Here is a 57,671-nt window from a genome sequence, read left to right as displayed (position 1 = left end):
TGGCAATTTCAGCAGTTTCGGGCCGCGCATCAATTACGGATCGAGCGGCAGAGGCGGTTTCGGCAGCGGAGTGACGTATGCGGATTTGATGACAGCGACGGACGCCGACGGCGTCTCCCGGAGTTATCTCGCGAATGAAGAGAATTTCAACGTTTTGAAGGCGCTTGAGACTAACAATCTGATCGTGCCGGTTGTCGGCAACTTTGCCGGACCCAAGGCCATTCGCGCCGTCGGCAAATATCTCAAGGATAAGGAAGGCGTGGTTTCCGCCTTTTCCCTCTCGAATGTCGAGATGTATCTGGAGCAGGACGGCATCTGGGACAAGTTCTGCCGTAATGTCGCCGCGCTGCCCCTGGACAACTACAGCACATTTATCCGCTCGGCTCGCGGCGGCACATTCGGGTTGGGATCCGGACTGAATTCGGATCTTGGCACATGGCTGCCGAAGTGAAGGACTGCGGCCCTGAAAAGTGAATCCTTCCGAAGAGTACCAGCGGCGCCTGAGCGCACGGCAGCAGAAGGTCGAGCGTTATAGAAAGCTCGACCATCTCATCGGGAATATCCGCCTCGGCGCCGGCTTTACATTTTTCCTGCTGATATGGCTCGCCGCCGGGCCGGGCGTCGTCTCGGGCTGGTGGCTGCTTGTTCCCATCATCGCTTTCATCGTCCTCGTCGCGCGGCATGAGCGCATTCGCTACCTGGCGCGCCAGGCTCAACGATCCGTCGCATTCTACGAACGCGGCGTTGCCCGGATCGAAGATCGCTGGATTGGAACCGGCGATCCCGGCCTCACTTATTTCGACGAATCCCATCCGTATGCGACGGATCTCGATCTGTTTGGGAAAGGATCTCTGTTCGAACTGCTTTCTTCAGCGCGCACGCGTTCCGGCGAGCAGACACTGGCCGGCTGGCTGAAGGCGCCGGCGGCGCCGGCGGAAATCGCAATGCGCCAGCGAGCCGTCGACGAACTCCGCGCCAATATCGATCTCCGTGAAGACCTGGCAGTGCTGGGCGAAGACGTCCGGGCTGCGATCCATCCGGAGTGGATGAAACGATGGGGGTCCGCGCCCGCGGTCCTGCATTCGCCCGCCGCACGTGTGATCGCGCCGATCCTGGGTGCGCTGATCATCGTAAGCCTGGTTGATTACTTCGCTTTCTATGGCAGCGGATGGTTCGTTCTTGCAGCGATTGCCGCAGGCGGCGGATTCGGCCTGCATTATCGCCCCCGTGTACGCGACGTCACCGACGCAGTGGCAGATCCGGTAAAGGATCTCGCGGTGCTTTCGCTGGTGCTCTCGCGGCTGGAAAAAGAAAGCTGGCAATCCGAAAAGCTTCGAAAACTACGCAATGAGCTTGGCAAGACGGAGCCGGCATCGCGATCCATTGGGATTCTCGTCGGGCGAATTGAATTCTTGAATTGGAGACTGTCCGCATTCTTTGCGGTTATCGCTCCATTGTTTATGTGGGCGACGCAATTTGCGTTTGCGATTGAAGCATGGCGGGCGAAACATGGCAGCGATATCGGCCGCTGGCTGGAAGCCGTAGGCGAACTGGAAGCCTTATGCTCGCTTGCGGCATACGCTTATGAGCATCCGGATGACCCATTCCCGGAAATTCTCGAAAGCGGAACGCATTTTGAAGGCGACGACATGCGGCACCCGTTGATACCGGGGACCCGCTGCGTTGCTAATTCCGTGAGGCTGGACCACGAACTTCAGCTTCTTATTGTGAGCGGTTCGAACATGTCGGGCAAAAGCACGCTGCTCCGCACCCTTGGAGTGAATGTCGTACTGGCGCTCGCAGGCGCTCCGGTCCGGACAGCGAGGATGAAGGTATCTGTCGTCGCGCTGGGCGCAACGATCCGCGTGCTCGATTCGCTGCAGGCTGGAACGTCGCGGTTCTATGCCGAGATTCAGCGGCTCCGGCAGATTATGGATCTCACAAAGACGATGACCGTCCTTTTCCTGCTGGACGAAATCCTTCACGGCACGAATTCGCACGACCGGGCAGTCGGCGCTGAAGGAGTCATTAGAGGTCTGATCGACCGCGGCGCAATCGGGATCGTCACAACACATGACCTGTCACTGGCAAAACTGGCGGAGGGACTGGCGCCTCGGGCCGCAAACTTCCATTTTCAGGACCAGCTCATCGATGGCCGTATGGTGTTCGACTACCGTCTGCACCCGGGCGTGGTTCAGAAGAGCAACGCGCTTGCTTTGATGCGTGCCGTCGGCCTCGAGGTGTAGTCTGTCTGCAACCGCTGATGTCATTTAAACACGGCTCGTAGCCGCGGGCATAAAGCCCCCGGCTACAGCCTTGTTAGAAGTTCACACGTGTGTTCACGATAAAGCTCCGGGAACCTGACGCGCTTGTAATCCGGCCGAACGTATTTCCGGCGGCGTTGATGCTCGTGGACGGGCCTCCGAAGTTCGGATGGTTCAACACGCTGATAGCGTCCAACCGGAATTCGAATTGCGTATTCTCGCGGATCTTGAACCGCTTCACGAGATTCATGTCGAAATTAAGGCTGCCGGGCCCTTTGATCGTGGTCAAACCCAGTGTTCCAACCTCTCCGGGCTGCGGATTCACAAGCACGATTTGGCCGTTTGGAGCCTGGATGGCCTTGTTGCTGTATGCCGTGCTCAGACCATTGAGCGTCGAGACGTTCGCTGCGTATGGATCGGCCACCTGCGTGTATCCATTGAAATAAGTCACAGCGTTCGACAGCTTTGTGACCTGGCCCACACTCTTGGGAAATGCGCCGACGATGTCCGGCTGGTCTCCCGTAGTACTGATGGCCTGGATGCCCGACGAAATGCTCAGAGGCGCCCCGGTGTTGTAGTTCGCGATGCCACCGAGTTGCCACTTGCTCACGACGTTCTGAACCCAGCCCGGCGCGTTGCCGAGCAGAAAATGGTCCGTGCCGAAAGGCAGTTCGTAGGTCCCGTTGCTCGTGATCTGGTGAGCGTGGTCGAAGCCAAGCAGCCCTTTTTCGATCGAACGATTGCTGGGATCGCGGTAGGTTGCGCCGGCATCGCTGTCGGCGTCCCCCAACGCCTTACTCCACGTCCATGTGGTCGTGTTGGTGAAGCCATGGCTGAGCCGCCGCGTGAATTGCATTTGCAGCGAGTGATAGGTCGAGTTGCTCAGGTTATCCAACATCGAGACACTCGCATACTGCGGATTGGTGACGATGTAGTTGTCCGGGAAACCATTCTTACGGAGAACAAAGCCGTTGCCGGTAACGCCCGCAGGCAGCGTCACACCGGTGTTCGTGGTGTTCAGAGTGTTTACAAATCCGCCGACGTTCCCATTGGCAATCTGCGTCCGGGTCGTCGTGTTGCTGCGTACAGCGCTGGCGCCGGTGATTGTCGTGCCATTGACGACACCGTTGCCGCCGAAGTTGATTCCATTCAGCATCTGATTGAGCAAAGTCGATTCGCCGCCCGCGCGCACGGCATTGAACGCATTGAACAGATCCGGGTTGTGATGCACCGCGTCAATCTGATTGAGATTGAGCGTGCCCCAGAGCTTCGAACCCTTCGTTCCGATATATCGGATTTCAACTGTTGTGTTTTTAGCCACCTCGCGCTGAATTTCCAGGTTCCAGTTTTGGGTGTACGACGGCGTACGGTTATACGAGCTGATCGACAGTGTCCGGTCGGTTGTCGGAACCAGGAACGGCGCCGAGGTCGCGGTGCCCGAAGGGAGAGGAACCGGCAGCGTGATGTTCGCAAGCGAAGTGTACGTGTTCGGAGTATAGGTGATGCCGTTGCTGGCGGAGCCCACCAGATTGATGCCCGGGACCGTCCCGAGGGTGCTGTCCACCGTGATGAAGTTACGCAGCGCACCCGTATAGCTGATGCCGTATCCGGAGCGAAGGACGGTTTTGCCTTTGTCGAACCACGGAACGTTCCAGGCGAAACCGATGGCCGGCCCGAATTGTTTAAGGTCGTTCCCCTTCACGTTGGGATTGACATCCGGATGCGTCGAGTTTTTGCCGACAAACTGAACCTGCGTCAAATTGCTGCAGACGCTGGTGAAATTTGGCGTTCCCGGGCTGGATGTACACGTCACGCCCGTCAACGCGCTCTCATTGTTGCCGATGAAGCGCGCATCGAGACCATTCTCTTCATAAGGCTGGCCGTAGTACTCCCAATGCACGCCAAGGTTCAACGTGAGATCGGGACGGAACTTCCAGTCATCCTTGAAGTAGGCGCTCATTTCATTCTGGTACTGCCGGTAGAACTTGACCGGGATGGCCGGCGAACCCTGCAGGGTTGTATTCTGTGCGCTCAGAATTCCGAAAGACTGGTTGATCGACGCAATCGAGCCTGAGAGGTCCGTAAGCAGCGTACGCGCGCCAGTGGCGGCATTAGAGGACAAGTTCGCATAGGCCGTGGCGTCCAGTCCGCTGACTGGAAAGCTGCCCTGGCCAAAGGTGACATTCGGTGTAAAAGCGGGATCGCCGAACCCGCTCGATTTCGTATGGCGCAATTCGTAGCCGCCCTTGAAGGCATGCTTGCCGTGCGTCCAGCTTAGATCATCGCCAATGGTGTACAGCGGGCTGACATGTCCACGCCATACTCCAAATCCGCCATAGGTTGCAACCGAGGTCCACTCGCCTGGAAGAGCCCGGAAGGGAACGCCGTTGGCCGTGGGTACAAACGGCAGCACCTGGGCGCCAACCGCATCGGGGCGGTTGGCGGGCCCATATTGAAGGTCGATTGAACGCCGGCGTCCAAGGCGCAATTCGTTCAACAGTGAGGAAGACAGCGTTGACGTGAAGGTGATGATGTACACATCCGGACGCTTCACAGCCAGACCATCGTAACCCGTCGGCCAGGAGCGCTGACCGGATTGGGCGGAGCCGCCCCAGGTATGTTCTCTCGTCGCGATAATGCTGAGCTTGTTCTTCGAATTGAAGTTCTGGTCGATGCGTGCGTTGTACTGATCGCGATCGACATCGCTTCCATTTCCATTCGTGAGATCGAACCCTTGGACGCGGCGCGTGAAATTGATTTGAGCGGTATTCAAACCATCTCCGCCGGTGAACTGGTTCGGCGAAGGCATGCGCTTCAGCGTTTCCTGCATGTAGGCGCTGCTGCTGACGGCCGGACGCAGCGGATCGCGGAATGTCTTGCAGTTGGCCACGGCTGCACCGTTGAAGGTGCAGTTGCCGAACAAGTCGACAGCCGACAGAGGACCGAGAGCGCCCTTAGGCGTTACGGGATTCCCGTTCCGGTCGACCACGGGGTTCGTGCTGGTGGCATTGCCGTTATCGACGCCGGGGAAGTACTGAAAGATTCCGTTGCGCGCCATCGCCGTCAGTGTGTTGCCTGTGGCCTGTTGGCGCTTGAGGTCCCGCTGGCCTTCAAACAAGAGAAAGAAGAATGTTTTGTTCCTGACAATCGGCCCTCCAAGACGGGCGCCATACTGGTTGCGATTGTCGTAGTCTTTCCCAACGCCGTTGAAGTTGTTGAACCAGCTGCTGGCATCGAGCGCGGAGTTGTGATTCACCCAGAACACGCTTCCACGAATCTGATTGGTTCCGGAACGCGTCACCATGCTCACCTGGCCGATACCGCGCGATGTTTGCGCATCAACGGGAGCCACGACGACTTTCACTTCTTCGACAAGATCGGGGCTCGTATATGTCAGCGACCACGCGCCGTCTTCAAACCGGCCGGCCGAGACGTTGATGCCATCGCGCATCGTGTTCACCTGGCTGATGCGGCCGCCGGCAAAATTACTGATGAACCCGCCCTGAGACTGAACGCCGGCGGTATCGGCAACCAGACCGAACACGTCACGCGAGGCCAGCGGCAGGTCGCGGACTTTGTACTCCGGAAGGACGGCGCCGACAGAATTGGAAGATGTCGCTAACAGCGTATCCGCTGCAACGCTGACATCCACCGTCGTGCCGGCCGCCGCGCCAACCTGCATGGTGAAATTCAACCGCGTCTGCTGCGCGCCCCCTAACTGGAATCCCTTGGCGACGGCCGTCTGAAATCCCGGCAGCTCTGCCTTGATCTCATACGTTCCGGGTTGAAGGCTCGCAAACTGGTAGGCGCCCGACTCGTTCGTAATAACAGTTGAAACGATGCCCGTCGCCGTGTTCGTGGCAGTCACACTGACGCCCGGTATAAAGGCGCCAGTGGGATCCTGGACGGTCCCCCCAACTGTCGCATTTTCGGATTGCGAAAATGTATTCAGAGACAAGAATCCACACAACACAATCGCTGCGATCAACGATTTCCTCATGTCATCTCCCCCGAGTCAGGTTTACGGCCAATCTTTACAGAATCTTTGTGCGAATCATTATCGACTGGAACTTAAACGTCAAGACAAAACGCGAAGCGCAAGCGCGATAGCGCGCAGCCTGAACTGACGCTAAACTGAGTGCATATGCGCATTCTATTGCTGGCTCTTGCGGTTGGAACATTGGCAATCCTTCAAAACGATGCCGACCTCGATCAACGGCTGGCGCGATGGCAGGTGGTGCAAATGCCGTTCAACAGCGCCGGTCTGAGCGCCCGCGAAAAGCAGATGGTCCAGAAGCTGGTAGAAGCGTCGCAGTATCTCGATGACGTCTACTGGCGGCAAAGCGATCCCGAAGGGCTTGCGCTCTACAAGTCCACAAAGGATCCGAAGCTCCGGCGGCTGTTGATGATCAACGGAGGCCGATTCGATCTGGTCGACGACAACCATCCGTTTGCGGGCACGGAGCCGATGCCGCCGGGGCGCGCCCTGTATCCGAAAGGGTTGACACGGGAACAGATCGAACAATATGTGAAAGCGCACCCCGGCAAGAAGGCTGAGATTTACGACGAGCATACCGTCATTGAGCGCCAGGGAACGGATCTGGTGGGACGTCCTTATCACGAAGTGTATCGAGCGCTCCTGCAGCCAATGACGAAAGCGCTGCGGGACGCCGCGGCGCTGAGCGATGACAAACAGTTCGCCGAGTTTCTACGGCAGCGTGCGGATGCCCTTTTGAAGGACGACTACTATCAGAGCGACCTCCTCTGGATGGACCTGAAAGACCCGAAGTTCGATGTCATCTTTGCGCCATACGAAACCTACCTGGATGATGTGCTCGGTGTGAAGACATCGTACGGCGCCGCAGTACTCGTCCGCAACGAGGAGGAGAGCAGGAAGCTTGCGGTGTATCAGCAGTATGTTCCGGACATCCAGGACGCACTTCCCCTTGCGCCCGAAGACCGGCCCTCAAAAAAGGGCAAAGCCACGCCGATGGAAGTGATGGACGCCCCTTTCCGGGCCGGCGATCTGCGGCATGGTTATCAGGCTGTCGCGGACAACCTTCCAAACGATCCACGCATTCACGAGCAGAAAGGATCGAAGAAAATCTTCTTCAAGAACTTCATGGACGCGCGCGTGAACTACGTCGTGTTGCCGATTGCAAAACGGCTGATGCGGCAGGACCAGGCGGCGAAAGCGACGGGTGAAGGCTATCTCGCTGCCGTGCTGTTGCATGAGATCTCGCACGGGTTAGGACCGGCATTTGCCCGCCAATCCGGCAAGCAGGTCGATATCCGGGCAGCTATAGGTCCGGTATATTCCGGCCTCGAAGAAGCCAAAGCTGACGTCGTCGGCATGTTCGGATTGAAATGGCTGGTCGACCGGGGAGCTCTGCCGAAGGATCGCCTGGAAGAATATTACGCCTCCTATGTCGCCGGGATTTTCCGCACGCTGCGATTCGGAACCGCGGAAGCGCACGGCCGCGCTGAAATGATGGAGTTCAACTATCTGTCGCAGGAAAAAGCAATCATGCGGGACAGCGCGAACGGCCGCTACAGTGTCGATTACACACGGATTCCCGCCGCAATCGAGCAGCTCTCGAAAGAACTCCTGACGATTGAAGCGACAGGAGACCGTGCGCGCGCGGAAAACTGGTTCAAAAAGTACGACGTGATGCCGGGCGACCTGAAAGCCGCCCTCGAAACCACGAAAGATGTGCCGGTGGACGTTGATCCGGTCTCTTCGTTCCAGGAACGGCCCCAATAGTTTGGTTACCATTCACAATAGATTCGTTTCCGCAGATGGAACCGTCCGTTTCCTGCTCCGGCTGGAGGATGGCGAATTCGTGGAGGCCGTCCGCATTCCGCGCGAGAACCGCGCCACCTATTGCATTTCGTCGCAAGTGGGATGCGGCCTCGGCTGCACCTTCTGCCTCACCGGACAGCTCGGTTTCACTCGAGATTTGTCGGCACAGGAAATCATCGAGCAGGCTCTCTTCCTGCGGCAAAGCGCTCAGGGCACACCACCGGACGAAGAGCGAGCCAGCATCGTCTTTATGGGAATGGGCGAACCCATGTCCAATTACGATAATGTTCTCGAAGCCATTCGCTTCTTCCACGACGAGCGCGGACTGAAATTACCGATGTCGCGAATTACGGTCTCGACCGCCGGGCTGGTTCCCGCGATCCGCCGCCTCAGTAAGGAACCGCTGTTTCCCAATCTTTCAATCTCACTAACCGGCGCGACCAACAGCGTTCGAGACAACCTGATGCCCATCAATCGAAAGTATCCGATCGAGGAAGTTATCGCCGCCGTGCAGGAGTTGCCGCCCCAGCGGCAAAAGCGCGTGATGTTCGAATGCGTGATGATGCGGGGGATTACCGATTCGCTTTCGGACGCCGAAGAATTATCGCGGCTCGTCCGTGGGATGACCGTCAAAGTGAATCTGATACCACTGAACCCGGCTGATGAAATATCGTTCGAACGGCCGGACGATAGGACAGTCCTGGCGTTTCAGGAAGTCCTCCTCCGGAATGGCATCGCCACATTCATCCGCAAAAATCGAGGGAACGATATTTCCAGCGCTTGCGGTCAATTGAAAAAGAAAATCTCGTGAATCTGCTGCTCTCGATCTTCGCCGCAGACATACTTCCTATCTTCGTGATCGCCGGCATCGGCTTCCTGCTTGCCCGAAAGTTGCAGGCAAGCGTAAGAACACTATCGCACGTGGTATTTTATGCGCTGGTGCCCTGCCTTGGTTTCCGGCTGCTCGTCACGTCGAAAATGACTGGACCGCAGGTCGGAAGGATGGCGCTCATGGCAGTGCTGGTTACAGCGGCGATGGGCGTGCTGGCCCGCGTCATTGTGATTCCTTTCCGCCTCGACCGGTCGGAACTGAGCGCCTTCCTGCTCGTCGTGATGTTTTCGAACGGCGGAAATTACGGACTGCCGGTCGTTCTCTTCGCGTTTGGAGCCGAGGCGCTGACACATGCGACGGTCTACTTTGTAACGAGCTCAATTCTGACCTACACCGTCGGAGTATTCCTCGCCGCCGCCGGACGCCGCAGCATCAGGCAGGCGGTGATCGGCATCACGAAGATTCCTGCGATTTATGGTGTGGTGGCGGCCTTCATCGTCATCGGGATGGGAATCCCGGTGCCGATGGCCTTCATGCGTCCGATCGGAATGCTGAGTGACGCGGCTCTGCCCACCATGGTGCTCGTGCTCGGGATGCAACTCGAACGTGCGACGAAGCCGGCGCGGCCGGCACTCGTGGGGGTTGCGGTGGTGCTGTCGCTCATTGCAGCGCCTTTGGTCGCACTTGGACTGGCCGCCTTGCTGGGTTTGTCCGGCCCGGCACGTCAGGCCGGAGTGATCCTGGCCTCGATGCCGGTTGCCGTCGTGACAACCATTCTGGCGCTCGAGTTTGAGATCGCGCCCTCGTTTGTCACCAGCGCGGTATTTGTTTCTACGCTGCTTAGCCCGCTGACGCTGACGCCGCTGATTGCCCATTTGTAACGTCTGACATTGCGCGCCGGCCGACAGAAGAGCTATATTCCGCATACATTAAGTCGGGGGATTCATGCTCAAAAGAACCTTCTATTTCTTTTGCATTCTCGCTGGTTTATGCCTTGCCGCTGCCGCTGTTGCACAGGAAGGACACCCGCTTAGCGGGACATGGTCCGGGGACTGGGGTCCGAGCGTCAGTCAGCGCACGCATTTGACTCTGGTGATGAGCTGGGATGGAAAGAATGTCAGCGGCGTCCTGAATCCCGGCGACAACGCCGTGCAGATTCCAAGCATTTTTCTGGATGTGACGAATTGGAGCGTTCGTATCGAAGCCGACTCGAAAGATCCGTCCGGCAAGACCGTTCACATTACAGCCGAGGGTAAGCTCGACGATATCGGTTCATATCATCGGAAGCTCAGCGGCTCGTGGATGCAAGGTACGGCAAAAGGCGACTTCCGGCTCACCAGGGATTAACGTGAACGCAATTACACGCACCATTTTCGCACTCGTTATCGCCGGCATTTCTTCAGCGGCACAGCCCGCAGCAGCGCAGCGGTCGTTCTCGATGAGCTACGAAGCCGGCAGACAAATCACCCTTCGGGGGGTAGTCACGCGAATCGACTGGGTCAATCCCAGCGCATTCTTCTTCATTGATGTGCGCGATCCTTCCGGCACCGTCACGAATTGGGCAATCGAGTTCGGCAGCCCCCTGGACCTGGAGAGAGACGGCTGGAAGCCAGGCGCACTGCACATTGGCGATCAGGTGATGGTCGAAGGCGTCCCGGCGCGGGGGGAAGTCCGGCAGGCGTCGGAGAAATCCGTAGTCCTGACGAAGACCGGAAAGAAACTCTTCACTGTGCCCGCTACGCGCGGGGCTACGGCGGCTGCCGCGCCGGTCCCCCGCTGGCCTGATGGCCAGATCCGGTTGGGTCCTCCGGCAGGCAAGAAGGGATATTGGGGAGCAGCAAGCGCGAAAGTTATCGTGGAAAATACCGGCGCAAAGATTCCGATGTCCGATGACGGTCTTCTGGGGAACCTCGCGGATGCCGGCAAAGTCGCGCCGTTTCAGCCTTGGGCCGAGGCGCTCTTCGAGCACCGGCAGCGAACATTCTTCAAAGAGGATCCCGTGGCCCGGTGCATTCCGGCGGGGGGCCCGCGGCAGTTTCAGATGCCGAACGGCTTTCAACTCGTAGAACAGAAGGAACTCGGCCGGATATTGGTGCTGCTCGGAGGCGGAGACCGCAACTGGCGAGTCATCTACACGGACGGGCGGCCGCAGGGTACGGCAGCGGAGGTCGTCCCGGGCTATTACGGTAACTCTGTCGGACACTGGGAAAAAGACACGCTGGTTGTGGATTCCATCGGATACAACGAGAAGTTCTGGCTGTCCGGCAACGGCCTGCCGAGCACGGAAGCGCTTCATCTGACCGAACGATTCACGCGAACGGGCCAGAACACATTAAAATATGAAGTCACGATCGACGATCCGCGCGCATACACGAGAGCATGGACAGCAGCCTGGACGGTGCAGTGGATACCGGACCAGGATATTCAGGAATATTTCTGTGAGGATAACGCGGAGTCAACATTCATCCGCTGAGGGACGATTATGAAACTTAAAGCGATTGGATCACTTGCAGCAGTCAGCTTGATGCTTTTGAGCGTAAAGCCGGCGGCGGCGCATCACTCGTTCGACGCGGAGTACGATTCGAAGAAGACCATGACGGTCTCCGGAACCGTAACGAAACTCGACTGGGTGAATCCGCACGCGTTCGTTTTCATCGATTCCAAGGATGAGAGTGGCGCCGTCAAGAGTTTCAAGATTGAAATGGGTCCACCGTACGCCCTGGTTCGCGGCGGATGGAAGCGCGATACGGTGAAGATTGGCGACAAAGTCACCGTTGAAGCGGCTGCCCTGGCAAAGGACGGAACAAACGCTGCCGGATCGGAGCAGACGACTCACATGATTCTCGCCAGCGGACAGAAGTTGCCGATGCGGTAACAGGCGGAGGTATCCGTGTTGAAGCTCGCCGTCAGAATCGCGATGGTGCTCGTAATTCTGTGTTCTCTTACAGTTCTTTCGTTTTCACAGGCAGGTCCGGCAACCGAAGCTGCGCCACGCTGGCCCGATGGCCACGTCAATCTCGGCTCGACGCACGATCAGAAGGGTTACTGGGAAGTGCGGCCCGGTCTTGGCGGGATGCCGCGCGCGGCGGACGTTCCACTCCAACCCTGGGCGAGGGCTCTCTATCAATACAGGACATCCCGAAACGACTTGTACCCACCCCTGGTAAGTTGCAAACCGGGCGCGGGTCCGTCGTTCTTCAATGCTCCGGGTTTCGAAATCGTCGACGTACCGGAGCTGAAACGTATCTTTATCCTGAATATCGCGGGACCACATTCCTGGCGGGTTATCTACATGGATGGACGGCCGCATCCTGCAGGCGAAGATTTGAGGCCGACGTTTCTTGGCCATTCGACCGGCCACTGGGAAGAAGATACTCTCGTCATCGACACGGTAGGCTTTAACGAGAAGCAGTGGGTCGCCGGATCGTATCCGACGACCCAACAGCTTCACATGACCGAGAGGATCTCGCGACCGAATCTCAAGACGCTGAGCTACGAATTCACGATCGACGATCCTGGTGCGTATACCAAACCATGGTCCGGCAAGTGGACCATTACCGAGAAGTCGCCATCATCATGGGTCAAAGACGGCGAGATGTTTGAATACATCTGCCAGGACTCACGATCATGATGCCGGCGAAAATGCCGCCCGGCGGTTTTGCTGGAAACACTGTTCATTATCATCGCGGCACAGGGGCCGTTCTTCGCCATAGCTGATCGTTGTAATGACCGTCTGAGGCACGCCCTGCTTCACGAGATACTCTTTCACCGCATTCGCCCGGCGATCGCCTAATCCGAGGTTGTACTCTTCACTGCCGCGATCGTCACAATGCCCCTCTACGGTGAACTTGACGCCGGGATGCTGTTTCAGCCATGCCGCATCGTTCTGCAAGCGCGCAATCTGATCGGGACGGATATCGGCTTTGTCGTAATCGAAATGGACCATCTCGACGTTTTGTCTGAAGAGGTCCGCCATGTTGACATTCGGAGCCGCACGCGGCGTGGCCCGGGCAGCCGGCGCAGCGGGGACGCGAACCGTAATTCGCGCAGAGTCTGATGCTGACCCACCCGGTCCGGTCGCGGTCGCCGTGTAGGTCACAGAGGAGGTCGGATTAACGGACCGCGAGCCCGTGCTCGTAACCGTACCGACCGCCGGCTGGATTTGAACGTTTGTCGCGTTCTTTGCATCCCACTGCAGAGTTGCCGCCTGTCCCCGGTCCAGAGCGCCGGGAGTGGCTCTCAAGGTAATCGTGGGTGCGGCAGCGCGTTGAGGCGCCGGTGCAGGCGCGGGTGTCGGCGTGTTCGCCGCCACATGTTTCTTGCAGCCTGCGAGAGCGAAAGCAGCTATCGCCAAAATAAGGCTGACGTTTTGAATTCGTCGCTTCACGTGGGTCTCCTTTCATCATTCACACACATCGTTGGTAGATATCGTACCACGATGTACATTGGACGCAAGAAGACGAATCACGTATGCAACTATGAGTTACAAGGGCGTTTATCGATTTTTTATGGATGGATCGGCGGTGTCGCGGAACCGCTCAGTTGCCTTTGTGGACCATGACCTCGGTGGCTTTAACCACAGCGATCACGCTGTCGCCTTTTTTCAACTGGAGTTCCTCGGCGCTCTTTCGAGTAATGACGGAATCGATGACATTCTGTCCGACGCGAATCGTGATGTGCGCCATCACGTCTCCCATAATGATTTCAGTGATCTTGCCCTTGAGCTGGTTCCGCGCGCTGATAGCCATGTGCTCTCCTATTCTTTCCTGGCTGCATACCTGCTTTCTTCAGGATATCGTTTGGGCATGCAGCTATCTTATGATTCTTCGAAAGAGGTTTTAGCCGCAGATGACGCAGATGACGCGGATGGGGGGGCATCATAAGTCCCTGTTCGCGCCCCATCCGCTTCATCTGCGTCATCTGCGGCTAAACTACTTTTGACGGGGCCGTGGCTAAGCGAGGCGTGCCGCGAAGGCCTTCATCTCTGTGAAGAGAGCCCAGGCGTCGAACATGCCGAAGAAATCCAATTCGATAGGCTGGCCATCGTGAGCGCCTGTTATCTTCTTGTCCTTCCATACGACGGGCATGGCCAGCCCCCTGTCGAAGGAGTTGAATTCGAAACGGAAACCGCGGGCAATGGCATCGCGAATGAAGCGAGCGAACCTGTACCAATCCTGTTGTTTTAGCGAGGCCGATTGGCTGCTGGAATCGCAGTACTGAACGATCAGATCGAACGGCTCTCGGACGAGGGTTCGAATCAGCAACTGGACGAACTGCGCGGTGAAAGCCGCTTTTTTCTCATCTTCCCTCATAAGGAGAGCGATTTCGTAGAAGTCCACGCGGAAATTTCCGAACTGAGCCGCACCATTTTCGAGCAACGGCCGCGCTTCCTTTGATGAAAGAACCGCGAGGGCGGCGAGGCCCGCTGTTACGTTCTGCCGGATGACTTCGAGATGGGCCGTCAAGTCCGTTTTCGTCATGCGTGCGCGTTAGTCTAATCTGATTTCTGCCGCCTTTCGAGTAACATGAAGATCGATGCAGCAGCTTTCACCGGAATTCCTGGCCCAAGGTCTTATCTGGTACATCGTGTTTTTGTTTTCGACGACTTGTCATGAGGCCTCGCACTCGCTGGCTGCCAAATGGGGCGGCGACCTGACGGCTTTCCACGGCGGGCAGGTCACGCTGAATCCCATTCCTCACATGCGGCGGGAACCGTTTGGAATGATGCTCGTGCCGATTTTCTCGTTCCTGCTTGGAGGCTGGATGATCGGTTGGGCGAGCGCGCCTTACGATCCGTTCTGGCAGGCCCGATATCCCAGGCGCGCCGCCTGGATGTCGTTGGCGGGACCCGGCGCGAACTTTGCGTTAATGCTCATCGCGGCAATCGGTATCCGCGCCGGCATGGCCGCGGGTGTATTTCAACAACCCAGCTCGGCCGGATTTACACACATCACGGAAGCCGTCCATCCGGAGTCGACTCCGATTCTGACCTTCGCCGCAATGTTCATCAGCGTCCTGTTTTTTGAAAACCTGCTGCTGGGAACGTTTAATTTACTGCCGGTACCGCCGCTGGACGGAAGCACCGGAATCACCGTTCTCATGAGCGAACGCGCCGCCTTGCGGTTCCTGGAATTCATTCGCGACCCCACCTTCAGCATGGCAGGCATCATCGCCGCATGGTTCCTGTTCGACAAACTCTTCGATCCGATATTTACGTTTGCGCTGAATGTACTGTACCCCGGTGCAGGGTACGGCTAGATCGTTGATGCCGAAGGCGGGATTCGAACCCGCACGCCTTGCGGCGCCACCCCCTCAAGATGGTGTGTCTGCCAGTTCCACCACTTCGGCGAGGTCTCGCGGACGTAAGGTCACAGTGACCGCCGCCCGCGGCTACATTACTTCTTTTCCGGCGTGCCTGGCGTGGCCGGAGCCGGAGCACTTTGCTGTTGCTGCGGCTGGGCCGGAGCCTGTTGGGCCGGCTGCGGTTGCTGCTGTTGTTGCGACTGATTTTGTTTTGCGCCTTCACGAACGACCGAATTGCCGCCCGGCCGTGTAATCATAATCGTCAAAGCCATCGACGTGATCATGAATATGACGGCGGAGACGGTCGTCGCCTTGCTCAGGAGCGTGCCGGCTCCGCGCTGTCCAAACGCCGTCTGGGTGCCACCGCCGCCGAAGGCTCCGGACCAATCCGCGTTTTGAGCCTGCTGAAGGAGCACGACGAAAATCAGAAATATGCAAACGAGAACGTGCAAAATCGTCAGTATAGTAAGCATTGATTTAGTTGCTATTAATGATGGCTGCAAACGAGGCCGGATCCAGGCTTGCGCCTCCGACCAGGGCGCCATCGATATCCTCTTTTTTCATCAGAGCCGAAATATTGTCAGGCTTGACGCTTCCGCCGTACAGAATGCGAAGCGCATCTGCTGCAGCCTCGTTATAGATTTCTGCGTAGGTCTTGCGGATTGCGGCGTGCATTTCGGCGGCGATTTCAGGTGTTGCAGTACGCCCAGTGCCGATGGCCCATACCGGCTCGTAAGCCACAATAATATTGGAAAGGTCGGGCCCGGTCAACCCAGCTAACCCATTCTGCACCTGCCGCCTGACCACATCCACCGCCTGTCCGGCATCCCGTTCCGCCAGCACTTCACCCACGCAGACGATCGCTTTCAAGCCTCCCGCGACTGCCGTAAGCGTTTTCTTCTGAACCGTTTGGTCGGTTTCACCGAAATATTGACGGCGCTCGGAATGCCCGATGATCGTATAGGTGCAGCCGACCTCTCGAAGCATCCGGACGGAAACTTCTCCGGTGAACGCGCCCTCTTTTTCCCAATGAACGTCCTGGGCCGAGATCCTGACGATGGTTCCGGAGGCCTGGTCGACCGCGGTCGAAAGTGCCGTGAAGGGTGGAGCGACCACGATTTCACAATGCTTGACGGTTTGAATCTGCGGGAGCAGCCCTTCGAAGAACGCACTCGTCTCCCCCCGCGTCTTGAACATCTTCCAGTTTCCCGCAATGACTGGTCTTCTCATCTTCTTACTTGCTGCGCCCTAGCGGGCTTGCATTCGCTCCGCTCATGCTCTGTCCGTTAAAACCTCGACGCCCGGCAACTTCTGCCCCGACAGAAACTCCAGCGATGCACCACCACCGGTGGAGATATGCGTAATTTTGGATTCCATGCCCGACTGCGCCACGGCGGCAGCGGAATCGCCCCCACCCACAATCGAAAACGCATTTGCTTCCGCAACGGCGCGCGCGATCGCAAATGTCCCTTGTGCGAACTTCGGATTCTCAAAAACGCCCATCGGGCCGTTCCACACAATGGTTTTCGCCGCGCGGATGATCCCGGAGTAGAGGCGAACGGTTTCCGGTCCGATGTCCAATCCCATCTGGTCCGCGGGCGTCTGTTCAACCGGTACCGTTTTCGCCTCGCTGCTGTCCAGAGCAGGCGCGACGACGTGATCCACCGGCAACTGCAGCGAGACATTCCTTTGCGCCGCTTTTGTCATCAGTTCCTTTGCCAGCTCGATCTTGTCGCTTTCGACAAGCGATTTGCCGGTCTGAATCCCTTTCGCCCGGAGAAAGGTGTACGCCATCGCACCACCGATCAGGATGGTGTCTGCGATGCTGATGAAGTTTTCGATCAGCTCGATCTTGTCCGAGATCTTCGCCCCGCCGACGATCGAAACATACGGTTTTTCGGCTTTGGTCAGCGCGTGATTCAGAGACTCGATTTCCTTCTGCATCAAAAATCCAGCCGCCGACTGGTTGACGTAGCCCGCGATGCCCGCCGTCGACGCATGCGCCCGGTGAGCAGCGCCGAACGCATCATTTATATATACGTCGCAGAGGGCCGCGAGTTGCTTTGCAAAAGCAGGATCGTTCTTTTCTTCTTCCGCGTGGAAACGGAGGTTCTCGAGAAGCAGGACGCCGCCGTTCTCGAGCGCGCCAACCATCCGCTCGACTTCGGGACCGACGCAATCCGGCGCAAGCGGGACCTGGCGTTTAAGCAATTCTCCCAATCGAACCGCAGCCGGCTTCAAACTGTACTTTGGCTCCGGCTTTCCCTTGGGGCGTCCCAGGTGCGACGCGAGAATCAGCCGCCCGCCTTTATCCAGCACATATTGAATCGAAGGGAGGGCGGCCGTGATCCGCGTATCATCGGTGATCTTGCCGTCCGCCAGCGGGACGTTGAAATCCACACGCATGAACACGCGCTTGCCGGACAATGCCAAATCTGAAATCGATAGCTTGTTCAAAGCGTTTCGCCTATTTCGCGACCAGTTTGATGCAGTCTCGCAGACGAACGCTGAAGCCCCATTCGTTGTCGTACCACGAAAAGACCTTCACCATGCGGTCTCCCACCGTTTTCGTCAGCGGCCCGTCCACGATTGAAGAGTGCGGATTGTGCAGGAAATCCGCCGAAACCAGTTCTTCATCCGTGTACTGAAGGATGCCTTTCATAGGTCCATCGGCAGCCGCTTTCAAAGCGCTGTTGACGGACTCGGCGGTAACCGGTTTCGCCGTGCGGACCGTCAGATCCACGATCGATACGTCCGGGGTGGGAACGCGAATCGCGATTCCGTCCAGTTTGCCCTTGAGTTCCGGTAGAACCAGGCCGATCGCCTTCGCTGCCCCCGTCGATGTCGGGATCATCGACAAAGCTGCCGCGCGGGCGCGCCGCATATCCGAGTGAGGCAGATCGAGAAGCTTCTGGTCGTTGGTATACGAGTGGACCGTCGTCATCAATCCGGTTTCGATTCCGAATGATTCATTCAATACCTTCGCGAGCGGCGCCAGGCAATTTGTTGTGCAGGATGCATTGGAAATAATGTTGTGTTTCGCAGGATCGTAGCTCTTATCGTTCACGCCGAGGCAAACCGTAAGATCCTCGCCCTTCGCAGGAGCCGAGATGATCACCTTTTTGACGGAGCCGCGCATATGCTTACGTGCGTCTTCCGCGTTGGTAAAGAGTCCGGTGGACTCGACCACAACGTCGATTCCCAGCGCAGGCCAGTCGATCTTTCCCGGATCCCGCTCTTTGAATACCTTGATCGGCTTGCCGTCGACAACGATGCTGTCCTCGCCAGGCTTTACTTCGCCCTTAAGGTTTCCCAGCACCGAATCGTACTTCAAGAGATGCGCCAGTGTCTTGGGATCCGTGATGTCGTTAACTGCAACGATTTCGATGTCTTTATCGCCTACTGCAGTCCGGTAGAGATTCCTCCCGATACGGCCGAAGCCGTTAATCCCCACTTTAATAGCCATAATTGCTCCTCTCATTAATCCGCTGCGCGCTACCGCGCTTGCGCTTCGCGACAACCAAATAAAAAAGTATACTCTGCGGCGGGCATGTATTTCACATACACCTTGATCCTCGCGCTGGGCCTGATTGTCAGCTTTCCTTATTATCTCGTTCGGTTCCGCAAGTATGCCCCAACTCTGGCCGACCGTCTTGGATTTCTGAAGTTGCCGCAATTGCGGGGAAGCATCTGGGTGCATGCCGTGTCCGTTGGCGAGGTCAAGGCGGTCGAGAGACTTTTGGAGCGGCTGCGCGAACAGTTTCCCGATAAGCCCCTGGTGGTCTCAACTGCAACTCCCGCCGGACAACAGCTCGCGCGCGATCGCCGGGACATTGTGGACCATACGATGTACTTTCCGATCGATCTTCCCTGGTGCGTGCAGCGGACTCTGGATCGCGTCAATCCGGAGTTGATGATCATTGCGGAAACGGAGATCTGGCCGAACTTCCTGAAGACCTGCAGAAACCGCGGAATACGGGTCGTCATGATCAACGGCAGAATCTCGGACAAGTCGTTCGCGCGATATCGATTGATCCGTCACTGGCTTCGCCGGGTGTTCGAAAGCTACTCGATCATCGGCATGCAATCGGAACTGGATCGCGAGCGGATTGAGGCGATCGGCGCCGACCCCCAAAAGGTGACGGTGTTCGGAAACCTTAAATATGACGTCGCACCACGCTCCGGAACCGTGAAGACCGAACTCGTCCACTTGCTCGAAGGATGGAAAAAGGTCTGGATTGCAGCGAGCACAATGCCGGGCGAAGAAGAGTTCATCCTGGATGCCTTCCGGCAGGTGAGAACGCTCCATCCCGATTTGCGTCTCGTGATCGCCCCAAGGAATCCCGAACGGTTCGATGCCGTGGACGAAATGCTGAAACGATCCGGGGCGGAAGCCATCCGCCGAACAGAAGTGCGGATTTCCAACTCGCCGGCAGCCCCAATCCTGCTATTGGATTCGATTGGAGAACTTGCGGCGCTTTTCCACTACGCCACTGTCGTATTTGTCGGAGGGTCGCTGGTGGCACGCGGCGGCCACAATATCCTCGAGCCTGCACGATGCGGCAAGCCAGTCGTATTTGGCCCGCATATGGAAAACTTTCGGGACATTACCCGCCTGTTCCTTGAAGCAAACGCGGCAATTCAAATCGGCGAGTCGTCTCAACTTGCTGCGGCCTTATCTGATGTTCTTTCAAACCCGGCAAAAGCAGAGGATATCGGCGGGAAGGCGCTGGCGGTGGTCGAACGCAACAGCGGAGCGACCGACCGCGTGCTCCAGGTCCTTGAACCGATCGGGGCGAGCCGGTGAGCCGGGCCTTCGGTCTTCTCGTCAAAGCCCGCGCCAGGCTCTATGAGTCCGGAATCCTTCCCACGCGGCGATTGAGTTATCCCGTCATCAGCGTCGGCAACCTGACCCTTGGAGGAACCGGCAAGACTCCCATCGTCATCGCTATCGCCGAACAACTGCGCGATCGAGGCTTCCGGCCCGTGATCCTTTCACGCGGCTATCGCAGAGTCAGCCGGGGCATAGTCATCGCGGAGTCCGACTGGGAACAATGCGGCGATGAACCGATGCTGATGAAACAGCGCCTGGGGAACGTTCCGGTTGTGGTTGGAGCCGATCGATACGAGGCGGGCCTGGTTGCCCAACAGAAGCAATCGGGAAACATTTTCATCCTCGATGATGGCTTCCAGCATCGCCACCTGCATCGCGACTTCGATATTGTTTCGATCGATCCGATCGAATGGGCTGAGGGTGAAGCATTGCTGCCGGCCGGCCGGTGGCGCGAACCCAAATCGGCCATTGCCCGCGCCCATGCCGCATGCGTGCAGGAGATCGAGGGCGTACCGGGGCCGGATCTTTCCGTTCCAACCTTCGCCGTGCGGACAGAGATCGAAGGTATATATAAGGATGGGGCGGAAGTACCGGTGGCGACCCTGAATGGCCGGCGCATCGTGGCCTTCGGGGGGATCGCAAAACCCGAACGATTCTTCATGGCCGTCCGTTCGATGGGCATCCAACCCGCCGAATGCGTTCATTTTGCCGACCATCATCGCTATTCAACCCGTGAGCTTGAGAAGCTGGGGGGAGAGCTCCTGCTTACCACTGAAAAAGATGCAGTCCGTCTGCACGGCCTGACAAGCCGCCCGTTCTGCTACCTTCGGATCTCTGCTAAGATTCGGGCGTTTGAGGAGTTGATGGGACTAATCCTGAGAAAGTGTTTTACAGGCAGGTAGGCGAGGCCACGGGGAAACACGGCTTGTGAGAACTTTTTGTGCATGCGCAATTCAGACACAGATGGCATGAAAAAAATTCTGATCCGTGGACCGAACTGGGTGGGAGACGCCGTTCTCGCGATCCCCGCGATGAAAGCGGTTCGGGAAAACTTTGCAGAAGCTGAAATCACATTGATGGTTCGTCCATGGGTGGCGGGGCTGTTCACCTCCGCGCCGTTTATCGACAGGGTCTGGAGCGAACCCAAACCCTCCAGCCTGACGGACTGGAGGCGCGTCACGCGCGAGATCCGCGCGGGGGAATTCGATCTCGCCCTCCTTCTACCAAACTCATTCGAATCCGCGCTGATGATGTTTGCAGGCGGTGTCCGGCAGCGCGTCGGCTACGCGACGGACGCGCGACGCTGGATGCTGACAACGTCCATGAAGCCTGTGGCGGAAGTTCGGCATCAGACGCACTACTATCTCGATCTCGTGAAAACGGTTACGCCGGGCGCCGTCCAGCCATCGATAGAAATTCGGGCCACTGCGGCAGAACGCGAGGCCGCCCGGCGTCTTCTCGCAAGCGAAGGCATCGCGGCCGGCTCGCCGTTTCTGGTGTTGAACCCTGGAGCGGCGTATGGCGCTGCCAAGCGATGGTATGCCGATCGCTTTGCGAGCGTCGCGAACGCGCTGTCGGGGGAGTTAAAACTGTCCGTCGTTCTCATCGGATCGGAAAGCGAGCGCGGCATCGCCGAAGAAGTGGCCGGCCAGATCACAGGCCGCACCGCCATTTTGAACGGGAAAACATCGCTCGAAACGTTGATCGGCGTCCTTTCGGAATCTTCACTGATGATCACCAACGATTCCGGTCCGATGCACATCGCCGCGGCGCTGGGGGTGCCGACCGTCGCGGTTTTCGGCTCGACCGACGACCGTGTCACGTCTCCCTGCGGCGCCCGCACACGGATCGTGAAACAGCAGGTCGAATGCAGTCCCTGCCTTCTCAGGGAATGTCCGATCGATCACCGCTGCATGACAGGCGTGAAAGTGGATGACGTCTGCCGCGCGGCGCGGGAGCTGATCGGTGTTTAGCGCCGTATTTATGGATCGGGACGGCACGGTTTCGGAAGAAGTCGGCTACATGTATCATTCGGGGCTTTATCAACCGTTCCCCTGGGCGGGACCGGCAATCCGCAAGATCAACGAGAGCGGAATGAAGGCGATCCTTATCACCAATCAATCGGGCATCGGACGGGGCTACTTCAACGAATCCACTGTCGATGAAGTTCATGCGATTCTGAAGACCGAGCTCGCGCGGCATGAAGCCTCGCTGGACGCCATCTACATCTGCCCCCACCAGCCGGAAGCCGGCTGCGATTGCCGCAAACCGAATCCGGGGATGCTGCTTCGGGCGCGTCAGGACCTGGATATAGACCTCCGCAAGTCGTACGTCATTGGCGATAAATTCGTCGATATCGAAACCGCTCATCGCGTCGGAGCGACGAGCATCCTGGTTCTTACCGGCTATGGCCGCGATCAGCGTGAAAAATACAAAGCCAACGAACAGCAACCGCACTTCATTGTCGGGAACCTGATGGAAGCCGTGGACGGCATCCTGTCCGGAGCATTTAAATGAATCCGCTGCGCCAGATCATCGACCGCTTCAAAGGCAAGCGCGTCGTCGTTTTCGGTGACCTGGTGGCGGATGTCTTCGTGTACGGTGAAATTTCGAGAATCTCACGCGAGGCTCCGGTTCTCATCCTCAATCACCGCGAAACGCAAATCGTGCCTGGCGGCGGCGCGAACGCGATCCACAACCTGGCCGCCCTCGGAGCCAGGCCGATTCCGGTGGGGATCGTCGGCGACGATGCGGAGGGACAGCGCCTGATCGCATGCTTTGCCGGCCTCGGAATCGGCGTCGGCGGAATCGTTATGGCAAAGTCCTATCGAACGCCCTCAAAAACCCGGATTCTCGCCGGCGCCGTCCATTCCCAGCGGCAGCAGATCGTCCGGCTGGATGCGGGCGCACCGCTTCGTGACGATAAAGCGCGGCAGGCCGCCGAACGAAAATTCAAGCTCGCGATCCAGGACGCGGACGGCTTGCTGGTTTCGGATTACGGCTACGGCCTCGCCAATCCGCAGGTGATCGCGAAAACCTGGAAGAATTCGATTCCGGCAACGATCGATTCGAGATTCTCGCTGCTGAGTTTTTCCGGAATGACGGCAGCGACGCCGAATGAACCTGAAGTCGAAACCGCACTCGGCGTTTCCATCGGCGACGATGCCGGGAAACTTGAATGGGCAGGACGGACGCTGCTCCGGAAGCTCAAGCACGAAGCGCTGCTGATCACCCGCGGCAAAGATGGCATGGCGTTGTTCGAGCGCGGAAAGAAAACGACACATATCCCGATCCATGGATCCGACGAGGTCGCCGACGTCACGGGCGCGGGCGACACCGTCATCGCCACCTTCACTCTCGCTCTGGCCGGCGGCGCGAGCTACGCGGAAGCGGCACGCCTCGCCAACTATGCCGGCGGGATCGTCGTGATGAAGTACGGAACCCGTCCGGTAACCCGCGACGAACTGGTCCAGGCCGTCGAGGCGGACGCATGAAGCTGCGGGATGTCTCGGAACTGCCGCCGCTTCTCAAGGGCAGAAAAGTTGTTCTGGCCAACGGCTGCTTCGACATTCTGCACGTCGGCCATCTGCGCTATCTCGAAGGCGCGCGGGCTCTGGGCGACGTCCTCGTCGTCGCGATCAACAGCGACGCTTCGATACGGCTGATCAAAGATTCCGGCCGGCCCATCCTGTCGCAGGATGAGAGAGTGTCGCTGGTCTCGGCGCTGCGCTGCGTCGACTATGTGCTCCTTTTTGATGAAAGCGACGTCTCACGTATATTGGATGTGCTGAAGCCTGCCATCCATGCCAAAGGCACGGACTACACGGAACAAACGGTTCCCGAACGGGCTAAAGTACTGGAGAACGGCGGCGCGGTCCGGATCGCGGGTGATGCGAAAAATCACTCGACCCGCGATATCATAGACAGAATTCTGCGCGCGCAGCCGGAATAGGCGAAGCGCAAGCGCGATAGCGCGCAGCCGGAATGAAGGACCCGATGACAAGATCGAAACCCAGCCGATTCCTCGTCGTGAAATTCGGCTCGCTCGGGGACATTGTCCACTGCCTGCCCTCGGTTGCGCAGTTGCGCAAGGCCTTCCCAGGAGCCGAAATCGATTGGCTTATCGAGCAGAAGAACAAGATCGTGGTGGAACTGAGCGGCCTCGACGTGCGCCTCATTCCGATCGATACCTATCAATGGCGCAACAGCCCGGGCATCGGAAGCGCGAAGGAAATCGCCGAACTGGTGTGGGCTCTGAGCACCGATGGCTACGACTGTACGATCGACTTCCAAGGCTTATTGAAGTCCGCTTTCTTCGCGTATCTATCGGGCGCTCCCGTCCGTATCGGCTGGGAACGCGACTTTCTGAAGGAATCGGTCAGCCGGTTCTTTTACACAGAAGTCGTTACCCCGAAGCGCATTCATATCATCGATCAGCAGATGGAACTGCTGAAACCACTGAACATCGACCCGGTCTGGGAGACCGAAGTCCGGCTACAGGCCGGCAGCGCTGCCCGGATTGCGGTGGAGAAGAAGCTCGAGGGTCTGTCGGACTACATCGTGATCAACCCGGGCGGCAACTGGCCGACCAAGTGTTGGCATCCGGAGCGATATGGCGAGCTCGCGGCGCGCTTGATGGCCGACGGTTTCCCGGTCGTCGTCACCTGGGGACCCGGCGAAGAAGAAATGGCCAGGACGCTGATTCGCGCAGCCGGCAAGGGCGTGCGCGAAGTGCAGACCACGCTCGAGGAACTCGTGGCGCTTTGCGAACCGGCAAGACTGTTTGTCGGAGGAGATACCGGTCCCATGCACTTCGCTGCGGCCGTGGGCGCCCCGATCGTATCGATCTTCGGTCCAACCAGCAGCGACCGGAACGGACCGTTCCGGCGCGAGGATATCGTCGTCGAACGGCGGCTTTCCTGCAGGCCGTGCTATGAGCGGGATCGCTGCCCTCTCGATCACTGGCACTGCATGGTGGACATCACCGTCGATCAGGTTTATGAGGCTTGCCGCAAGCGCCTGATGCTGGCGGAGCGCTCGCCGGCGCTTCAACCGGCCGAATAATGGCGCAGAGACTTCGCGTTCCGATCGGATTCGTCATCGCGGCTGTGGTGTTGTATCTGGCCGCGCCGACCCGGGTATCGGTCGTGATGGGCCTCCCCCTGGCGGTACTGGGGACGATCTTCCGCGGTCTTGCGGCCGGCGTCATCAGGAAGGATGCAGCCCTTGCGACTTCCGGCGTTTATGCGCTTACACGAAACCCGCTTTACTTCGGGAGCGCCTGCCTGACCGGCGGCTTTGCCATCATGAGCGCCAGCTGGATCGCCGCTGCGCTGTTGCTGGTGCCGTTCCTGTCGATTTACCCAGCGGTGATCGCGCGCGAACAAGCGCATCTGCAGGCCCTTTTTCCTGAAGAGTTCCAGCTCTACAAATCGCGCGTGCCGGTTTTCGTCCCCCGGCCCACCCTTCATTTCCCCCGTTCCTTCGCTTTCTCCCAATACCTCGCAAACCGCGAATACAACACCGCCCTCGGCTTCGCCGCCGCGCTGGTCATTCTTGTCGTGAAACTTCGTTCCTAAGGCTGAATTCGTTGCTGAATTTCAATCCGATCATATAGCGCAATTAACCCATTGATTTACCTACGGGCGAAAACCTATACTCAAAAAGGAACTTTTGAGTGGGCGTTTTGCCCACTTTTTTGTTGTTATGAGCATGGGAGTCGAGTGGGAGCAGGTACGGCGGCTCATTGAAGAAACGGCACAAAGCCAAGGATATGAGTTAGTTGATGCGGAACTAAAGGGCAGCGGCAAGAGTGCGGTCCTGCGGATTTTCATCGACAAGCCGGACGGCATTTCCCTCCACGATTGCGAGTTGGTCAGTGCACAGGTAGGAACGGTACTTGATGTTGAAGATCTGATTCCGTCCGCTTACACGTTGGAAGTTTCCTCCCCCGGTCTGGACAGGAAACTGGTCAAGGAAAGTGACTACACTCGCTTCGATGGAAAATTGGCCAGAATCCAGACCCGTATTCCTCTGAATCAACAAAAGGTGTTTCGTGGACGTCTTCAGGGGCTCCATGACGGAAAAGTCCGGTTGGAATTGCCGAAAGGCAATCTGTTGGAGATCCCGTTGGACGTCGTTCAAGAAGCGAGACTGGAATTCGACTGGGACGCAGAGCGGCGCAAAAGCGAGGCGTAAGGGAGTAAAAACTGATGTCGAACGTGCTTTTTCAAACGATCGATCAGATCAGCCGTGAAAAAGGGATCGATCCGCAAATCGTGGTCCATGCGATCGAGGATGCGATCGTTGTAGCTTCACGCAAATACTTCAAATCGAACGAAGAATTGCGGGGCCGGATCAACCCGGAGACCGGCGAAATCGATGTCTATGCCATAAAGAAAGTAGTGGACACGATTGCCAATCCCGGCAAGGAAATCACGCTGGACGAAGCTCGCGAGATCAAGCCTGACGCTCAGCTCGAAGAAGAACTCGAATTCAAGAAACCCACGGTCGGTCTCGGCCGCATTTCCGCGCAGATGGCCAAGCAGGTCATCTTTCAGAAAGTCCGCGAAGCCGAGCGTGAAAGCGTTTACTCCGAATACCACAAGCATGTCGGCGAGGTTGTGAACTGCGTCGTGAAGCGGTTCGAGAACGGCGATATCATCGTCGAACTCGGCAAGACCGAAGCGAAACTCGGAAGGCGCGATCAGTCCCGCCTCGAGAACTTCTCGGTCGGCGACCGCATCCGGGTGATCATCACGAAAGTCGAGAAAACCGCGAAAGGACCGCAGGTCATCGTTTCCCGCACGGTGCCCGAACTGGTTCAGCACCTGTTCCAGACCGAAGTCCCCGAAATCTACGACGGCACGGTGCAAATCAAGAGCACTGCGCGCGAGGCCGGCGAACGGACGAAGATCGCCGTCACATCGCGCGAGAAGGACGTCGATCCGGTCGGCGCATGCGTCGGAATGAAGGGTACTCGCGTCCAGTCGATCATCCGGGAATTGCGGGGCGAGAAGATCGACATCATCCAGTGGAACGATGACACCGTCACTTTCGCGACGAATGCGATCAGTCCCGCGAAAATCAGCCGGGTCTCGATCGTGGACAGTTCGGACAAGATCATGGAAATGGTCGTCGAAGACAGCCAGCTCTCGCTCGCCATCGGCAAGAAAGGCCAGAACGTGCGGCTGGCATCGAAGCTGATCGGCTGGCGCATCGATATCAAGAGCGAAGAGGAGAAGCGCGCCGAAGTCGAAAGCCAGATGGCAATGCTTCAGGAGCAGATTCCGACGCCTCTGGACACGATTCCCGGGCTGACTGCGAGCCTGATCCAGAAGCTGAATACGGCTGGCATCTCAACTGTCGAAGAACTCGCGAATCTGTCCCCCGAAGACCTGCAGAACGTCCCGGGCATCGGAGAAAAGACGATCGAGAAAATCAGCGACGCGATGTCGGAATATTACACGCAGTCGCCTGCCTATCAGGATCATATGGAACGCCTGGCGCATCAGGCACTGTTCAGCAAAGACGAACCGGCGCCTGAACCGGTGGCAGAGAATAAAGAAACCAGCGATCAGAGCGCCCCGGAAGAGTAAAATAGATGATACTGTTCCGCGGTTTCGGGATCGCTTTAGAGGACATAAACAGGGAATGGCAAAGCTTCGAGTTTACCAGCTGGCCCGCGAGCTGAATCGCGACAACGCTGAGATCATTCGCGAATTGCAGCATATGGGCGTGCCGGTGACGTCGCATTCGAATACGGTTGAGGATCGTCTTGCGGACAGGCTCCGCCGCGAGCTCGGTGTGTTTGGCGCGGCCGGTGAAAAGAGGGCGTCCGCGGACTTCGACGACATCATTGCCGTCGACGAGCCGGAGGAGGAGGTTGCAGCGCATGCCGAGCTTGCAGCGCCTGCCGCCGTTGAAGCGGAACCGCCTCACGTCGAAGCGAAAGCCGAACCCAGACCCGAGCCGAAAGTCGAAGAAAAAGCACCCGAGCCGAAGATTGCAGCGCCTGCACCGGTGCCACCGCAACCGGCGCCGCCTGTACCGCAAGCGCCGCCTCCGGCTCCTCCGAAAGTGGAACAGCCTATAGCTGCGCAGCCGGTGCAACCGGCGCCGCCCGTACAGCCGCCCCGGCCGCTCACAACACCCTCCGGCGGGCGGATTATTCCGCCTCCGGTTCGCATCGGCCCGGCGGTACCTCCGATTCTTCCGACGCCGAAAGTCGAGCCGCCGCATGAGCAACGGAAAACGATGCAGCAGATTGCGCTCGACAAGGCGCGGCGCGATCACCGTCTTCCGCCTCCGGCTCCCGCCGGCCAGCCCGGCAGGCCTTACGACAGACCGGGCCAGCGGCCGATGAGCCCCGGAGGCCCCGGCCAGCAACGGCATCCTTCCGGTCCAGGATTCCAGAATCGTGGCGCGACTCCCGCACCACCCGCAGGCCAACGCCCCTGGGTGCGTCCCGGCGGAGCGCCGCCACCGCCGCAACCCCTCGACCAGCGGCGTCCACTGCCGCAGCAGCGGCCGGACCGTTCGCAGCGCTATGAACGGCAGGCGGAAAAGAAGCTCGACGGCCCCTTTGTGCGGCCGCAGCCCAAACCCGAACCGGTCCGCGAACATCGCAAGGTGATGTTGACCGAAGGTCTGACGGTGAAGGATCTCGCCGAAAAACTCGGGGTTCTCGCCAAAGAGGTGCAGAGGAAACTGATGGATCTGGGCGTCTTCGCCAGTATCAATCAGACGCTCGACAAGGAAATGGCGAAATCCATTGCGAAGGAATTCAATGCCGAGGCGGAATTCGTCACTTTCGAGGAAAAAGTCATGCTGGACGCCGTCGAAGTCAGCGTCTCGGAAAATTCTGCGCCTCGCGCCCCAGTCGTAACGATCATGGGTCACGTCGATCACGGAAAAACATCCTTGCTCGATGCGATCCGCAAGACCCGGGTTACCGAGCAGGAAGCGGGCGGCATCACGCAGCACATCGGCGCTTACCAGGTAACGGCGCAAAACCGTAAGATCACCTTCCTCGACACGCCGGGCCACGAAGCATTCACGTTGATGCGGGCGCGCGGCGCGAAGGTGACGGACATCGTCGTTTTGGTCGTCGCGGCAGATGATGGCGTCATGCCTCAGACGGAAGAGTCGATCTCGCACACGCGAGCCGCAAAAGTTCCGATCGTCGTCGCCATCAACAAGATCGATAAGCCGGGAGTCAATCCGGAGCGCGTGAAGCGCGAACTCGCGGAGCGCGGACTGCAGGCCGAAGACTGGGGTGGCGACACGCCGATGGTCGAGGTTTCCGCAAAAACCGGCAAAAATATCGAACTGTTGCTCGAATTGATCCTGCTCGTCGCGGACCTGCAGAACCTCAAGGCCGACCCCACCCTCGCCGCGATGGGCGCCGTTCTCGAAGCGAAAATCGACCGCGGCCGCGGCAACGTGGCGACGGTGCTCGTCCAGAACGGAACGCTCAAAGAGCGCGACAATTTCATCGCCGGCGCCGTATACGGCAAAGTCCGCGCGATGTACGACGAACACGGCCAGAAGGTCGAAGAAGCCGGCCCATCCAGCCCCGTGGAAGTTCTCGGACTGGAAGGCTTGCCGCTCGCCGGCGACCAGTTCCTCTGCGTCGCCGACGAAAAGAAGGCCCGTCAGATCGTCGCCACCCGGCAGGAAAAACTGCGCGACATCGCCCTGGCGAAGACCTCGCGGCTCACACTGGACCAACTCCACAAACAGTTGACCGAGGGCGAAATCAAGGAAGTGCCTCTGATCCTCAAGTGCGATGTGCAGGGATCGCAGGAAGCCCTGACCGAAATGCTGAACAAGCTCAGCACCGATAAAGTCAAAGTCCGTGTTCTCCACTCGAGCGTCGGTGCCATTACGGAAACCGACGTCCTGCTGGCCGCCGCATCGAACGCCATCATCATCGGGTTCAATGTCCGGCCCGAGCGCAAGGCCGCGGAACTCGCGAATCGCGAGAAGGTCGATATCCGCCTGCACACGATCATTTACAACGTCGTCGACGAAATCAAACGCGCAATGCAGGGTGTGCTCGAACCGGTGTTCAAGGAAACCTATCTCGGCACGGCGGAAGTCCGGAACACGTTCCGCATTCCGAAGGTCGGCGTCATCGCCGGCAGTTACGTCACCGACGGCAAGATCGCGCGAAACGCCGAGATCCGCCTGCTGCGCGACAACGTCGTCATCTTCGAAGGCAAGATTGCATCGCTCAAGCGCTTCAAAGACGACGCCTCCGAAGTCGCCCGGGGTTACGAGTGCGGCATCGGTATCCAGAACTACAACGACGTCAAGAACGGCGACCAGATCGAAGCCTTCGTCACAGAGAAAGTGATGGCGGACGTCGGGGTATAAGAAAGCGCCTGTCTCATTTTCATGGTAGTAATTGCACTACTTACTCTGGATATCCACATTCCGCACGCTCAATCTCTAAAGGACAAGCGAATGGTGGTCCGCAGTTTGAAAGACCGGCTGCGGACGAAGTTCAACGTCTCCGTTTCGGAGGTCGACCATCAGGACCTCTGGCAGCGGTCGCAGGTCAGCGTGGTGACGGTGGGGTCCGACGAGCAGTTTCTGAAGAAAGTCCTCGAGGAAGCGTCCGAAGAAGCGGAGCGAATTGCGCCGGAATGCCAGATACAGAGCAATATCGAGATTGTGTGAAGCCCCATGCAGGGAAGACGAATCGATCGCATTGAAGAACAATTCCGGATCGAGCTCAGCGAGATCATCGAGCGCGAGATTCAGGATCCGCGGGTCGGCCTCACGACGGTGACCGCCGTCAAAGTCTCACCAGACCTGCGGCATTGTCATGTCTTCGTCACGGTTCTCGGCGATGAAACACAGCGGAAAAAGGCGCTGGAAGGCTTACGATCGGCCACCAGCTTCGTCCGCCGCTCCCTCAGCAAGCGCCTGCACCACATGAGACGCATTCCCGAACTCTCCTTTGACTACGACGAGTTGGTTGAGAAGGGCATGCGGATCGAGCAACTGCTGGATCAAATCAAGCACGAGCCGGAGTAGGAAGAGTTCTCGTGAACGACCCCCTGCCGGCCGCTTCGCGGCCAGCTGTCCCCCTGATACAGGGGGACAGCCGTGCCGAAGGCAGGGCAGGGGGTCGCTCACACGCAATGTCGAGTCCAAAGCTAGAAATGCACGGAATCCTCATCATCGACAAGCCGGAGGGCGGGACTTCGCATGACATCGTGAATGCGATCCGGAAGAAATTCAACACTGCCAAGGTCGGTCACCTCGGCACGCTCGATCCGATGGCCACCGGCGTTCTCCCCATCGCGATCGGCAAGGCAACCCGGCTGGCTCAATTCATTTCCAGTTCACCGAAGATCTATGAGGGCGAGCTGCGCTTCGGCTTCTCGACCAACACCTACGATCGCACGGGATCGCCGACCAGCGAGGAAAAGACCGTCCAGTACAGCGAAGGCGATATTCGCGGCGCCGTCCAGACCTTCACCGGCAGTATCGACCAGACGCCTCCTTCCTTTTCCGCCAAGAAGATCGGCAGCGTCCCTTCCTACAAGTTCGCCCGGAAGAACCGGCCCGTGGACCTTCCGGCCGCGACGGTCCACATCGAATCCTTCGAGATCGTCTCGCTCAACCTTCCGTACCTGTCCTTCCGCATCGTCTGCTCTCCCGGGACGTACATCCGCAGTCTGGCGCACGACCTCGGCCGGCAGCTGGGCTGCGGCGCGCATCTGACCAGGCTCCGCCGGATGCGATCCGGCGACTTCACCATCGCAGACGCCGTCAGCCCGGACGCCTGTTCCGCCGCGAATCTACTTCCGCTCGAAGCGCTTCTGGTTTCGCTGCCGCGGATCGAAGTCTGCGGCCCGGACGAAACGAAGGTCCTCCACGGCAATCAGATCCCGGGTGACGGGAATACCCCACTCACCCGCATCTTCAACAAAAAAGGCGAGTTTCTGGCCGTCGCCAGCGTAGAAAACGGTTGGGTGCGTCCTAAACTTGTGCTAACCTGAATTACTTCGAGTTAGAGCGATATGCCAGGCTGTATCTTAGAGAAAGAGATTGAATCGTAGACAATGAGTCTTACAAAGGAAAACAAGGGAAGCATCATCGATAACTACCGAATCCACACATCAGATACGGGTTCCCCGGAAGTTCAAATCGCGCTTCTCAGTGAGCGCATCACGTACCTGACGGAGCATTTCAAGACGCATAAAAAGGATCACGGGTCACGGCGCGGGTTGCTGAAGATTGTAGGCAAGCGCCGCCGGCTGCTCGACTATTTAAGAACATACAATGTCGACCGGTATCGCGAAGTGATTTCCAAGCTTGGAATCCGAAAATAGCGGCACTTTGCCGCCCAAAAAATGAAGAACGGCCCGGGGCAAAGGCTTCTGGGCCGTTTTGTTTTAGGAGATAGCAAATAATGAATGTCCACAAAGTCAGCACGATGATCGGAGAGCGGGAGCTCTCGATAGAAATCGGAAAGCTGGCCAAACAAGCGCATGGCGCCGCAGTCGTCAAGTACGGAGAAACCGTAGTGCTGGTGACGGCATGTGCCGCCAAAGAACCGCGGGAAGGGCTCGATTTCTTCCCCCTCACGGTCGATTACCGTGAAAATTTTTACGCCGCCGGCAAGATTCCCGGCGGATTCTTCAAACGCGAAGGCAAGCCTTCCGAACGCGAAGTTTTGAACAGCAGAATGATCGACCGTCCGATCCGGCCGTTGTTTCCCGAAGGTTATAAGAACGAAACGCAGGTCATCGCGCTGGTCCTCTCGGCCGACACGGACATCGATCCGTCGATGCACGCGATCGTCGGAGCGTCCACCGCGCTATACACCTCGGCGATTCCTTTCGAGCACCCTGTCGCGGCAGTCCGCGTCGGATTGATCGACGGCCGCTACTACCTCAACCCCACTTACAGCGAACTCAAAAACAGCCGGCTGAACCTGGCTGTCGCCGGGATGGAAGACGGCATCTGCATGGTGGAGGCGGGTGCGCACGAGGTTTCCGAAGAAGTCATGGTCGAAGCGCTCAACTTCGGCCACCAGGCCATCAAGCAGATCATCGCGCTACAAAAGGAACTGCGGGCGAAGATCCAGCCGAAGAAGTTGGTGGTCGTTCCACCGGCCGTCGACGAAGCCATGGCGAAAAAGATCGAAGGCGCCGTCCGCGCCGATCTCGAAGACGCCTTGAACACGCATAAGCACGAGAAGCTGGAAAGCTACGAGCTCGTCGACGCCGCGAAGAAAAAGGCCGTCGCGCTCTTCCCCGAAGCCGAGGAAGACGCCGACAAGTTGAAGATGATCAAAAATATCTTCAGTACCCTGAAAGAAAAAATCTTCCGTGACGACATCCTCGGCAAGCGCGAACGGCCCGACCGCCGCAAGTTCGACACGATCCGTCCAATCTGGATCGAAACCCGCGTTCTGCCCCGCACGCACGGGTCCGCCGTCTTCACTCGCGGTGAAACCCAGGCACTGGTCACGGCCACGCTCGGAACCTCCGAGGACGTGCAGCGCCTCGACTGGCTCGAGGGCGAATCCACCAAAAGCTTCATGATGCATTACAACTTCCCGCCGTTCTCGGTCGGCGAAGTTTCGCCGCTCCGCGGCCCCGGACGCCGTGAAATCGGCCACGGCGCGCTGGCGGAACGCGCGCTCGTCCCGGTAATGCCGGACGAGAACGATTTCCCGTACACGATTCGCGTCGTGTCGGACATCCTCGAATCGAACGGATCGTCATCGATGGCTACTGTCTGCGGCGGAACGCTCGCCCTGATGGACGCCGGCGTTCCGATCAAAGCGCCGGTGGCCGGTGTGGCGATGGGCCTCGTCAAAGAAGGCGACAACTACGCCGTCCTGACGGACATTGCGGGCGCCGAAGATCACTACGGCGATATGGATTTCAAAGTTGCCGGAACGAAGGACGGCATCACGGCCCTGCAGATGGACATCAAGATTGCCGGCGTGACGTCGGCGATCATGTCGGAAGCGCTCGCCCAGGCGAAAACAGGCCGGCTGTTCATTCTCGACAAAATGATGGAAGCGATTCCGGTGGTCAGCGAGCAGATGTCGCCCTACGCGCCGCGAATCTATTCGATGAAGATTCCGACCGACAAGATTCGAGACGTCATCGGACCCGGCGGCAAGATGATCCGTTCGATCATCGAGCAGACCGGCGTGAAGATCGACGTCTCCGATGACGGCCGCGTCAACATTGCATCGTCCGACGGCCCTTCGGCTCAGAAGGCGATCGAGATCATCTCAAACCTGACCGCGACCCCCGAAGTCGGCAAAACGTATCGCGGGAAAGTCGTGCGGATCGCCGAGTTCGGCGCCTTCGTCGAGATCTTCCCCGGCACGGACGGCCTGCTCCACATTTCGGAGATCGATGAGAACCGTATCCGGAACGTGCGGGATGTGTTGTCGGAAGGCGACCAGGTGATGGTCAAGGTTGTCGGGTTGGAAGGCAACAAGATCAAACTCTCGCGGAAGGCCGTACTGCGGGATCAGAAACAGAAACAGTAGTTAAGACCTATTGGAGATTGCATCATTAGAGGTTGCTTCATTTCTATATTTGAAATGTGAAGCAACTTCGAATGATGCAATTTCCAATTTAATCCAGATCAAAAGGCTTGATCGGCATTTCCAGTTCGTCCTTCCGCTTCATCGCCTCTTCGAACTTCTTGTCGATGACGTTCATCCGGTCTTTTTCCTTCAGAAACGCTTCCTTGAACCGGTCGTCCGCGGTTTCCTGATCCTTTTTCACCTTCTGGAATGCATCTTCGAACGAAAACTTCGACGTCGTTTTCGGCTTTTCCGTGAAGAGAACCTCGCCGGAGGCTTTGTCCACGGTGAGTACGGCTTCGCAGCACGTGCACTGCACGCGAATCGTCTTCTCTTTTTTGTCCATATGCGGACAGTATACTATGGCTGTCCGGTCTCGGTGGCCTTCATCAGCTGGTCGCGCAGCTGCTGCACATCGCTCAGATGCTGTCCATGCGGGTTTTCCGCGATATAGCTGTTCAGCTGATCCAGGGTCCGGTCATAGCGATGCAGCTTGAGATAAACGTTCGCGAGCATCAGGCGCACGCTGGGCATTTTCGGCGCCAGTTCGAGGGCTCGTTTAAATGCCGCTTCCGCGCGATCCAGGCTGGCAACCTTGTACAGCGCAACACCCAGGCTGAAGAACGCCGGCGCCGAATGCGAATTGATCTTTACCGCTTCTTCGCCCGTGGTGACCGCCCGATCGGGCTTGTCTTCGTCCAGGTATAACGTCGTCAGATTGAGCAGCGGCGCAACGCCGGTCGAATTCAATTGGTGGGCTGCGATGAATTCCTTCTCGGCGTCGTCGGTTTGACCGGAGTCGCGATAGGCGATCCCGAGCTGATTGTGCGCTTCATAGAACTCCGGCGCGAACTGAATCGCCTCATGGAGATCCTTGATGGCCTCTTCGTATTTCTTACCCTCGAGCGCGCTCGATCCCTTCTCGAAATAAGAGACGGCCTTCTTCGGATAGATCTCTTTGAACTCCCGAACGTTGACAACGTCGCCCGCGTTCGAAACGACAGGCGGTCTGCGCACGATCGCGATCAAAAGGTTCGCATCGACTCCATCGAGGTCGACGGTCTGATTGACCGGCTCGAACCCGTCGATATCGGCATGAACCGTATACATGCCGGGAGGCACGTTCGTAAACGTGAAGCGGCCGGAAAGATCGACAAACGTGGTGCCGATGGGCCGGATGCTGTTCGCGAGCAGAGTCACCATACAGTGATCACATGCGAAGTCGCCGTTTTCGAAAAGAAATCTGCCCGTCACCGTCTGCGATCTTTCAGCGGCCGGACTTGTAGTGGGACTCAGAAGCAGAATCAGCAGGATCGGCAGAACGACAAATGCTTTCAGGAACTGCATAGAGCGCTCCGTATTTGTGATCTCTAAGCGGGTTTATGCAATTGCGCTGCCGAAGCCGGAAGACGCGTCAGACGTGGGAATCAGAACGACGGTGTGAATCGGTATTCCACTGCGGCGGCGAGAACGGCAAGCTGTGAGCGATCGATGAAGCCCGGCCGCAGCGTGCCGGCATCGCTCGCCGCCGCGGCCAGCGCGAGACGGAAACACTCCGTCACAGGCCGGTGTTCGAGCAATGATTTCAAGTATCCGGCGGCGAACGCATCGCCCGCTCCGATCGGATTGGCGGTGAAAATACGGGGCGGCGGGGCGAAGAGACACTGCCCCTCGTTGAGGACAATAGCACCTGCATTGCCGAACGTGATGGCGGTGTGGGCCGCAAGCGTCGAAATGGCTGATGACGCAAGCAGTTCGCGCATCTCCCCCGTGTTCGGTTTCATGAAGTCGGGACGGGCGGCAAGACCTGCGCGAAGGGCAGCCCCGGTCGCATCAATGGCAGTGAACTTCCCTCGCCGGCGCGCGCGGTCGATAATCTCCGCATAAAGCGTAACGGGCAGCCCCGTGGAAAGACTCCCGGTCGTGAGGACCCCGTCGGCACGGCCGATCCAGCGCTCGACCTTCCTTAAGAGCTTTGCGGCTGCAGCGGGCTCGACCTCCGGACTCTCCTCGTTGATGACGGTGGGATGTGAAGCACGGCTCGCGTCGCATATGATCGTGCAGGTCCGGGTTTCTTCGTAGGCGGCAACGGTATCGACATGAATGCCGATGCGGCGCAAGGGCTCCGTCACCGCCGATCCGTTTCTCGATCCGACGAATCCTAACAGGACAACGTCGCCGCCCAGTTGCCGGAAGACCCGCGCGGCATTGCTTCCCTTCCCGCCCGGCTGAACCACAGCCTGACGGCTGCGCTGAACGGCGCCCGGTGTGAGGTTGCCGACCTGAAGGATGCGGTCGATGGCGAGGTTTGGACAGACAACCAGAAGCATGCAAGAAGAAGGAACCACAAGAAGCGCAAAAGGCACAAGAGCCTTCTGTACGTCTTGTGCCTTTTGTGGTTCCTGTTTTCTCAGCGTCTTCTGAGGAGGGCTTCGAGAATCTGGAGGGCCTCCATGCGGAAGCGGCCATCCGTATCGCTGGTGGTAATATTTTCCAGCGCGTCTTTAGCGCGCAGATCATGATTCTGTCCCAGTCTCACGAGCGCCAGCTTGCGGAGACTTTCGCTCCGCGTCTTGTCCAACACAATGCCGGCGAGTGCGTTGTAGGCCTTCTCGGTCCGGATCTGCGCAAGGGAAAACGTTACGGCGTCGGTGGTGTCTTCGCTCGCCGCTGGAAGCAGGCCCATCAACGTATCGATGGTCATGTCTTTGTCGCCCGGCCCCTGGCTCATCCAGTAGATGGCGTCTTTGCGCGCCCGCATGCTCGGCGAGTTCTTCGCGACGTCCACCAGAATCGGCAGTCCCTGAGGCGCCGCGGTGGTCGCAATCATGCCGAGAACCGACAACGCGACAGGATCCGCCATGTTTGTTTTGAGCCGGTCATTCGTAATCTGGAGGGCGTCAGTCACATCGCTGCGAAACATCACGCGCAGGGCTTCCTGCATCAGGCTGATCTGCTGGTTGACGGCCTGGATATCGGCGGGAGCCAACGTCAATGCGGGAGCGCGGCGAATCAGGATGGAGCGCGCCACTCCCGGAGCCTGATCCGTCCACTGCATTGCGAATTCTTCGACGTCCGGCGTCCATGTCGACCTGGGATACGTCTTGGGAAACGCCTTGACCCGGGTCAAGGCCTCAGGCGTCTTACCGAGTTGGCCGAGTGTCCGGATCAGGTAATACTCCGCTTTGTCCGCAATGTTGCTATTGGAGTATTTTGCGACGACTTCACGGAACGTCTTCTCGGCTTCAAGATAGCGGAACTGATCGTATAAGCTCTGCCCATGGTTGAACAACTCCCGCGCGGGATCTCCCGGTTCGACGAAGTTCCGTTGCAAGACGAGGACTCGGGCATTCTGCGCAAATACCGGCGGCGTCATCATCAGGAAAGCTGCCGCGAGCACACCGGCCCCGATCACAAGCCATTGACTGAGTTTCGTATTACCTCGGACCATAACCCACCGTAGTGACGCGCGGCTGAAATGACTTGATATTGGCGATCAATCCATCGCGTTGAATTCGATGCTGAATATCCGGCACGTCGTCGGGAGCGGTCTGCTCGTTCACATTGCGGATGTCGCGCAGCACCGTCTCGTACGTATCCATGACGTTGCGCACCGGGGGCACCTGCGCCGCGGCGTCTTTGCGTTCATCGATTGCGAGAAGCTGCTCGTTGGCGATCCGCTTGACGTCCGCAAGATCCCGCGTATCGTTCGGCGCCATGTTTTCGACATTCCGCAACAGCAGTTCGGATTGCTGCAGGAAATCGACCGTTACGGGATCCAGCGGCAACGGCTGCTCGATGTTTTGAACAGCGGGCAGCGGGACCGGCGCGGGCAGCCGCAGCAGCCCTCCGGCAATAAGGACAAGCGCGGCCGCCGCAGCAGCCCATTGAATGGAATGTCCCAACGCGCCAGTCTTACGCGCGGGAATAAATGGGGAAGACTCCCTGTTTCCGCGAAGTACAGCGGAAATGGGGAGACGTCCCCAGTTATCCCCGCCAATTTCGACCGCGGCATCCACCAGGATCAGCGCGCTCATCATCTCGCACGAATCCAGGTAGAACTCGCAGCAATTCGTGCAGATCAAAAACTCATTTTTGAACCGCGGATCCGAAATCAGATCCTGCCGGTCGATGATGTATTCCGTTATCCGTTCCCGGAATGCTTCACAATTGTGCATAAAACTTTCCCTTGATGGCCGGCGCGGAGAAATGCTGCCGCAGACGGTCGACGACGCGGAACAATGTTTTCTTCACCGTTCCAACAGACGTGCCCATCAGCTCCGCAATTTCCTCGCACGTCATTCCTTCCTGATGCTTCATCAAAAACATGAGGCGTTGGCGCTCCGGTACTCCTTGCAGCAGCTTGAGAATCTGCTGCATCACCAGCCCGTCATTCACATGCCGCTCGGAAGTGCGGGCCAGCAGTGGAACGGTGTCCGCCTCCTGCCAGTCGGACGAAGCGAGCGGATCGCTCTTGCGCTTCTGATTCAGGAAGGAATTGACCATGATTCTCGACAGCCAGGTCCGGAATGACGACAGCCCTTTGAACTGATGAATCGCGCGATAGGCGTTCAGCATGACGTCCTGGGTAAGATCCTCGGCATCATGATGATTGCCACTATACTTCAGTGCCAGCACGTAGAGATTCCTCTGATGACAGGCTGCCAATTGGCAAAAGGCATCCGTGTCGCCCTTCTGTGCCCGGGCAATCAGTTCGGCTTCTTCGGCCGGGGTCAAGCGCATTCCGTAATCTATAGACAACGTTGTTCGTCCGAGGGTTGGCAGACCTATTTCCAGTATTCCCCCCACCGGCGGTCCACCAACTGGACAACCGATTCATCCATCGCCAGCGGGGCGGGATAGCCCTCTTTCCATGTTGCGTCGATGCCGACAATACCTCGATATACGGGTCTTGCTCCAACAAAAGTTTGCTCCGTGACGATGATGTCGCGAGCCGGGTCGAAACGCGTGAAGATGCCCCATTGCAGGTTTTCGTCGTCGTCCAGCCCCACATCGCCGCTCACGGCAATCACAAATCGCACATCCAGCGGCGCCCGCACCAGATTCGCCAGCACCTCCCGCGGATTGCTTTTCACCACGATGACGAGAAACGCGCCCTCCAGCCAGCGGTAGGCTTCGATCCGCGCATCGAACGGCTTGGGATCTATTGCCTGCACGGGCTCCCGCCGCTTCCGAATCTCTTCCCCGTCCGCCCCGGCGGCATTGATGATCAGCTTGCTGCCCACGTGCATCTTGAACGACGTGAAATCCAGCGTGTCCAGCGGCATGAACGGCAGCAGCCACATATGATCTTCCGGATCGAAACGCAGCCGGATCTCTTTCAACACCGCGTGAAAATCCGCAGGATCGACGCCGCGATTCACCAGCACCATCACCTTCGTGAGCGAAAGCTGCCCGGTGCCGAGCAGCGACATCGCGGTCTTGAGGTTCTCTTTTGGATGGCGCTCGGCCAGCGACACCACCAGCAGGTTGTGAAAGCCCGCGCCCACGTACGCGCACATGTCCACGATGTTCGGATTGATCAGCTTGATCAGCGGACCGACCATCTGTCCCGCGGCGATGCCGAGAAACTTGTCCTCCTGCGGCGGCTTGCCGACGACCGTCGCCACGTAAATCGGATTCCGACGATGCGTCACTTTCCGGATCTGAAAGACTGGAAACTCGGCCGCCTCCGAATAGTGTCCGAAGTGATCGCCGAACGGGCCTTCGAGCTTACGCACACCCTTGGGCACGACGCCTTCGAAGACAAACTCGGCGTTCGCGGGCACGAGCATATCCAGTGTCTTCGCGCGCGCCAGGCCGATGCTGCGGCCGCGCAGAAATCCGGCGAACGCGAGTTCATCGACGTCCTCCGGGAGCGGGAGGATCGCCGCAATCATCAGGATCGGATCACCTCCGATAATGACGGCGGTTTCCAGATCCTTGCCCGCGGCTTCCGCATGCCAGTAGTGCCCGCGGCCGCCTTTCATGCTTTGCCAATGCATGCCCGTGGTGCCGCTGCCGAAAACCTGAAGACGGTAGAGGCCGAGATTCCGCCGCTGCGTGTTGGGATCCTGCGTGAGGACCATCCCGTACGTGATGAAGCGCCCGCCGTCGCCCGGCCAGCACTTGAGGATGGGAAGACGATTCAGGTCGGGGGCCTCGACGACTTGCTGTGAAATGGCGGAGCCGACCTTCTTAGGATGCGTCGTGAGACCGCGCTTGATCAAACTTCGAGACTGCCAGAGACCTTTGAGCGATGGCGGATTGACGCGCTGGATCGCCTGAAATAATTCGGCGCCGATCTGCGCCGGATCTCCGCCAAGCGCGTCATTGACACGCCGAGTCGTACCGAAGAGATTCATCAGGAGTGGCGTGCGCGAGCCCTTGGGATTTTCGAAAAGCAGCGCCGGGCCACCCTCCCGCAGAACGCGCTGAGTAATTTCAGTGACTTCGAGTTCCGGATCGACCTCGGCGCGCACGCGCTTGAGCTGGCCGCCGGCCTCTAGGTGCTGAACAAACTGCTGCAAATCGTCGAACGGCATAAGCGCCTGACGATAGCACAAGACCTATTGGAGATTCGAAATTGGAAATCCGAAATTGGAAATCCGATTTCAATTTCCAACCTCCAATTTCGAATTTCCAATATTTATTTCTCGACCGGGACCCGCTCCTTGCACAGCTCGACCACGCACACCGAATACACCGTGCGATTCGAGGGCGGGAAAGCCATATTCCGCTCCGCCATCATCTTCCGGATCAGCGCCCCCGTCTCGGGCCTTGCGATCGCAGACTGCACACCCACACGCACAAGACCGTCGGCATAATCCACCGCTTGCCAGGTATGCCCCGCATTCACCGAAACCACAGTGTCTGTATCCCGGCTTCCCTTGTCCCGCTGATCGAGTTTCGCGCCGTGATCCACGAGCATTTGCACTACGCCGCTGCGTCCCTTAAGCGCCGCGCCCATCAGTGGCGTGCGTCCATCCTGATTGGCCGCGTTCGGATCGAGCCCGAGTTCGAGCAGATACTTCACGGTCGCGGCGTTCTCTTCCGGCGAGTGCTCATACGTGACGCCTTCCACCCATCCGATTCCGGCGGCCGCTGTGAGTGCCGTGTCGGCGAAATCGGTTTTGAGCATCGGATCGGCGCCGTACTTCACCAGCAGCTTCAGCAGTTCCAGGTCGCCTGACTGCGCTGCGCGCACGAACGGCGTGGCGCCGGCCTCGAAGAACCACTGCATGGTGAAGATCGTCCGCGTCAGCGTGTTGTCCTTGGCGCGCACGTTCGGATTGGCGCCGTGGTCGAGGAGGTACTTGATGAACTCGAGGTTATCCAGATCGGGCTTCGGAACCGGAAAGTCTCCGCCCTCGATGTTGCGGTTATCCGTCGCAAGGTACAGCGGCGTCCACATTCCCTTATTTGCAAGATTGACGTTGGCGCCGCGCCCGATCAGATACTCGGCAAGCTGGTAGTGCCGGTTATTTGTTGCCGTGAGAAGCGGCGTCCAGCCGTATTCAGTGACCTGGTTGATATCCGCTCCCTTGTCGAGCAGAAGTTTCGCCGACTCGAGATCGCCTTCGCGCGCCGCGAGCACGAGAGCGGTCAAGCCGCCGCCGCCCGTTCCGACGAGGCCCGCAAAGACGAAATCCTGGTCCGCCTGATCTCCCGCCGCGCCTGCTGCGGCGCCTTCGGCTCCGGCCGCCGCCGTCGCATTCCCGCGCTGTCCGGCTCCGCGCTGGCCTCCGCCGCGCTGTCCGGCCGGCGCTTGCCCGGCGCCGGGTTGGCCGATGCGAAGCTGCGTTCGATCCGTTCCGCCAAAACGTCCGCCAACGCCTTCGAGCTTCAGCTGTTCTTCATAACTCCGGCCCGCAGCGGAGGCGCGCATCTGCCGCTCGGCGGCAGTTTGAACCGCGGCGGTATTCACCTTTCCGGTCATGTAGTTTCGCGGCAGACCGGCCCCGGCGGACTTCGCGGCAAAATCGGCGCCTCCGTCAAGGAGCGCTTTCACCGCTTCGGGATGTTTCTGTTCGACAGCCCACATCAACGCGGTCGTTCCGCGGAGCGGCTCGCGAGCGTTGACGTCGGCCCCGGCCACGATCAGGAGTTTGACCACGCCGGGATTCCCGTTGTGCGCAGCGAGCATCAGCAGCGTTTCACCCGCGGGTCCTTTCTGGCGCGGATCGGCTGCGGCCTTCAGAAGTCTTTCGACGATACGCGCATCGCCGTAAAGCGCTGCCATGTGCAGCGGCGTCGCGCCTTCGCGATTCGCGACGTTGACGCGCGCGCCCGCGCCGATGAGCAGGTCAAGCATCTCGAGGTCATCCTTATATACAGCCCAGTGCGCAGCGGTTGCGCCGTCGATCTGCGGCGCGTTGACGTCGGCCTTCTGCTGGATCAGGGTACGCAGCGCGGCTTTGTCGCCTTTCATGGCCGCATCCGCGACGGAACTCTGGGTTGAACCGAGCGTGAAGCTCGTGATGACGAGGAACAGAATGGCGGCGGTGCCGGCAAGGATTCTGCGTGTCATATGAGGATTCTCCTGGGGCGGTACTTTATCAGATTTGGCGGGTGCGGCAGAGGGGGAATGGATTGGGTTATCTGGTGGTTGGGTCATCTGGTCAAGTACATTTGACGTTCGACATGGGACGTTTGACATGTGACATTGGGGACGGTTTCCCATATGTCATATGTGAAATGTCCAATGTCGAACGTCACATGTACCTGACCAGATGACCCAATGACCCGATCGGTTATCATGCCCCGATGCTGAATGATTTCAAATTTGCCCTCCGCGCCCTCTGGCAATCTCCGGGCTTTGCCATGACCGCAGAGCTCTTCCATCGCGTTGGCAATCGGCGCGAATTCCGTCATCTTCAGCGTCGCAAACGGCCTGGTCTTCCGGCCGCTCCCGGTTCCCAACCCTTCCCAAGTCGTCACGCTCCGAATGATCGGCGCCGCCGTCAGTTCTTCCCGGTTCGCGGGATCGGCGAATCCTCGATGTCCTATCCCGAGTTCGACGATTTCTGCCGGAACACGCGATCCTTCTCCGACCTTGCCGCGATGGATTATGTCAACGCCGCATTCGCGAAGGTCCGAACATACCGCTCCAATTCCGCCTCGGTCACGAAGTCGACGGCGATTTCTTCCGCCTTCTCGGCATTTCGAATTCCGGGGACAGACACCGAATTATCCAGAACTGCCCATAGGCAGGCGTGATTCGAGGTGAATTCGGCGTTTGACGGAATTCGGAAATTTCTGCACCTTTTCGAATACAGAATCACAATATCCATCGGACAACAGATCTGTGGTTGCCCGTGATAGCATAAATTCAATGAAACTTGTCGAAGCTCATTATGAAAAGGGAGTGCTGAGGCCCACAAAGCCTTTACCGCTCCGTTCAGGTGAACGCGTGAATCTGATTATCGTTCGGCAGCCGGATCCTAAACGCTGGGATCTCGAGCGTTTTCGAAAGGCGGCGACCACGGAAGATCTGGATCTCGCCGAAGACGGCCTTGCGAGTTGGTCTGCCAGCCTTGATGAAGAGGATCAATAATTGAATCGAGGCGAAGTCTGGTGGGCAGATCTTGGAGCATACCGACCGCGCGAGCAAATGGGTCGGCGGCCTGTCATCATCTGGCAAAGCGACACGTTAACAAACGTTCTTCAATCCGTTCTTGTCATTCCTCACAACCAATCTCGAAAGAGCCAACCTGGCTGGCACTGCTTTGATCCTCGCTTCTGAGGATGGCCCACGAGAAGACTCTGTTGCACTCGCGTTTCAGTTGAGAGCGATTCCAAAATCGGCACTACAGGCGAAGATCCGAATGCTCTCGCAAGACGAACTTGATGACTTGGAGCTCGCAACCGATGAGGCGCTCGGCCGGGTCGAACCCAGTGAGGGTGCCAACAATCAGTCCGCGGAATAGTTCGCCACGATGGCTTGGCAAGAGGCGGAACCTGTGCATGTTAGAGGGAAGCGGGCGTGCACACCCGCTCCCCTCTAACATGTCAAACGGATCTAGATCGCGATCCGCGTGACGGACTCACGCCAGTCGGTATAACCGGCCTTCGTGACGGCACGGACCTGGAAAGCGTAGGCCGTGCCCGGCGTCAAACCGGTTACCAGCGCCGGCGGGCGTGTGGTGCCCACCGGCTGCTCGGTCCAGTTTCCCGGCATCCCGCCCGCAGCGACCGGAGCCCAGCGCAAAACATAGCTGAGCGCGGCCGCCTGAGCGATGAGCGTTACGAGCATCTGGCCGCTGTTGTTGGCCGGAACGATCTTGCGGATCGAATCCGACAACGGAGCAACCGGAACACGTGTCGTGGAGACCACGTCGTATCCGCTCTTCAGGAAGATCGTCATGTCGTCCTTGCAGTTCTCCTCGACGTAGTGTCCGATTTGACGCAACGACTTGATCACGATCTCCTTCTGATGTTCCCGTTCGGCAATGGCTCTCTTGCCGCCGTCCAACGCCGCCGAAATGCCGGCCGACAGTGCATCGGCTTGCGATTTCAGCGTCGCCAGATCGATAGACGGGTTGGGATAGTCGACCGTATCGGTGAATACCCCGCCGAGAACGGCGTTTACCCGGGCGAGTACATCATTCGCTGAGTTTCTCCTGAAACCCAGCAAGGCTTTGATCGGTATTGTCTTTGTCATATTCCCTCCTTTCTGCGGGACCGCCCCGCGATTGAATTCCAACGAACGCCGTCCTATATCGCACGCGCTGTGCCATTCACGCGCCCGGATGCCATTCTTTAAAAATCAATAACTTGCAAGGCCCGGGGATGGGAAAGGCTTTCGACGACCGCAACCTACAGGTTGCGGTCCGCAACCTGTAGGTTGCGAAATAGCGCCGACGCACCCCGTCGGTGTTTGTTATCCGGGAAATGGCGATGCAGTGCTGCAGAATCATTTCCAAGACTGCTATTGCCGATGCAGCGTTGCAAAACCGGATGCTGCGCTGCATCTGCCGAAGCAGTACTGCTAAACCTTTTGCAGCGGCGCAAAGCAGGCTGCAAGGCTGCTCCGGCATTTGCAGTGCTGCAACGGGCGATGCAGCATTGCTAAATCGTTTGCTTCACTGCAATCGGCGATGCAGCGCTGCTGAACCATTTGCCGCCTTGCAACCGGGGATGCAGCACTGCTGAATCTTCTGCTGCACTGCAATCGCCGATGCAACACTGCTCAATCATTTCCTACACAGCAATCGGCGGTGCAGCACTGCTCAACCATTTCCGGCGCTGGAATCGGGGATGCAACGCTGCTAAGCCATTTCCAGCACTGCACGCGTTTTTCTCGTGCGCGAGACTCTGTATTCCACTAGCATGTCCGGCATCATGAATCCGCGACTTCTGGGTATTGCCGGCGAATTCGAGGGCATGGAATTTCCGCTAGGTAAATCGAAGCTCGACATCGGGCGCGGAGCGCGCAATCACATTTCTCTGAAAGATCCGCTCGTATCGCTCAAGCATTGCAGCATCACGTTCGAAGAGGATCGTTGCATGGTTCTGGACTGCTGCAGCGAGCACGGGACATTTGTGAACGAATTCTCCTTTCCCGGGAAGTTCGCGGATCACGGCGACCACATTCGGATCGGCCGTTCGATCTTCGTTTACCTTCTGCATGACCAGGTGGATGCATCGCTGCTGCAGTTCACGCCGGCCGAGCGGCGCTGGTGCTACGATAACTACCCGCCGGATCGCGCCGGACACTACGAAGCCGCAAAAGGAACGACCCTCTCCGCGGTTTTGCAGCTGCACGCTTCGATCAATGCGATCCGCAAGGCGGAGGAAATCCAGGGGCGCGCGCTCGATTTCATCTTTGAGGTCATGCCGGTCGACCGGGCGGCAATCCTGATGGCGGGCCACGAGCAGGACCGCTTCGTTTCGTCCACTTACCGCAGCCTGGGATCGCGCAACGGCGATGCATTTCCGGTCGATGAAGCGGCCGCTGTCAGAGTTCTTCGCGAAGGCATTCCGAATTACACAGACAAGGCGGTCTGTTATCCGATGACGGCTTTCGACACCAGGGTGGGCGTCATCTACGCCGCGATGGCGCAGGCGGGCGCCGAATGGTTCACCGCCGGCCACATCGCGGTGCTGGAATCGGTCGCTGCGTCGACGGCCGTCGCCCTCGAGCACCTGCGATACGTCACATGGCTCGAAACCGAAAACCGCCGCCTGACCGAAATGCTTTACGCGGAGCACGGGATGATCGGCAGGAGTGAACGAATGAAGGAGGTGTATGCCTTCATCGGCCGCGCGGGTCCAGGCGAGCGGCCTGTTCTGATCATCGGCCCCAGTGGTACGGGTAAGGAACTGGTGGCGTATGCGATTCACCGCAACAGCCCGCGGGCGCCGAAACGCCTCATTGCGGTCAATTGCGGTGCGTTCAGCGAAAGCCTGCTGCAAAGCGAGCTGTTCGGGTATGAACGCGGCGCGTTCACGGGCGCGGTCGCCCAGCGGAAAGGGCTATTCGAGGACGCCGACGGCTGCACGGTCTTTCTGGATGAAATCGGCGAACTTCCACTGAACATGCAGGTGGATCTTCTGCGCGTCATTCAGGAAGGCGAAGTCAAACGGCTCGGCTCGCACACTCCGATCAAAGTGGACGTGCGGATCATCGCGGCGACAAACCGCGACCTGCGCGAAGAAGTCCAGAAGGGGCGTTTCCGGGAGGACTTGTTTTACCGGCTGAATGTTCTCCCACTCCAGATGCCCTCCCTTGCCCAACGCCGCGAAGACATTCCGGAACTGGCCGCACATTTCGTCCGCAAGCACCGGAGCATCCGGTGCGCGCCGTATCCCGAAGTCGCGGGAATCAGCCCTGAAGCCCATCGATTGCTCGGCGCGTACGGCTGGCCCGGCAATGTTCGCGAACTCGAAAACGCGATCGAGTGGGCAATTTCGATGGGTGCGACGCCCTACATCCTGCCGGAAGATCTGCCTAAAGAGGTCCGGGCGCCTTCCGATTCCACGGCTGCGCACGGCGGGACGCTGTATGACCGGGAGTTCGACGCCTTTCAGAAATCCCTTTTCGAACGAATCCTTCGCGAGACCGGCAGGAACCGGGCGGAAGCAGCCCGCCGCCTCGGCTGGCACCCTACATCGTTTCGCCGGCGCTGCGGCGAACTCGGCCTGGAATAAAGCTGTGAGGTCTCTAAAAATGCGCCTTCGCTGCTGGCTATCCGTCATAACGGTTTGTCTCGTGTTGCTGCAGATCGTTTTATCTGCGGAAACGCTGCCGCCTCAGTTAAGCGACGCGGAATATTGGAAGATGATCAACGATTTCTCTGAACCCGCCGGATATTATCAATACAACGTCGTCACATCGAACGAGCTGACCTATCAGCATTCTCTTCCCGACCTCATGAAGACACCGCGCGCCGGCGGGGCGTACCTCGGCGTTGGACCGGAACAGAACTTCACCTATATCGCGGCAGTGCAACCGAAGATCGCGTTCATCTTCGATATCCGGCGCGAAATGATGCTGGAACACCTGATGTACAAATGCGTCTTCGAGATGTCTGCAAACCGCGTGGAATTCGTCGCGAATCTTTTTTCAAGGAGAGCCCCGCCCCAGTTGACCGGCGATAGTCCTGTTGCAACGATCTTTGAAGCGTTCGCGCGTGTGCCGGCCGATCCGGCGCTCGCCGCGAAAAACGCCAACTTGATCGTGGATCGCTTGAAGACGCGGCATCATTTCGCGCTGACGGCCGAGGATGAACGCGGAATCCGTACTCTTTTCCGGACGTTCGCGGGGGAAGGCGTCGAACTCTTCAACTCGAGCTTCCTCAGCCCGGGCTATGCAACATTAATGACGCTCACCGACGGCCGCGGTAAAAACTGGGCTTATCTCGCAACGAAGGAAAACTATGACCGGGTCCGCCTTATGCAGCAGCAGAATCGGATTGTGCCGCTGGTGGGCGACTTCGCCGGCCCGAAGGCGATTCGAGCCGTCGGTCAATACCTGAAGGATCATGGTGCAACGGTGCACGTCTTCTACATTTCAAATGTTGAAGACTACATTCAAGCCCGTGCGAAGTACGTGGGTAATATCGCATCGCTTCCAATCGATGCCTCGAGCGTCCTTCTCCGCTGGAATATCGGCGGAGCCACGCAGCTCGATCCGATCGCAGCTTTCTTGCGTTCCCAGCGTTCCGTCAATTTCCGGTAGGCCGTTCTGCGTGCTCGAGCCCGCTGTGCGCGTATGCAGTAGCTCGAGCGCTTCGGCAACCTGCGTGCAAGGTTCCACGCGTCCATTTCAACACTAGGAGGGAATATAGATGCCATCTGGTTCGAAGACAAGCAGGAGGCGCCCGGCCCGGGCTGTTAATGCAATTAGCCTTTTGGTTCAGGATCACCGGAAGGTGAAACGTTTGCTCAGCTCTCTGGACCGAACGACGGAGAGAGCCGGCAGCCGGCGCGAAGCGCTATTGAAAGAGGTCGAAACCGAAATCAAGATGCACACTCAGATCGAAGAGGAAATTTTCTATCCGGCCTATAAAGCAGCGGTGCGGAAGCCGGACGGGCACCTTTATTTCGAGGCGCTGGAAGAACATCATCTGGTCGACATCGTATTACCCGAAATCAAATCCACCACTGTTGAGTCTGAGGAATTCAGCGCCAAGGCGAAGGTGCTGAAAGATCTTATCGATCATCACGCCGAAGAAGAAGAGTCGCAGATGTTTCCGAAAGCCCGCAGGGCCATTGGTGATGAAAAGCTCCGCGAACTCGGCAGACAGATGCAGGAACGCAAAATGCAACTTCAAGCGGGCCTTTTGACTCGGGCTGTCCGGACGGCCGGCGCGGCATTCGAAACGGTCATGGACCAGGTCACAAAAAAGAAGCGCGCTGCATAACGCTTCGCTCCACACCTGATGGGCCTGATCGGCCCGATGGAATGAACAGTTCATTTTGCGGGGCATCGGTGTACGCCCGTTGCCACCCGGTTTACCACTCTACAGAAACGAGGTTGTACGAATGAATCGCTCACTACATCTGATTATGATCTGCGTTCTTGGCGCCGGACTATCGCTGTATGCCCACCCGCTGCAGCAGAATACGCCGCCCGACAATACCCAGATCAACAAACAGGACCGCAATACAAACAATCCCACCGCGGACCGTCAGAGCGGCAACCGTTCTGATGTTGAAATCACCCGCCAGATCCGCCGCTCGCTTACAGGAGACAAGACTTTGTCCAGTTATGCAAAGAACGTCAAGATCGTCACGCAAGGCGGCAACGTCACGTTGCGGGGTCCGGTACGTTCGGAGGAGGAAAAGAAATCCATCGAAGCAAAGGCGAATGATGTGGCCGGAGCCGGCCATGTGAAAAGTGAACTTCAGATCGCAGCGAAAGAAAAAGCGAAGAACAACCCTTAATGTCCATGTCTCACTAAAGGAGGAATTGAATGGCAGGAAAAAACACAGCCGCTTTCGGTATCTACACAGATCGCACCAGCGTCGAACTCGCTGTCGATACTCTTAAAGCGGACGGATTTCGCAACACGGATATTTCCGTGTTATTTCCCGAAACCACCGGCACGAAAGATTTCGCAACCGAAAAGCACACGAAAGCTCCGGAGGGCGCAACGACCGGGGCCGGCACGGGCGTCGTTCTCGGGGGGGCGCTGGGATGGCTGACGGGCATCGGCGCACTTGCGATTCCGGGGCTCGGACCCTTCATCGCCGCCGGCCCGATTATGGCGGCTCTGGCCGGCGCTGGCGTCGGCGGAACAGTTGGCGGCATCGTCGGAGCGCTCGTCGGGCTTGGCATTCCGGAATATGAAGCGAAACGATACGAAGGACGCATCAAGAGCGGCGGCATTCTGCTGTCGGTCCACTGCGATAATTCGGAATGGACAAAGAGAGCGAAAAAGATTCTCGAGGACACCGGAGCGGAAGACGTCGCATCGACAGGTGAGTCGGGGGCGGACTTCTCCAAATCGGATCGTCCGATGCTTCGGTCCGACGCTCCTGAACCGAAACTCCCCCGCGACCGAAAGGTCGGCTGAACGGGAACCTGGTCCCCGTCCCTCTGGGCGGGGACCAGTCCGTACCGCAGAGTTGCCCCGATCCGGCCGGGTTGAACAAAAGATCTATCGCTTCGAAGATTGTGAATGGAACGCCCGGTGCACTCACCCGCATGGAGGAACAGCAATGGCCCGATACGGCAAAAAAGCCTCTGACAAAGTCGAAAAAGCCATGCAGGAGAAAAAGCGTGGAACGCTCAAGAGCGGCCGCTCCGGCAAAAAGGTCACAAGCCGGAAACAGGCAATCGCTATCGGCCTCTCCGAGGCTCGAAAAGAGGGAGGCAAGGTGCCGCGCAAAAAGTCCTCGTCGAAAAAGAAGTAGCTACGCCGGCCTTGCGCAAGAAGCGGCTACGCCGGCGAAGCATAATGAAGGAAGCCCGTCACAGGACGGGCTTCTTTCGTTGAAGGTCCGTCTAACCTTATATGGCCGCGCGAGCAATCTGGGCAGGCAGACTCAAGCTGGGCTCCTCCGGGCTGCAGGTGAAGCTTTACTCCGCCGTGGAAGACCGCTCGATCCGCTTCCATATGCTTGAAGCAAAGACGAAAACGCGAATCAAGCAGCATATGGTGAATCCAGATACGGGCGAGGAAGTGCCGCGCGAACAGATCCGGAAGGGCTATGAGATCGATCGCGGCACTTTCGTGCTGCTCGACGATGACGAACTCTCCAGCCTCCAGCCTCGTGCATCTCGAGATATCGATATCATCCGATTCGTTCCAGCCGGCCGCATCAGCCATCTCTGGTATGAGAGGCCTTATTACCTCGGCCCTGACGGCAACACGAATCCATACTTCGCCTTCGTACAGGCGCTTAAAAATCAGAACCGCGAAGGTATCGTCCGATGGGTCATGCGGAACAAGGGCTACACCGGCGCGCTGCGTGTAAGTGGAGACTATCTTTCGCTGATCACCCTTCATCCTGCTGAGGAGGTCCTTTCCGACCGCGATCTTCCGGCCCCGCGTACACGCGAAGTCACGGCAAAAGAACTAAAGATGGCAAACGAACTGGTGGGCGCTCTTGAAGGTGAATTGAACTTCGAGCAATTCCACGATGAATACCGGGATCGTCTTCTCGACTTCATCAAAGCCAAAGCAAAGGGCCGTAGACCCAAATTACACCCAGTCCGCACTCGCCGCGCCACGGCTTCGCTGGAACGCGGGCTCGCAAAGAGTCTCGTTGCGCTGAAATCCGGCAAGGAGCGAAAAGTTGCCTAGGCGGAAACCACAAGCCGAATCCCATCCGGGTGACGAACAGGAATCCAGCGTCCGCCCCTTCTGGTCGGGCACGCTAAGCTTCGGCCTGGTGAGTATTCCCGTCAATCTGTATCCCGCGACGCGCCAGGTGCGCTCCCCTATTCGAATGCTCAGCGCGGACGGAATGCCGTTGAGCAGGCGTTATTTCTCCAGCGATAACGACAGGGAGCTGGATGACAGCCAGATCGTACGCGGATATGAAGTCTCTAAAGACAAATTCGTCGTCGTTACCGACGAGGAACTTGCCCGGCTCGATCCCGAAAAGTCGCGCGACATCGATCTCCGGCTGTTCGTAAAAACAAGTGACATCGAGCCGGTGTACTTCGAACATGCATATTATCTGGCCCCCGCAAAAGAATCCGCCAAAGCATACAACCTCCTCGCCGAAACGATGGAGAATTCCAAGCGTGCCGGAATCGCCACGTTCGTGATGCGGGACCGGGCCTATCTGGTCGCGATACTTGCTGAAAACGGGATTCTCCGTGCAGAAACTCTTCGCTTCAGCGACGAAGTCCGCTCACCGGCAGATGTCGGCCTGCCGAAAGTGAGGCGGCCTGCAAAATCCGCCGTCGGCCGTTTTGTAAAGCTGATACGAAAATACAAAAAAGACAGCATCGCGGTCGACGAACTGAAAGATGAAGAGACAGAGAAGCTGCTGAAACTCGTCGAACATAAGCGCGCCAGACACAAGGACGTCATCGAATCGGAAACCGCGGAAACCAAACCGGCAAAAGTCGTGGACCTCATGGAAGTATTGAAGAAAAGTCTGGCGGGAAAACGCGCAGCATAGCCATGAAGAATAATAAGGAAGAACGGACCATCGGCCGCCGGAAGATCAGCGTCTCGAATCTCGATAAAGTTCTGTATCCGGAGGCTCATTTCACCAAGCGTCAGGTTATCGATTACTACACCCGGGTTGCGCCCTTTCTGCTGCCCCATTTAAAGGACCGGCCGGTGACGCTGAAGCGATTTCCCAACGGCTTGGGCGGAAACTTCTTTTACGAGAAGGACGCTCCTCGCTTCACTCCCGAATGGGTCCGGACGGTTTCCGTCCCGCGCCGCGACCGCAGCAACGCAGACATTCGATATGTCGTGATTGACGATCTGCCGACCCTTGTCTGGCTCAGCAATCTGGCAAACCTGGAGCTTCATCCTTTCCTTCACAAAGCAAAGCGTCTGGAGCGGCCGACAGCGGTCGTGTTCGATTTCGATCCCGGCCCGGGAGCCGATATTCTCGACTGCGCCAGGGTCGCGTTTTATGTTCGCGGCCACCTGACCGAATTCGGCCTGGAGTGTTTCGCGAAGGTTTCCGGTTCAAAAGGCCTTCAGGTCTACGTTCCTCTGAATACCGCCGGCGCCGTATATCCGGCAACACAGGGCTTCGCCAAAGCTATCGCCGAACTCATGCAGGAACGTCATCCCGATCTCGTCGTATCGAAGATGACCAAAGCGATTCGCGGCGGCAAGGTCTTCATCGATTGGAGCCAGAACTCCGATTTCAAGACCACCGTCGGCGTTTATTCGCTGCGGGCCAAGCTCGCGCAACCTTTTGTATCCATGCCCGTGGAATGGGACGAACTGCAGCAAGCGATGGATTCTCACCAGCCCGGCCCGCTGTACTTCAAACCCGATGAGGCAATTGAGCGCGCCGAACGGCTGGGAGACCTCTTCAAACCGGTGCTGTCGCTCCGACAGAAATTGCCTGGGCAATTTTTATCCGCCGCCCGGACGCCGTCCGCGCTTGGCGAGTACAGGCGGAAACGGGACTTCGGCAAAACGAAGGAGCCCTCACCGTCGCCGGTCCGGCGAAGCCGCCAGGGAAGCGCCCGCCGTTTCGTTATTCAAAAGCACGCGGCAAGTCACCTTCATTATGACTTCCGGCTCGAAATGCATGACACGCTGAAATCCTGGGCCGTTCCCAAGGGACCGCCATATAAACAATCCGAAAAACGTCTCGCCATGCCGACAGAAGATCACCCGCTCGAATATCTCGACTTCGAAGGAGTGATTCCAAAAGGCCAGTATGGCGGCGGCACCGTGATGGTATGGGATATTGGTACGTATGAGCTTGTCGAAGGAGACTACGACACCGGCTACCTGCACTTTTATCTTTCGGGCCGGAAGCTCAAAGGCGAATGGCAGCTGATCCGTGGCCGCCGTCAGGGCAACCGGCAAATGTGGTTCCTCGGGAAAGTCGCGAAATCCATGCGCCCATTATCGAAGAAGAAAGATGACGAATCCGCGCTCAGCGGGCGCACCATGGACGAAATACGGTCCGGCAGGATGCGAGCGGCGTAAACGTCCTCGGGCCATACGGAAAAACAAGGTGCGCTGCGCGGTTCGTTGACAACCGCCCCGCCCCAGCGTTCTAACGTTTGATCGCTCGGGCACCCCGCCTTGGAAAGGCGGGGAATGTGCGCCTGCTGTGTTTGTGCTGTTTCACGGATTCTTTTAACGCCTGCGTCAATGTAAGCCGTTGCTTCGGCTTCGACCATTCCCGGATCATTCGCGCAAAATCGCGCTCGGCGGCCGGACGGGTAAGAGTGTGGCGGACGTAGCTTTCAAAAACTCCGGGGTGGACATAACACTTTCTGCAAACGGCCACCGTGTTCCCCAGTTTCTGCGCGACCTCATCCAGAACCTCGGCGATCCGCCGCTTCCCTTCTTTCTGTGTCTTGAATGCAGGACGGCGTCCGAAAGCTTCGACCGCCAATGTGGTTCCTGCCCAGGTCCGGAAATCCTTAGCCGTGAAATCGTCGCCCGCAGTTTCTCTCAGGTATTCGTTCACATCGGTCGATGAGACCGCATGTCTCTCCCCCGTTTCGTCGATGTACTGGAATAATTCGTAGCCGGGAACGTCACGGCATCTTTTCACAATCTTCGCCAGATGCGCATCTTCGACGCTGATCGCATGCTTCCGGCCGCTCTTTCCCCGGAAGTAGAAGTACATCGTCGGTCCAGCGATCCTGACATGATGGTCTCTCAGGGTCGTCAGACCGAAAGACTGATTCTGTCTGGTGTACTCCTGGTTACCCACGCGGATAAGCGTGGTCTCCAGGAGGCGGACAATGGTTGCGAGGACCTTCTGTTTTGGCAGACCGGCGAGGCGGAGGTCCCGCTTCACGCGCGCGCGGATCTTTGGGAGCGCCTTTCCGAAATCGGCCATACGGTCGAATTTGGTACTGTCGCGTATTTCGCGCCAGCGCGGGTGGTAGCGATATTGTTTTCGATTTCGCGCATCGCGGCCGACCGCCTGGAGGTGTCCCTCCTCGAACGGGCAGATCCACACCTCGCTCCAGGCCGGCGGAATTGCCAACGACCGGATCCTGCCGAGTGTCGCCGGATCCCGAATGAGCTTTCCTTGCGGTCCGAGATACCGAAATGCTTTCGCCGGGCCGCGCCGCCGGATTCCCGGAATGGAATCCGTTACATACCGTAATCCGGCAGACTTGGCCGCAACCAACACGTTTGAATCCGGGAAGTTGGTCAATTGCCGGCGGCCCACTGGAGTGAAGAGTGCATGATGATTGCCATTATTCATTTGGACGGTGGTCTTGCGCTCCCGGCGGTTGAATTCCGCCGTTCACCCGGCCGTTTCCACAGGTCGCCGATTTCTTGAATAAAGACGCCACTCCACCTTCTAATATTCCCGCCTGGAGGTGGCAATGGAACCGGTGCTGACAGTCCGCAACGCGGTGAAGCGGTTTGGGGCGAACAAGGCGCTCGACGATGTGACGATCGAGCTGCATCAAGGCGAATGGCTGGCGCTGCTGGGGCCGAATGGCGCCGGGAAGACGACGCTGGTCCGCGCCATTGCCGGCCGCGTGCGGCTGGATTCGGGCACGGTATCGCTGCCCGATGGCAGGCGCGACAAACTGGGGATCGTGCCGCAGGAGATTTCGCTTTATCCACAGCTCACAGCGGCCGAGAACCTGTCGTGTTTCGGAGAACTTCAGGGGCTCAATGGGACGGCGCTGCGCGAGCGCGTGGAGTGGGCGCTCGAATTCACCGGCCTGGCGGATCGCGCGGACGAACTGGTCGGCGCATTTTCGGGCGGGATGAAGCGGCGGCTGAACATCGCCTGCAGTGTGCTGCACCGCCCGTCCGTCGTGCTGCTCGATGAACCGACGGTCGGCGTCGATCCGCAGAGCCGCCAGCGCATCTGGGAAATGCTCGACCGGCTGCGGCGCGACGGCGCATCTCTTCTTTTAACGACGCATCAACTGGACGAAGCGCAGCAGATCTGCGACCGCATCGTCGTACTCGACCACGGCCGCGTCATTGCGAACGGCGCGTTCGACGAACTGGTCCGGCAGACGATCGGCCCGAAGCGGCGGGTCCTGCTTTCTTTCGAAGACGCGGCTGCGGCGCAACGCTTCAACCAGTGGCCGGACACCACGATCAACGGCGCGCTCGTCCGCTGCCAGATCGAAAACATCGGGCGAGACCTGGCCCCGCTCCTGGCGCACGTGGCCGAAGCAGGTGACGACGTGCTCGACGTGCAGATCGAATCGCCGACGCTGCAGGCGGTGTTCCTTCATCTCACCGGAAGGGAGCTGCGGGACTGATGATTTCCACCATCGTCAAAATCAACTTCCTGAATCTGCGGCGCGACAAGGCCGCGTTCATGCTGACGTTCATCCTGCCGATCGTCTTCTTCTCGATCTTCGCGATGATCTTCGGGAGCATGAATCGCGACTCGCACGACAATAAAATCAAGATCGCCGTTGTGGATCTGGACCGGACGGATCGGTCCCAAAGCCTGATCGCGGCCCTGCAGAGGGAGCAGCCCCTCGATGTGACTCTCGATATCGACGCGGTTTCAGCGCGGAGCGGCGTCCACGGTGGCAAGTTCGCGGCCGCGGTCACTGTTCTGGAAGGCTGCGGCGCGTTGATCGGCAATCCACTGGCGGAGCGGGATTGCGTCGAGGTGGTCTACGACGCGTCGAATCCGCTCGCGCAGAGCGCGGTGTCCGGCTTCGTGCAGGGCGCCGCAATGATGTCGCTGGCGCCTGCCGTGCGGGCGCAATTTGCGCAGGGCTTGGTCCGCGTCCGCTCCACGGACGTTCGCGCCGGCGAGACGGCCGCTGCCGATTCGCAGCGCTCGATGATTTCGTACTATGCCGCGGGCGTTTCCGTGATGTTCCTGCTTTTCTCGATGGCGGGCTCCGGCGGCGCGCTGCTGGAGGAGACCGAAACCGGAACGCTCGAACGCCTGCTATCGACGCGCGCCTCGATGTGGCAAGTGTTGATCGGAAAATGGCTGTATCTCACAGGACTGGGAATCGTCGAGGTCAGCCTCATGTTCGTGTGGGCCTGCCTCGTCTTCCATCTCGAGTTACTCACGCCGGGCAGAATCGCCGGAGTAGCGGCAATGGTGCTTGTCACCGCCGCTGCTGCTGCGGGGTTCGGCCTCGTTCTCGCGACGGCTTGCACCAGCCGCGCGCAGCTCAACGGAATTTCGCGAGTCGTGATCCTGGTGATGTCGGCGATAGGAGGAAGCATGGTCCCGCGTTTCATCATGCCGAAATTCATGGACACCGCCGCGCTGTTTACGTTCAACGGCTGGGCGCTGGACGGCTTCCTCAAGGTGTTCTGGTATAACGATATTCACTCCACGGTCGCCCAGTCGCTGAGTTCCCTGGTCCCTCAGGTCGCGATGCTCACCGTGCTGGCCGGGGTCTTTGTCGGCATTGCCCGAAGACTCGCCAGGCGTTGGGAGAGTGTTTAGCCGCAGATGACGCGGATGACGCAGATGGGGGCGCA

The 57,671-nt window shown here is 58.3% G+C and carries 56 protein-coding genes and 1 tRNA gene (1 of these 57 running past the window's edge); 38 read left to right on the top strand and 19 right to left on the bottom strand.

The genetic code is table 11. The features are described 5' to 3' along the window. A protein-coding gene (locus VGK48_22135; protein HEY2383884.1) for a hypothetical protein crosses the window boundary here: on the top strand, positions 1–451 show its end. 476 nt of this gene lie to the left of the window's left edge; the window shows 451 of its 927 coding nt (coding positions 477–927); its start codon lies beyond the left edge, outside the window; its stop codon occupies positions 449–451. A gap of 19 nt (positions 452–470) precedes the next feature. Then, positions 471–2,246 carry a DNA mismatch repair protein MutS gene (locus VGK48_22130; protein HEY2383883.1) on the top strand — a complete coding sequence of 592 codons (1,776 nt, stop codon included), beginning with the start codon at positions 471–473 and terminating at the stop codon, positions 2,244–2,246. Positions 2,247–2,319: 73 nt separating this feature from the next. Here the strand turns inward: VGK48_22130 and VGK48_22125 are convergent, their stop codons facing one another. After that, positions 2,320–6,264 (bottom strand): carboxypeptidase-like regulatory domain-containing protein, encoded by a 3,945-nt coding sequence (locus VGK48_22125; GenBank protein ID HEY2383882.1) that lies wholly within the window; start codon positions 6,262–6,264, stop codon positions 2,320–2,322. Positions 6,265–6,408: 144 nt separating this feature from the next. Between VGK48_22125 and VGK48_22120 the strand changes: the two genes are divergently transcribed. From VGK48_22120 to VGK48_22090, 7 genes are all read left to right on the top strand, one after another. Beyond that, the gene (locus tag VGK48_22120) at positions 6,409–8,028 is read left to right on the top strand and encodes a Zn-dependent hydrolase (protein HEY2383881.1); all 1,620 of its coding nucleotides are present in this window, start codon (positions 6,409–6,411) and stop codon (positions 8,026–8,028) included. 1 nt (position 8,029) lies between these two features. Beyond that, complete coding sequence (gene rlmN, locus VGK48_22115; protein ID HEY2383880.1) at positions 8,030–8,878, top strand: 23S rRNA (adenine(2503)-C(2))-methyltransferase RlmN; 849 nt, start codon at positions 8,030–8,032, stop codon at positions 8,876–8,878. After that, positions 8,875–9,780 carry an AEC family transporter gene (locus VGK48_22110; protein HEY2383879.1) on the top strand — a complete coding sequence of 302 codons (906 nt, stop codon included), beginning with the start codon at positions 8,875–8,877 and terminating at the stop codon, positions 9,778–9,780. Before rlmN ends, VGK48_22110 begins: the two co-directional genes overlap by 4 nt. Before the next feature lie 64 nt (positions 9,781–9,844). Then, positions 9,845–10,246, top strand: a complete 402-nt coding sequence (locus VGK48_22105) for a hypothetical protein (protein HEY2383878.1) — start codon at positions 9,845–9,847, stop codon at positions 10,244–10,246. A gap of 1 nt (position 10,247) precedes the next feature. Next, positions 10,248–11,372: a DUF6152 family protein gene (locus VGK48_22100; GenBank protein HEY2383877.1), complete on the top strand. Its 1,125-nt coding sequence runs from the start codon at positions 10,248–10,250 to the stop codon at positions 11,370–11,372. Positions 11,373–11,381: 9 nt separating this feature from the next. Then, complete coding sequence (locus tag VGK48_22095) at positions 11,382–11,774, top strand: DUF6152 family protein (protein HEY2383876.1); 393 nt, start codon at positions 11,382–11,384, stop codon at positions 11,772–11,774. A 15-nt stretch (positions 11,775–11,789) separates the two neighbouring features. Next, complete coding sequence (locus VGK48_22090; GenBank protein HEY2383875.1) at positions 11,790–12,530, top strand: hypothetical protein; 741 nt, start codon at positions 11,790–11,792, stop codon at positions 12,528–12,530. Here the strand turns inward: VGK48_22090 and pal are convergent. The 3 genes from pal to VGK48_22075 form a co-directional block, all read right to left on the bottom strand. Next, on the bottom strand, positions 12,525–13,286 hold the full coding sequence (pal, locus tag VGK48_22085; GenBank protein HEY2383874.1) for a peptidoglycan-associated lipoprotein Pal: 762 nt from the start codon (positions 13,284–13,286) through the stop codon (positions 12,525–12,527). The genes VGK48_22090 and pal overlap by 6 nt on opposite strands. Positions 13,287–13,437: 151 nt before the next feature. Beyond that, positions 13,438–13,647, bottom strand: coding sequence for a TOBE domain-containing protein (locus VGK48_22080; protein ID HEY2383873.1), 210 nt, complete (start codon positions 13,645–13,647; stop codon positions 13,438–13,440). A 204-nt stretch (positions 13,648–13,851) separates the two neighbouring features. Beyond that, positions 13,852–14,379 carry a hypothetical protein gene (locus tag VGK48_22075; GenBank protein ID HEY2383872.1) on the bottom strand — a complete coding sequence of 176 codons (528 nt, stop codon included), beginning with the start codon at positions 14,377–14,379 and terminating at the stop codon, positions 13,852–13,854. Positions 14,380–14,434: 55 nt separating this feature from the next. On the opposite strand from VGK48_22075, the gene VGK48_22070 reads away from it, so the two are divergent. After that, positions 14,435–15,157 carry a site-2 protease family protein gene (locus VGK48_22070; GenBank protein ID HEY2383871.1) on the top strand — a complete coding sequence of 241 codons (723 nt, stop codon included), beginning with the start codon at positions 14,435–14,437 and terminating at the stop codon, positions 15,155–15,157. 8 nt (positions 15,158–15,165) lie between these two features. On the opposite strand, the gene VGK48_22065 is transcribed toward VGK48_22070, so the two are convergent. From VGK48_22065 to gap, 5 genes are all read right to left on the bottom strand, one after another. Further along, positions 15,166–15,247, bottom strand: a tRNA-Leu gene (locus tag VGK48_22065). 47 nt (positions 15,248–15,294) lie between these two features. Next, a complete protein-coding gene (secG, locus tag VGK48_22060) occupies positions 15,295–15,675 on the bottom strand; it encodes a preprotein translocase subunit SecG (GenBank protein ID HEY2383870.1) in 381 nt (126 codons plus the stop codon). 4 nt (positions 15,676–15,679) lie between these two features. Continuing rightward, positions 15,680–16,432 carry a triose-phosphate isomerase gene (gene tpiA / locus VGK48_22055; protein ID HEY2383869.1) on the bottom strand — a complete coding sequence of 251 codons (753 nt, stop codon included), beginning with the start codon at positions 16,430–16,432 and terminating at the stop codon, positions 15,680–15,682. Positions 16,433–16,474: 42 nt separating this feature from the next. Next, the gene (locus VGK48_22050; protein HEY2383868.1) at positions 16,475–17,659 is read right to left on the bottom strand and encodes a phosphoglycerate kinase; all 1,185 of its coding nucleotides are present in this window, start codon (positions 17,657–17,659) and stop codon (positions 16,475–16,477) included. 10 nt (positions 17,660–17,669) lie between these two features. Beyond that, positions 17,670–18,668, bottom strand: coding sequence for a type I glyceraldehyde-3-phosphate dehydrogenase (gene gap, locus VGK48_22045; protein ID HEY2383867.1), 999 nt, complete (start codon positions 18,666–18,668; stop codon positions 17,670–17,672). An 84-nt stretch (positions 18,669–18,752) separates the two neighbouring features. On the opposite strand from gap, the gene VGK48_22040 reads away from it, so the two are divergent. The 16 genes from VGK48_22040 to pnp all read left to right on the top strand — a co-directional run bounded on the left by VGK48_22040 (position 18,753) and on the right by pnp (position 34,572). Beyond that, the gene (locus VGK48_22040) at positions 18,753–20,009 is read left to right on the top strand and encodes a 3-deoxy-D-manno-octulosonic acid transferase (GenBank protein HEY2383866.1); all 1,257 of its coding nucleotides are present in this window, start codon (positions 18,753–18,755) and stop codon (positions 20,007–20,009) included. Further along, entirely contained in the window at positions 20,006–20,938 is a 933-nt protein-coding gene (lpxK, locus tag VGK48_22035) for a tetraacyldisaccharide 4'-kinase (GenBank protein HEY2383865.1), read from the top strand. Before VGK48_22040 ends, lpxK begins: the two co-directional genes overlap by 4 nt. Before the next feature lie 66 nt (positions 20,939–21,004). Further along, positions 21,005–22,009 (top strand): lipopolysaccharide heptosyltransferase II, encoded by a 1,005-nt coding sequence (waaF, locus tag VGK48_22030; protein HEY2383864.1) that lies wholly within the window; start codon positions 21,005–21,007, stop codon positions 22,007–22,009. Continuing rightward, a complete protein-coding gene (locus VGK48_22025) occupies positions 22,002–22,553 on the top strand; it encodes an HAD family hydrolase (GenBank protein HEY2383863.1) in 552 nt (183 codons plus the stop codon). The genes waaF and VGK48_22025 overlap by 8 nt, the downstream gene beginning before the upstream one ends. Beyond that, a complete protein-coding gene (locus tag VGK48_22020; GenBank protein ID HEY2383862.1) occupies positions 22,550–23,530 on the top strand; it encodes a PfkB family carbohydrate kinase in 981 nt (326 codons plus the stop codon). Before VGK48_22025 ends, VGK48_22020 begins: the two co-directional genes overlap by 4 nt. Beyond that, a complete protein-coding gene (locus tag VGK48_22015; GenBank protein HEY2383861.1) occupies positions 23,527–23,988 on the top strand; it encodes an adenylyltransferase/cytidyltransferase family protein in 462 nt (153 codons plus the stop codon). Before VGK48_22020 ends, VGK48_22015 begins: the two co-directional genes overlap by 4 nt. 44 nt (positions 23,989–24,032) lie before the next feature. After that, the gene (locus tag VGK48_22010) at positions 24,033–25,100 is read left to right on the top strand and encodes a glycosyltransferase family 9 protein (protein HEY2383860.1); all 1,068 of its coding nucleotides are present in this window, start codon (positions 24,033–24,035) and stop codon (positions 25,098–25,100) included. Beyond that, positions 25,100–25,615 (top strand): methyltransferase, encoded by a 516-nt coding sequence (locus VGK48_22005; GenBank protein HEY2383859.1) that lies wholly within the window; start codon positions 25,100–25,102, stop codon positions 25,613–25,615. Before VGK48_22010 ends, VGK48_22005 begins: the two co-directional genes overlap by 1 nt. A 133-nt stretch (positions 25,616–25,748) precedes the next feature. Next, positions 25,749–26,234, top strand: a complete 486-nt coding sequence (gene rimP / locus VGK48_22000) for a ribosome maturation factor RimP (GenBank protein ID HEY2383858.1) — start codon at positions 25,749–25,751, stop codon at positions 26,232–26,234. Positions 26,235–26,248: 14 nt separating this feature from the next. Next, on the top strand, positions 26,249–27,634 hold the full coding sequence (gene nusA / locus VGK48_21995) for a transcription termination factor NusA (protein HEY2383857.1): 1,386 nt from the start codon (positions 26,249–26,251) through the stop codon (positions 27,632–27,634). 55 nt (positions 27,635–27,689) lie between these two features. Continuing rightward, positions 27,690–30,416: a translation initiation factor IF-2 gene (infB, locus tag VGK48_21990; protein ID HEY2383856.1), complete on the top strand. Its 2,727-nt coding sequence runs from the start codon at positions 27,690–27,692 to the stop codon at positions 30,414–30,416. Between the two features lie 21 nt (positions 30,417–30,437). Beyond that, entirely contained in the window at positions 30,438–30,722 is a 285-nt protein-coding gene (locus tag VGK48_21985) for a DUF503 domain-containing protein (protein ID HEY2383855.1), read from the top strand. A gap of 6 nt (positions 30,723–30,728) precedes the next feature. Further along, positions 30,729–31,082 carry a 30S ribosome-binding factor RbfA gene (gene rbfA / locus VGK48_21980; protein HEY2383854.1) on the top strand — a complete coding sequence of 118 codons (354 nt, stop codon included), beginning with the start codon at positions 30,729–30,731 and terminating at the stop codon, positions 31,080–31,082. Between the two features lie 128 nt (positions 31,083–31,210). Further along, a complete protein-coding gene (gene truB, locus VGK48_21975; GenBank protein ID HEY2383853.1) occupies positions 31,211–32,053 on the top strand; it encodes a tRNA pseudouridine(55) synthase TruB in 843 nt (280 codons plus the stop codon). Between the two features lie 63 nt (positions 32,054–32,116). Beyond that, complete coding sequence (gene rpsO, locus VGK48_21970; protein HEY2383852.1) at positions 32,117–32,386, top strand: 30S ribosomal protein S15; 270 nt, start codon at positions 32,117–32,119, stop codon at positions 32,384–32,386. Between the two features lie 80 nt (positions 32,387–32,466). Then, on the top strand, positions 32,467–34,572 hold the full coding sequence (gene pnp, locus VGK48_21965; protein HEY2383851.1) for a polyribonucleotide nucleotidyltransferase: 2,106 nt from the start codon (positions 32,467–32,469) through the stop codon (positions 34,570–34,572). Positions 34,573–34,660: 88 nt separating this feature from the next. On the opposite strand, the gene VGK48_21960 is transcribed toward pnp, so the two are convergent. The 8 genes from VGK48_21960 to VGK48_21925 form a co-directional block, all read right to left on the bottom strand. After that, positions 34,661–34,957, bottom strand: coding sequence for a hypothetical protein (locus VGK48_21960; GenBank protein ID HEY2383850.1), 297 nt, complete (start codon positions 34,955–34,957; stop codon positions 34,661–34,663). A gap of 14 nt (positions 34,958–34,971) precedes the next feature. Beyond that, positions 34,972–35,958, bottom strand: coding sequence for a tetratricopeptide repeat protein (locus VGK48_21955; GenBank protein HEY2383849.1), 987 nt, complete (start codon positions 35,956–35,958; stop codon positions 34,972–34,974). Between the two features lie 80 nt (positions 35,959–36,038). Next, entirely contained in the window at positions 36,039–36,941 is a 903-nt protein-coding gene (locus tag VGK48_21950; GenBank protein HEY2383848.1) for a PfkB family carbohydrate kinase, read from the bottom strand. Between the two features lie 80 nt (positions 36,942–37,021). Next, the gene (bamD, locus tag VGK48_21945) at positions 37,022–38,062 is read right to left on the bottom strand and encodes an outer membrane protein assembly factor BamD (protein ID HEY2383847.1); all 1,041 of its coding nucleotides are present in this window, start codon (positions 38,060–38,062) and stop codon (positions 37,022–37,024) included. After that, a complete protein-coding gene (locus VGK48_21940; GenBank protein HEY2383846.1) occupies positions 38,049–38,789 on the bottom strand; it encodes a hypothetical protein in 741 nt (246 codons plus the stop codon). The genes bamD and VGK48_21940 overlap by 14 nt, the downstream gene beginning before the upstream one ends. Further along, a complete protein-coding gene (locus VGK48_21935) occupies positions 38,776–39,354 on the bottom strand; it encodes a sigma-70 family RNA polymerase sigma factor (protein ID HEY2383845.1) in 579 nt (192 codons plus the stop codon). The genes VGK48_21940 and VGK48_21935 overlap by 14 nt, the downstream gene beginning before the upstream one ends. A 44-nt stretch (positions 39,355–39,398) precedes the next feature. Next, positions 39,399–41,156, bottom strand: a complete 1,758-nt coding sequence (locus tag VGK48_21930) for a UbiD family decarboxylase (GenBank protein HEY2383844.1) — start codon at positions 41,154–41,156, stop codon at positions 39,399–39,401. Positions 41,157–41,260: 104 nt separating this feature from the next. Then, positions 41,261–43,141, bottom strand: coding sequence for an ankyrin repeat domain-containing protein (locus VGK48_21925; GenBank protein HEY2383843.1), 1,881 nt, complete (start codon positions 43,139–43,141; stop codon positions 41,261–41,263). Between the two features lie 804 nt (positions 43,142–43,945). Here VGK48_21925 and VGK48_21920 point away from each other — a divergent pair. Then, the gene (locus VGK48_21920; protein ID HEY2383842.1) at positions 43,946–44,167 is read left to right on the top strand and encodes an antitoxin family protein; all 222 of its coding nucleotides are present in this window, start codon (positions 43,946–43,948) and stop codon (positions 44,165–44,167) included. A 465-nt stretch (positions 44,168–44,632) separates the two neighbouring features. Here VGK48_21920 and VGK48_21915 read toward each other — a convergent pair whose 3' ends face one another. Beyond that, positions 44,633–45,274, bottom strand: coding sequence for a fibronectin type III domain-containing protein (locus VGK48_21915; protein ID HEY2383841.1), 642 nt, complete (start codon positions 45,272–45,274; stop codon positions 44,633–44,635). Positions 45,275–45,954: 680 nt separating this feature from the next. On the opposite strand from VGK48_21915, the gene VGK48_21910 reads away from it, so the two are divergent. The 9 genes from VGK48_21910 (at position 45,955) to ligD (ending at position 54,203) form a co-directional block, all read left to right on the top strand. After that, positions 45,955–47,763, top strand: coding sequence for a sigma 54-interacting transcriptional regulator (locus VGK48_21910; GenBank protein ID HEY2383840.1), 1,809 nt, complete (start codon positions 45,955–45,957; stop codon positions 47,761–47,763). A gap of 4 nt (positions 47,764–47,767) precedes the next feature. Beyond that, the gene (locus VGK48_21905) at positions 47,768–48,793 is read left to right on the top strand and encodes a hypothetical protein (GenBank protein ID HEY2383839.1); all 1,026 of its coding nucleotides are present in this window, start codon (positions 47,768–47,770) and stop codon (positions 48,791–48,793) included. A gap of 109 nt (positions 48,794–48,902) precedes the next feature. Next, on the top strand, positions 48,903–49,478 hold the full coding sequence (locus tag VGK48_21900) for a hemerythrin domain-containing protein (protein ID HEY2383838.1): 576 nt from the start codon (positions 48,903–48,905) through the stop codon (positions 49,476–49,478). Between the two features lie 121 nt (positions 49,479–49,599). Further along, positions 49,600–50,001, top strand: coding sequence for a BON domain-containing protein (locus tag VGK48_21895; GenBank protein HEY2383837.1), 402 nt, complete (start codon positions 49,600–49,602; stop codon positions 49,999–50,001). A gap of 29 nt (positions 50,002–50,030) precedes the next feature. Continuing rightward, positions 50,031–50,633, top strand: a complete 603-nt coding sequence (locus tag VGK48_21890; GenBank protein ID HEY2383836.1) for a quinol:electron acceptor oxidoreductase subunit ActD — start codon at positions 50,031–50,033, stop codon at positions 50,631–50,633. 145 nt (positions 50,634–50,778) lie between these two features. Beyond that, the gene (locus VGK48_21885) at positions 50,779–50,973 is read left to right on the top strand and encodes a DUF6496 domain-containing protein (protein HEY2383835.1); all 195 of its coding nucleotides are present in this window, start codon (positions 50,779–50,781) and stop codon (positions 50,971–50,973) included. Between the two features lie 101 nt (positions 50,974–51,074). Beyond that, on the top strand, positions 51,075–51,866 hold the full coding sequence (locus VGK48_21880; protein ID HEY2383834.1) for a Ku protein: 792 nt from the start codon (positions 51,075–51,077) through the stop codon (positions 51,864–51,866). Next, complete coding sequence (locus VGK48_21875) at positions 51,859–52,695, top strand: Ku protein (GenBank protein HEY2383833.1); 837 nt, start codon at positions 51,859–51,861, stop codon at positions 52,693–52,695. The genes VGK48_21880 and VGK48_21875 overlap by 8 nt, the downstream gene beginning before the upstream one ends. A 2-nt stretch (positions 52,696–52,697) precedes the next feature. Beyond that, positions 52,698–54,203, top strand: a complete 1,506-nt coding sequence (gene ligD, locus VGK48_21870) for a non-homologous end-joining DNA ligase (protein HEY2383832.1) — start codon at positions 52,698–52,700, stop codon at positions 54,201–54,203. A gap of 70 nt (positions 54,204–54,273) precedes the next feature. Here the strand turns inward: ligD and VGK48_21865 are convergent, their stop codons facing one another. Then, positions 54,274–55,446, bottom strand: a complete 1,173-nt coding sequence (locus VGK48_21865; protein ID HEY2383831.1) for a DNA topoisomerase IB — start codon at positions 55,444–55,446, stop codon at positions 54,274–54,276. A gap of 124 nt (positions 55,447–55,570) precedes the next feature. Here VGK48_21865 and VGK48_21860 point away from each other — a divergent pair, with 124 nt between their 5' ends. Both VGK48_21860 and VGK48_21855 read left to right on the top strand, forming a co-directional pair. Next, entirely contained in the window at positions 55,571–56,473 is a 903-nt protein-coding gene (locus tag VGK48_21860; GenBank protein HEY2383830.1) for an ABC transporter ATP-binding protein, read from the top strand. Next, a complete protein-coding gene (locus VGK48_21855; protein ID HEY2383829.1) occupies positions 56,473–57,636 on the top strand; it encodes an ABC transporter permease in 1,164 nt (387 codons plus the stop codon). The genes VGK48_21860 and VGK48_21855 overlap by 1 nt, the downstream gene beginning before the upstream one ends. Positions 57,637–57,671: the final 35 nt, after the last annotated feature.

Source organism: Terriglobia bacterium (genome assembly GCA_036496425.1).
In the GTDB taxonomy this organism is placed as follows: domain Bacteria; phylum Acidobacteriota; class Terriglobia; order 20CM-2-55-15; family 20CM-2-55-15; genus 20CM-2-55-15.
This window is presented reverse-complemented; position numbering and strand designations above follow the sequence as displayed.

Bases quoted from the DNA above. Each gene is read 5' to 3' on its own strand.
- VGK48_22125 (HEY2383882.1), bottom strand. From the start codon at position 6,264: ATGAGGAAATCGTTGATCGCAGCGATTGTGTTGTGTGGATTCTTGTCT.
- VGK48_22120 (HEY2383881.1), top strand. From the start codon at position 6,409: ATGCGCATTCTATTGCTGGCTCTTGCGGTTGGAACATTGGCAATCCTT.
- VGK48_22105 (HEY2383878.1), top strand. From the start codon at position 9,845: ATGCTCAAAAGAACCTTCTATTTCTTTTGCATTCTCGCTGGTTTATGC.
- VGK48_22095 (HEY2383876.1), top strand. From the start codon at position 11,382: ATGAAACTTAAAGCGATTGGATCACTTGCAGCAGTCAGCTTGATGCTT.
- VGK48_22080 (HEY2383873.1), bottom strand. From the start codon at position 13,647: ATGGCTATCAGCGCGCGGAACCAGCTCAAGGGCAAGATCACTGAAATC.
- VGK48_22075 (HEY2383872.1), bottom strand. From the start codon at position 14,379: ATGACGAAAACGGACTTGACGGCCCATCTCGAAGTCATCCGGCAGAAC.
- VGK48_22070 (HEY2383871.1), top strand. From the start codon at position 14,435: ATGCAGCAGCTTTCACCGGAATTCCTGGCCCAAGGTCTTATCTGGTAC.
- secG (HEY2383870.1), bottom strand. From the start codon at position 15,675: ATGCTTACTATACTGACGATTTTGCACGTTCTCGTTTGCATATTTCTG.
- tpiA (HEY2383869.1), bottom strand. From the start codon at position 16,432: ATGAGAAGACCAGTCATTGCGGGAAACTGGAAGATGTTCAAGACGCGG.
- gap (HEY2383867.1), bottom strand. From the start codon at position 18,668: ATGGCTATTAAAGTGGGGATTAACGGCTTCGGCCGTATCGGGAGGAAT.
- VGK48_22040 (HEY2383866.1), top strand. From the start codon at position 18,753: ATGTATTTCACATACACCTTGATCCTCGCGCTGGGCCTGATTGTCAGC.
- waaF (HEY2383864.1), top strand. From the start codon at position 21,005: ATGAAAAAAATTCTGATCCGTGGACCGAACTGGGTGGGAGACGCCGTT.
- VGK48_22020 (HEY2383862.1), top strand. From the start codon at position 22,550: ATGAATCCGCTGCGCCAGATCATCGACCGCTTCAAAGGCAAGCGCGTC.
- VGK48_22015 (HEY2383861.1), top strand. From the start codon at position 23,527: ATGAAGCTGCGGGATGTCTCGGAACTGCCGCCGCTTCTCAAGGGCAGA.
- VGK48_22010 (HEY2383860.1), top strand. From the start codon at position 24,033: ATGACAAGATCGAAACCCAGCCGATTCCTCGTCGTGAAATTCGGCTCG.
- VGK48_22005 (HEY2383859.1), top strand. From the start codon at position 25,100: ATGGCGCAGAGACTTCGCGTTCCGATCGGATTCGTCATCGCGGCTGTG.
- rimP (HEY2383858.1), top strand. From the start codon at position 25,749: ATGGGAGTCGAGTGGGAGCAGGTACGGCGGCTCATTGAAGAAACGGCA.
- nusA (HEY2383857.1), top strand. From the start codon at position 26,249: ATGTCGAACGTGCTTTTTCAAACGATCGATCAGATCAGCCGTGAAAAA.
- infB (HEY2383856.1), top strand. From the start codon at position 27,690: ATGGCAAAGCTTCGAGTTTACCAGCTGGCCCGCGAGCTGAATCGCGAC.
- VGK48_21985 (HEY2383855.1), top strand. From the start codon at position 30,438: ATGGTAGTAATTGCACTACTTACTCTGGATATCCACATTCCGCACGCT.
- rbfA (HEY2383854.1), top strand. From the start codon at position 30,729: ATGCAGGGAAGACGAATCGATCGCATTGAAGAACAATTCCGGATCGAG.
- truB (HEY2383853.1), top strand. From the start codon at position 31,211: ATGCACGGAATCCTCATCATCGACAAGCCGGAGGGCGGGACTTCGCAT.
- rpsO (HEY2383852.1), top strand. From the start codon at position 32,117: ATGAGTCTTACAAAGGAAAACAAGGGAAGCATCATCGATAACTACCGA.
- pnp (HEY2383851.1), top strand. From the start codon at position 32,467: ATGAATGTCCACAAAGTCAGCACGATGATCGGAGAGCGGGAGCTCTCG.
- VGK48_21960 (HEY2383850.1), bottom strand. From the start codon at position 34,957: ATGGACAAAAAAGAGAAGACGATTCGCGTGCAGTGCACGTGCTGCGAA.
- VGK48_21955 (HEY2383849.1), bottom strand. From the start codon at position 35,958: ATGCAGTTCCTGAAAGCATTTGTCGTTCTGCCGATCCTGCTGATTCTG.
- VGK48_21950 (HEY2383848.1), bottom strand. From the start codon at position 36,941: ATGCTTCTGGTTGTCTGTCCAAACCTCGCCATCGACCGCATCCTTCAG.
- bamD (HEY2383847.1), bottom strand. From the start codon at position 38,062: ATGGTCCGAGGTAATACGAAACTCAGTCAATGGCTTGTGATCGGGGCC.
- VGK48_21940 (HEY2383846.1), bottom strand. From the start codon at position 38,789: ATGCACAATTGTGAAGCATTCCGGGAACGGATAACGGAATACATCATC.
- VGK48_21935 (HEY2383845.1), bottom strand. From the start codon at position 39,354: ATGCGCTTGACCCCGGCCGAAGAAGCCGAACTGATTGCCCGGGCACAG.
- VGK48_21930 (HEY2383844.1), bottom strand. From the start codon at position 41,156: ATGCCGTTCGACGATTTGCAGCAGTTTGTTCAGCACCTAGAGGCCGGC.
- VGK48_21925 (HEY2383843.1), bottom strand. From the start codon at position 43,141: ATGACACGCAGAATCCTTGCCGGCACCGCCGCCATTCTGTTCCTCGTC.
- VGK48_21920 (HEY2383842.1), top strand. From the start codon at position 43,946: ATGAAACTTGTCGAAGCTCATTATGAAAAGGGAGTGCTGAGGCCCACA.
- VGK48_21915 (HEY2383841.1), bottom strand. From the start codon at position 45,274: ATGACAAAGACAATACCGATCAAAGCCTTGCTGGGTTTCAGGAGAAAC.
- VGK48_21910 (HEY2383840.1), top strand. From the start codon at position 45,955: ATGAATCCGCGACTTCTGGGTATTGCCGGCGAATTCGAGGGCATGGAA.
- VGK48_21900 (HEY2383838.1), top strand. From the start codon at position 48,903: ATGCCATCTGGTTCGAAGACAAGCAGGAGGCGCCCGGCCCGGGCTGTT.
- VGK48_21895 (HEY2383837.1), top strand. From the start codon at position 49,600: ATGAATCGCTCACTACATCTGATTATGATCTGCGTTCTTGGCGCCGGA.
- VGK48_21890 (HEY2383836.1), top strand. From the start codon at position 50,031: ATGGCAGGAAAAAACACAGCCGCTTTCGGTATCTACACAGATCGCACC.
- VGK48_21885 (HEY2383835.1), top strand. From the start codon at position 50,779: ATGGCCCGATACGGCAAAAAAGCCTCTGACAAAGTCGAAAAAGCCATG.
- VGK48_21880 (HEY2383834.1), top strand. From the start codon at position 51,075: ATGGCCGCGCGAGCAATCTGGGCAGGCAGACTCAAGCTGGGCTCCTCC.
- ligD (HEY2383832.1), top strand. From the start codon at position 52,698: ATGAAGAATAATAAGGAAGAACGGACCATCGGCCGCCGGAAGATCAGC.
- VGK48_21865 (HEY2383831.1), bottom strand. From the start codon at position 55,446: ATGAATAATGGCAATCATCATGCACTCTTCACTCCAGTGGGCCGCCGG.
- VGK48_21860 (HEY2383830.1), top strand. From the start codon at position 55,571: ATGGAACCGGTGCTGACAGTCCGCAACGCGGTGAAGCGGTTTGGGGCG.
- VGK48_21855 (HEY2383829.1), top strand. From the start codon at position 56,473: ATGATTTCCACCATCGTCAAAATCAACTTCCTGAATCTGCGGCGCGAC.